Source organism: Gordonia marina (assembly GCF_052036135.1).
Taxonomy (GTDB): Bacteria; Actinomycetota; Actinomycetes; order Mycobacteriales; family Mycobacteriaceae; genus Gordonia.
The window spans coordinates 28,455-84,786 of record NZ_JBPSDN010000006.1; the positions used below are offsets into that span (position 1 = coordinate 28,455).

The 56,332-nt window shown below is 70.1% G+C and carries 56 protein-coding genes (1 of these 56 running past the window's edge); 20 read left to right on the top strand and 36 right to left on the bottom strand.

Going from position 1 to position 56,332, the window contains the following annotated elements; translation table 11 throughout:
* Positions 1 to 78: 78 nt before the first annotated feature.
* From ACSEEN_RS04930 to ACSEEN_RS04945, 4 genes are all read left to right on the top strand, one after another.
* A complete protein-coding gene (locus tag ACSEEN_RS04930; RefSeq protein WP_440712518.1) occupies positions 79 to 474 on the top strand; it encodes an acyl-CoA dehydrogenase family protein in 396 nt (131 codons plus the stop codon).
* Entirely contained in the window at positions 471 to 1,352 is an 882-nt protein-coding gene (locus tag ACSEEN_RS04935; protein ID WP_371306823.1) for an LLM class oxidoreductase, read from the top strand. The genes ACSEEN_RS04930 and ACSEEN_RS04935 overlap by 4 nt, the downstream gene beginning before the upstream one ends.
* Positions 1,349 to 2,659 (top strand): NtaA/DmoA family FMN-dependent monooxygenase, encoded by a 1,311-nt coding sequence (locus tag ACSEEN_RS04940; RefSeq protein WP_371306825.1) that lies wholly within the window; start codon positions 1,349 to 1,351, stop codon positions 2,657 to 2,659. The genes ACSEEN_RS04935 and ACSEEN_RS04940 overlap by 4 nt, the downstream gene beginning before the upstream one ends.
* A 166-nt stretch (positions 2,660 to 2,825) precedes the next feature.
* Positions 2,826 to 4,391: an APC family permease gene (locus tag ACSEEN_RS04945; RefSeq protein WP_298444134.1), complete on the top strand. Its 1,566-nt coding sequence runs from the start codon at positions 2,826 to 2,828 to the stop codon at positions 4,389 to 4,391.
* 135 nt (positions 4,392 to 4,526) lie between these two features.
* On the opposite strand, the gene ACSEEN_RS04950 is transcribed toward ACSEEN_RS04945, so the two are convergent.
* From ACSEEN_RS04950 to hrcA, 11 genes are all read right to left on the bottom strand, one after another.
* Positions 4,527 to 5,327, bottom strand: a complete 801-nt coding sequence (locus ACSEEN_RS04950; RefSeq protein ID WP_247864227.1) for an isoprenyl transferase — start codon at positions 5,325 to 5,327, stop codon at positions 4,527 to 4,529.
* 32 nt (positions 5,328 to 5,359) lie between these two features.
* Entirely contained in the window at positions 5,360 to 6,163 is an 804-nt protein-coding gene (recO, locus tag ACSEEN_RS04955; protein ID WP_371306826.1) for a DNA repair protein RecO, read from the bottom strand.
* Between the two features lie 53 nt (positions 6,164 to 6,216).
* Positions 6,217 to 6,666 (bottom strand): hypothetical protein, encoded by a 450-nt coding sequence (locus tag ACSEEN_RS04960; RefSeq protein ID WP_298444137.1) that lies wholly within the window; start codon positions 6,664 to 6,666, stop codon positions 6,217 to 6,219.
* A gap of 402 nt (positions 6,667 to 7,068) precedes the next feature.
* On the bottom strand, positions 7,069 to 7,992 hold the full coding sequence (gene era, locus ACSEEN_RS04965) for a GTPase Era (RefSeq protein WP_371306827.1): 924 nt from the start codon (positions 7,990 to 7,992) through the stop codon (positions 7,069 to 7,071).
* A complete protein-coding gene (locus ACSEEN_RS04970) occupies positions 7,989 to 9,341 on the bottom strand; it encodes a hemolysin family protein (protein ID WP_298444140.1) in 1,353 nt (450 codons plus the stop codon). The genes era and ACSEEN_RS04970 overlap by 4 nt, the downstream gene beginning before the upstream one ends.
* 3 nt (positions 9,342 to 9,344) lie before the next feature.
* Positions 9,345 to 9,902 carry an rRNA maturation RNase YbeY gene (gene ybeY / locus ACSEEN_RS04975; RefSeq protein ID WP_371306828.1) on the bottom strand — a complete coding sequence of 186 codons (558 nt, stop codon included), beginning with the start codon at positions 9,900 to 9,902 and terminating at the stop codon, positions 9,345 to 9,347.
* A complete protein-coding gene (locus tag ACSEEN_RS04980; protein ID WP_247864233.1) occupies positions 9,899 to 10,975 on the bottom strand; it encodes a PhoH family protein in 1,077 nt (358 codons plus the stop codon). Before ACSEEN_RS04980 ends, ybeY begins: the two co-directional genes overlap by 4 nt.
* 83 nt (positions 10,976 to 11,058) lie before the next feature.
* The gene (locus ACSEEN_RS04985) at positions 11,059 to 11,829 is read right to left on the bottom strand and encodes an alpha/beta hydrolase family protein (RefSeq protein ID WP_371306829.1); all 771 of its coding nucleotides are present in this window, start codon (positions 11,827 to 11,829) and stop codon (positions 11,059 to 11,061) included.
* Positions 11,826 to 12,578, bottom strand: coding sequence for a 16S rRNA (uracil(1498)-N(3))-methyltransferase (locus tag ACSEEN_RS04990; protein WP_440712519.1), 753 nt, complete (start codon positions 12,576 to 12,578; stop codon positions 11,826 to 11,828). The genes ACSEEN_RS04985 and ACSEEN_RS04990 overlap by 4 nt, the downstream gene beginning before the upstream one ends.
* Positions 12,575 to 13,720, bottom strand: a complete 1,146-nt coding sequence (gene dnaJ, locus ACSEEN_RS04995) for a molecular chaperone DnaJ (protein ID WP_298444145.1) — start codon at positions 13,718 to 13,720, stop codon at positions 12,575 to 12,577. Before dnaJ ends, ACSEEN_RS04990 begins: the two co-directional genes overlap by 4 nt.
* 30 nt (positions 13,721 to 13,750) lie before the next feature.
* Positions 13,751 to 14,785 carry a heat-inducible transcriptional repressor HrcA gene (gene hrcA / locus ACSEEN_RS05000; protein WP_371306830.1) on the bottom strand — a complete coding sequence of 345 codons (1,035 nt, stop codon included), beginning with the start codon at positions 14,783 to 14,785 and terminating at the stop codon, positions 13,751 to 13,753.
* Positions 14,786 to 14,883: 98 nt separating this feature from the next.
* On the opposite strand from hrcA, the gene ACSEEN_RS05005 reads away from it, so the two are divergent.
* Positions 14,884 to 15,399, top strand: coding sequence for a type II toxin-antitoxin system VapB family antitoxin (locus ACSEEN_RS05005; RefSeq protein ID WP_298445234.1), 516 nt, complete (start codon positions 14,884 to 14,886; stop codon positions 15,397 to 15,399).
* Between the two features lie 122 nt (positions 15,400 to 15,521).
* On the opposite strand, the gene ACSEEN_RS05010 is transcribed toward ACSEEN_RS05005, so the two are convergent.
* A complete protein-coding gene (locus ACSEEN_RS05010; RefSeq protein WP_298445236.1) occupies positions 15,522 to 16,958 on the bottom strand; it encodes a coproporphyrinogen-III oxidase family protein in 1,437 nt (478 codons plus the stop codon).
* Between the two features lie 325 nt (positions 16,959 to 17,283).
* Between ACSEEN_RS05010 and ACSEEN_RS05015 the strand changes: the two genes are divergently transcribed.
* From ACSEEN_RS05015 to ACSEEN_RS05045, 7 genes are all read left to right on the top strand, one after another.
* Positions 17,284 to 19,071 (top strand): nitrite/sulfite reductase, encoded by a 1,788-nt coding sequence (locus tag ACSEEN_RS05015; protein WP_371306833.1) that lies wholly within the window; start codon positions 17,284 to 17,286, stop codon positions 19,069 to 19,071.
* Positions 19,072 to 19,083: 12 nt separating this feature from the next.
* Positions 19,084 to 19,845 (top strand): phosphoadenylyl-sulfate reductase, encoded by a 762-nt coding sequence (locus ACSEEN_RS05020; RefSeq protein WP_247864240.1) that lies wholly within the window; start codon positions 19,084 to 19,086, stop codon positions 19,843 to 19,845.
* Positions 19,842 to 20,813 carry a sulfate adenylyltransferase subunit CysD gene (gene cysD, locus ACSEEN_RS05025; protein ID WP_298445242.1) on the top strand — a complete coding sequence of 324 codons (972 nt, stop codon included), beginning with the start codon at positions 19,842 to 19,844 and terminating at the stop codon, positions 20,811 to 20,813. The genes ACSEEN_RS05020 and cysD overlap by 4 nt, the downstream gene beginning before the upstream one ends.
* Positions 20,813 to 22,129, top strand: a complete 1,317-nt coding sequence (locus tag ACSEEN_RS05030; RefSeq protein WP_298445245.1) for a sulfate adenylyltransferase subunit 1 — start codon at positions 20,813 to 20,815, stop codon at positions 22,127 to 22,129. The genes cysD and ACSEEN_RS05030 overlap by 1 nt, the downstream gene beginning before the upstream one ends.
* Positions 22,129 to 22,890, top strand: coding sequence for a sirohydrochlorin chelatase (locus ACSEEN_RS05035; protein WP_298445246.1), 762 nt, complete (start codon positions 22,129 to 22,131; stop codon positions 22,888 to 22,890). Before ACSEEN_RS05030 ends, ACSEEN_RS05035 begins: the two co-directional genes overlap by 1 nt.
* Positions 22,891 to 22,958: 68 nt before the next feature.
* Positions 22,959 to 23,543: a hypothetical protein gene (locus ACSEEN_RS05040; RefSeq protein WP_440712520.1), complete on the top strand. Its 585-nt coding sequence runs from the start codon at positions 22,959 to 22,961 to the stop codon at positions 23,541 to 23,543.
* Positions 23,544 to 23,637: 94 nt separating this feature from the next.
* A complete protein-coding gene (locus tag ACSEEN_RS05045) occupies positions 23,638 to 23,856 on the top strand; it encodes a CsbD family protein (RefSeq protein WP_298445252.1) in 219 nt (72 codons plus the stop codon).
* Positions 23,857 to 23,892: 36 nt separating this feature from the next.
* Here ACSEEN_RS05045 and ACSEEN_RS05050 read toward each other — a convergent pair whose 3' ends face one another.
* Positions 23,893 to 24,114 carry a hypothetical protein gene (locus tag ACSEEN_RS05050; protein ID WP_298444013.1) on the bottom strand — a complete coding sequence of 74 codons (222 nt, stop codon included), beginning with the start codon at positions 24,112 to 24,114 and terminating at the stop codon, positions 23,893 to 23,895.
* A 167-nt stretch (positions 24,115 to 24,281) separates the two neighbouring features.
* On the opposite strand from ACSEEN_RS05050, the gene ACSEEN_RS05055 reads away from it, so the two are divergent.
* Positions 24,282 to 24,866, top strand: a complete 585-nt coding sequence (locus ACSEEN_RS05055; RefSeq protein ID WP_371306837.1) for a Dps family protein — start codon at positions 24,282 to 24,284, stop codon at positions 24,864 to 24,866.
* 80 nt (positions 24,867 to 24,946) lie between these two features.
* Here ACSEEN_RS05055 and ACSEEN_RS05060 read toward each other — a convergent pair whose 3' ends face one another.
* The gene (locus ACSEEN_RS05060; protein ID WP_440712521.1) at positions 24,947 to 26,572 is read right to left on the bottom strand and encodes an AMP-binding protein; all 1,626 of its coding nucleotides are present in this window, start codon (positions 26,570 to 26,572) and stop codon (positions 24,947 to 24,949) included.
* 196 nt (positions 26,573 to 26,768) lie between these two features.
* Here ACSEEN_RS05060 and ACSEEN_RS05065 point away from each other — a divergent pair, with 196 nt between their 5' ends.
* Positions 26,769 to 27,902 carry a YncE family protein gene (locus ACSEEN_RS05065; RefSeq protein WP_298444019.1) on the top strand — a complete coding sequence of 378 codons (1,134 nt, stop codon included), beginning with the start codon at positions 26,769 to 26,771 and terminating at the stop codon, positions 27,900 to 27,902.
* Between the two features lie 129 nt (positions 27,903 to 28,031).
* On the opposite strand, the gene ACSEEN_RS05070 is transcribed toward ACSEEN_RS05065, so the two are convergent.
* The 7 genes from ACSEEN_RS05070 to ACSEEN_RS05100 form a co-directional block, all read right to left on the bottom strand.
* The gene (locus ACSEEN_RS05070; protein ID WP_298444021.1) at positions 28,032 to 29,027 is read right to left on the bottom strand and encodes a sulfate/molybdate ABC transporter ATP-binding protein; all 996 of its coding nucleotides are present in this window, start codon (positions 29,025 to 29,027) and stop codon (positions 28,032 to 28,034) included.
* Between the two features lies 1 nt (position 29,028).
* Positions 29,029 to 30,015, bottom strand: coding sequence for a sulfate ABC transporter permease subunit CysW (gene cysW, locus ACSEEN_RS05075; RefSeq protein ID WP_371306838.1), 987 nt, complete (start codon positions 30,013 to 30,015; stop codon positions 29,029 to 29,031).
* Positions 30,012 to 30,875, bottom strand: coding sequence for a sulfate ABC transporter permease subunit CysT (gene cysT, locus ACSEEN_RS05080; RefSeq protein ID WP_298444025.1), 864 nt, complete (start codon positions 30,873 to 30,875; stop codon positions 30,012 to 30,014). Before cysT ends, cysW begins: the two co-directional genes overlap by 4 nt.
* Positions 30,872 to 31,912, bottom strand: coding sequence for a sulfate ABC transporter substrate-binding protein (locus ACSEEN_RS05085; protein WP_371307609.1), 1,041 nt, complete (start codon positions 31,910 to 31,912; stop codon positions 30,872 to 30,874). The genes cysT and ACSEEN_RS05085 overlap by 4 nt, the downstream gene beginning before the upstream one ends.
* A 210-nt stretch (positions 31,913 to 32,122) precedes the next feature.
* Positions 32,123 to 32,323, bottom strand: a complete 201-nt coding sequence (locus ACSEEN_RS05090) for a hypothetical protein (RefSeq protein WP_247864259.1) — start codon at positions 32,321 to 32,323, stop codon at positions 32,123 to 32,125.
* Between the two features lie 51 nt (positions 32,324 to 32,374).
* On the bottom strand, positions 32,375 to 34,621 hold the full coding sequence (locus ACSEEN_RS05095) for a M3 family metallopeptidase (protein WP_440712522.1): 2,247 nt from the start codon (positions 34,619 to 34,621) through the stop codon (positions 32,375 to 32,377).
* Between the two features lie 96 nt (positions 34,622 to 34,717).
* Positions 34,718 to 35,851 (bottom strand): aminotransferase-like domain-containing protein, encoded by a 1,134-nt coding sequence (locus ACSEEN_RS05100; protein WP_298444029.1) that lies wholly within the window; start codon positions 35,849 to 35,851, stop codon positions 34,718 to 34,720.
* Between the two features lie 67 nt (positions 35,852 to 35,918).
* Here ACSEEN_RS05100 and ACSEEN_RS05105 point away from each other — a divergent pair, with 67 nt between their 5' ends.
* Complete coding sequence (locus tag ACSEEN_RS05105) at positions 35,919 to 36,353, top strand: MarR family winged helix-turn-helix transcriptional regulator (RefSeq protein WP_440712523.1); 435 nt, start codon at positions 35,919 to 35,921, stop codon at positions 36,351 to 36,353.
* 714 nt (positions 36,354 to 37,067) lie between these two features.
* Here ACSEEN_RS05105 and lepA read toward each other — a convergent pair.
* From lepA to ACSEEN_RS05120, 3 genes are all read right to left on the bottom strand, one after another.
* Positions 37,068 to 38,945: a translation elongation factor 4 gene (gene lepA, locus ACSEEN_RS05110; protein ID WP_298444035.1), complete on the bottom strand. Its 1,878-nt coding sequence runs from the start codon at positions 38,943 to 38,945 to the stop codon at positions 37,068 to 37,070.
* Between the two features lie 246 nt (positions 38,946 to 39,191).
* The gene (locus ACSEEN_RS05115; protein ID WP_440712524.1) at positions 39,192 to 39,725 is read right to left on the bottom strand and encodes a hypothetical protein; all 534 of its coding nucleotides are present in this window, start codon (positions 39,723 to 39,725) and stop codon (positions 39,192 to 39,194) included.
* Positions 39,726 to 39,825: 100 nt separating this feature from the next.
* Entirely contained in the window at positions 39,826 to 40,530 is a 705-nt protein-coding gene (locus tag ACSEEN_RS05120; RefSeq protein WP_440712525.1) for a DUF3592 domain-containing protein, read from the bottom strand.
* Between the two features lie 309 nt (positions 40,531 to 40,839).
* Between ACSEEN_RS05120 and ACSEEN_RS05125 the strand changes: the two genes are divergently transcribed.
* Positions 40,840 to 41,544: an alpha/beta hydrolase family protein gene (locus ACSEEN_RS05125; protein ID WP_440712526.1), complete on the top strand. Its 705-nt coding sequence runs from the start codon at positions 40,840 to 40,842 to the stop codon at positions 41,542 to 41,544.
* Positions 41,545 to 41,684: 140 nt separating this feature from the next.
* Complete coding sequence (locus ACSEEN_RS05130; RefSeq protein WP_247864265.1) at positions 41,685 to 42,071, top strand: DUF4189 domain-containing protein; 387 nt, start codon at positions 41,685 to 41,687, stop codon at positions 42,069 to 42,071.
* A gap of 137 nt (positions 42,072 to 42,208) precedes the next feature.
* Here ACSEEN_RS05130 and ACSEEN_RS05135 read toward each other — a convergent pair whose 3' ends face one another.
* Positions 42,209 to 43,348: a sulfotransferase family protein gene (locus ACSEEN_RS05135; RefSeq protein WP_440712527.1), complete on the bottom strand. Its 1,140-nt coding sequence runs from the start codon at positions 43,346 to 43,348 to the stop codon at positions 42,209 to 42,211.
* A 252-nt stretch (positions 43,349 to 43,600) separates the two neighbouring features.
* Between ACSEEN_RS05135 and rpsT the strand changes: the two genes are divergently transcribed.
* On the top strand, positions 43,601 to 43,861 hold the full coding sequence (gene rpsT, locus ACSEEN_RS05140; protein ID WP_247868062.1) for a 30S ribosomal protein S20: 261 nt from the start codon (positions 43,601 to 43,603) through the stop codon (positions 43,859 to 43,861).
* A gap of 130 nt (positions 43,862 to 43,991) precedes the next feature.
* Here rpsT and holA read toward each other — a convergent pair whose 3' ends face one another.
* Positions 43,992 to 44,954: a DNA polymerase III subunit delta gene (holA, locus tag ACSEEN_RS05145; protein ID WP_247864267.1), complete on the bottom strand. Its 963-nt coding sequence runs from the start codon at positions 44,952 to 44,954 to the stop codon at positions 43,992 to 43,994.
* Positions 44,955 to 45,075: 121 nt separating this feature from the next.
* Here holA and ACSEEN_RS05150 point away from each other — a divergent pair, with 121 nt between their 5' ends.
* Entirely contained in the window at positions 45,076 to 45,696 is a 621-nt protein-coding gene (locus ACSEEN_RS05150; RefSeq protein ID WP_440712528.1) for an HD domain-containing protein, read from the top strand.
* Between the two features lie 94 nt (positions 45,697 to 45,790).
* Here ACSEEN_RS05150 and ACSEEN_RS05155 read toward each other — a convergent pair whose 3' ends face one another.
* The 3 genes from ACSEEN_RS05155 to ACSEEN_RS05165 all read right to left on the bottom strand — a co-directional run bounded on the left by ACSEEN_RS05155 (position 45,791) and on the right by ACSEEN_RS05165 (position 49,389).
* Complete coding sequence (locus tag ACSEEN_RS05155) at positions 45,791 to 47,311, bottom strand: ComEC/Rec2 family competence protein (RefSeq protein WP_440712529.1); 1,521 nt, start codon at positions 47,309 to 47,311, stop codon at positions 45,791 to 45,793.
* A gap of 9 nt (positions 47,312 to 47,320) precedes the next feature.
* Complete coding sequence (locus ACSEEN_RS05160; protein ID WP_371306841.1) at positions 47,321 to 48,460, bottom strand: helix-hairpin-helix domain-containing protein; 1,140 nt, start codon at positions 48,458 to 48,460, stop codon at positions 47,321 to 47,323.
* 80 nt (positions 48,461 to 48,540) lie between these two features.
* Positions 48,541 to 49,389: a DegV family protein gene (locus ACSEEN_RS05165; RefSeq protein ID WP_298442016.1), complete on the bottom strand. Its 849-nt coding sequence runs from the start codon at positions 49,387 to 49,389 to the stop codon at positions 48,541 to 48,543.
* A 238-nt stretch (positions 49,390 to 49,627) separates the two neighbouring features.
* Here ACSEEN_RS05165 and ACSEEN_RS05170 point away from each other — a divergent pair, with 238 nt between their 5' ends.
* A complete protein-coding gene (locus ACSEEN_RS05170) occupies positions 49,628 to 50,518 on the top strand; it encodes a DUF559 domain-containing protein (protein ID WP_440712530.1) in 891 nt (296 codons plus the stop codon).
* A 157-nt stretch (positions 50,519 to 50,675) separates the two neighbouring features.
* Here ACSEEN_RS05170 and octT read toward each other — a convergent pair whose 3' ends face one another.
* The 7 genes from octT to ACSEEN_RS05205 all read right to left on the bottom strand — a co-directional run.
* Entirely contained in the window at positions 50,676 to 51,434 is a 759-nt protein-coding gene (gene octT, locus ACSEEN_RS05175) for a diglucosylglycerate octanoyltransferase (protein ID WP_440712531.1), read from the bottom strand.
* Entirely contained in the window at positions 51,434 to 52,147 is a 714-nt protein-coding gene (locus ACSEEN_RS05180; RefSeq protein WP_298442010.1) for a histidine phosphatase family protein, read from the bottom strand. The genes octT and ACSEEN_RS05180 overlap by 1 nt, the downstream gene beginning before the upstream one ends.
* Positions 52,144 to 52,539 carry a ribosome silencing factor gene (rsfS, locus tag ACSEEN_RS05185; protein ID WP_298442008.1) on the bottom strand — a complete coding sequence of 132 codons (396 nt, stop codon included), beginning with the start codon at positions 52,537 to 52,539 and terminating at the stop codon, positions 52,144 to 52,146. The genes ACSEEN_RS05180 and rsfS overlap by 4 nt, the downstream gene beginning before the upstream one ends.
* Entirely contained in the window at positions 52,536 to 53,186 is a 651-nt protein-coding gene (nadD, locus tag ACSEEN_RS05190; protein WP_440712532.1) for a nicotinate-nucleotide adenylyltransferase, read from the bottom strand. The genes rsfS and nadD overlap by 4 nt, the downstream gene beginning before the upstream one ends.
* A 29-nt stretch (positions 53,187 to 53,215) precedes the next feature.
* A complete protein-coding gene (locus ACSEEN_RS05195; RefSeq protein ID WP_440712593.1) occupies positions 53,216 to 54,649 on the bottom strand; it encodes a VWA domain-containing protein in 1,434 nt (477 codons plus the stop codon).
* A gap of 82 nt (positions 54,650 to 54,731) precedes the next feature.
* Positions 54,732 to 55,640 carry an AAA family ATPase gene (locus ACSEEN_RS05200; RefSeq protein WP_298442006.1) on the bottom strand — a complete coding sequence of 303 codons (909 nt, stop codon included), beginning with the start codon at positions 55,638 to 55,640 and terminating at the stop codon, positions 54,732 to 54,734.
* Positions 55,637 to 56,332 carry the 3' portion of a glutamate-5-semialdehyde dehydrogenase gene (locus tag ACSEEN_RS05205; RefSeq protein ID WP_440712533.1) on the bottom strand. The gene runs 579 nt beyond the window's last position, so 696 of the gene's 1,275 nt are visible here — the last part of the coding sequence; its start codon lies off the right edge, out of view; the stop codon is at positions 55,637 to 55,639. The genes ACSEEN_RS05200 and ACSEEN_RS05205 overlap by 4 nt, the downstream gene beginning before the upstream one ends.

Consider the following 56,332-nt stretch of genomic DNA (forward strand, 5'->3'; position numbering starts at 1 on the left):
CCTCCCCCCCCCCCCCCCCCCCCCCCCCCCCCGCAGGCCGCCGACCAGACACCGACGCGCGACCCGCAGCTCCTCCAAGTGATCGGCGAGGCCGACGCCCACGGCTTCGGCGCGGCCGCGGCGCTCTCGGCCGCCGCCCGCGATCTGGATGCCGTCGCCGCCGCGCACGCCGCCGGAGACCTCGACGCCCGGACCGCCCTGGTCCGCGCCGCGCAGCTGTCCACCGACCGGGCCCAGCTCGTGATCATCGAGCACGCGCTGACGGCCACCACCGAGGTGTTCGACGCGCTCGGGGCGTCCGGCGTCTCGTCGTCCATCGCGCTGGACCGGCACTGGCGCAACGCCCGCACTCTCGCCTCCCACAATCCGCGGGTCTACAAAGCCCGGATCGTCGGGGACTGGCTGGTCAACGGCACCGACCCGGTCCCCGTGCTGGGCGGTATCGGCGGTCCGCGCGGAGGTCAGGGGAATTGAGCACGTACACGCCCTATCTGGCACTCGGGATCACCGGTGACCAGGTGATCGATCTTCTCGCCGACGACGCTCTGCGCGCCCGCTGGGACCGCCTTCCCCTGGGATTCACCGTTCCCGGCATCGAACGTCTCGACCCGGCGGCCACGTCGTCGTACAGCCTCGAGGCGACCGTGACGGCCACGTTTCTCGCGGCCGGCTCCGGCCGCGCACGACTCCTCGCGCCGGTGAGCTTCGGCCGCGATCACCCCTACAACGTGGCACGACGGTCCGCCTCGGCCGGTCACCTCGCCGACGGCCGGATCGGCCTCGTCTTCACCGAACGGCACTCGCCGCTACCGGCGGGTGAGCCGTGGCTGCGGCCGGGCGAGGACCCGCCTCACCGCTTCTGCGACGGTCTCGGCGCCGTCCGCGACCTGGAGCAGAGCTGGCCGTATGACGCGGTGCTCGCCGATCGCACCGCGGGCGTGTTCGTCGATTCCCGGCGGATCGACCGCGTCGACGCCGACGGCGCCTACCGGATCGCCGGACCGCTCACCGTCCCCGAACCGGCGACCGGCGCCGGCGTCCTCGCCTGGTACTCACCGCGCGGCGGCCCCACCCCGGTCCCCGCCGATCTTTCGATCGGCCCGGACGGACAGGTCGTCGTTTTCGACCGGGAGGAACGAACGCCGAGTTGGACGGGTGCCCCCGACGGACTGCTGCTGAACGGCCGCCCAGGCGAGACCCTTCCGGCGCTGCTCGACGCCGCCGAGCACCTTCTCGGCGCGGGCCTGCGACCCACTCCGCCCGGTCCCCTGCGGCCGGCGCTCGGTGTTCCGCTCGCCGGCCGCACTCTCGATCCGGTCCCGGCCTTCGATCACGCGGAGGCATCGCGATGAGCACCCGCGATGGTCATGTGATCCTCGGTGTCAACGCTCTGGTGCTCGGCTACCTGCCCGCGTCGTGGCAGAGTCCGCGCCTGCACGCCCACTCGTTCGTCGATCCGGACTACTGGACGCGGATCGCTCAGACGGCCGAACGCGGCACGCTCGACGCACTCTTCCTCGCCGACATCCCCGCTCTCTACGATCCGACGTACGACGCCAACCCGGCTCATCTGGAACCCACGGTGAACTGGGCGCACGTGGCCGCGCACACCGAACACATCGGGCTGGTGGCCACCGCATCGACCACCTTCAACGACCCCGCCGAGCTCGCCGAACGCCTCGCGACCCTGGACTACGTGTCCGGAGGCCGCGCCGCCTGGAACATCGTGACCTCGCGTGGACCGGCCCCGGCCCGGAACTTCGGGCTGCCCGACGTCCCGCTGCGCGACGACCGCTACGAACGGGCCTCCGAGTTCGTCGACGTGGTCACCGGACTCTGGGATTCCGCGCGCACCGGCCGGTCCGTCGTCCACCACGGGGAGCACTTCGACGTCGCCGGACGGCTGCGCACGCCGCCCTCACCGCAGGGCGCACCGGTGCTGTTCCAGGCCGGCGGCTCGGTGAAGGGCCGGGCCCTCGCCGGGCGGGTCGCCGAGGGGGTGTTCGCGGCCGAACTGACCCTCGACGGCGCGATCGAACACTATCGGCAGGTCAAGCGGCTCGCCGTCGCCGCGGGCCGCTCACCCGATGCCGTGAAGATCGTCCCCGGGCTGCTCACCACGCTCGGCAGCACCCACGCCGAGGCCGTGCGGCGCAGCGACGACCTGCACGATGCCGGGCCGCCGTCGTACTCGGTGCGGTGGCTGTCCGGGGCGATCGGCGTCGACGCGAGCACCTTCGACCTGGACGCGCCGTTCCCTCGCGAGGTGCTCGATGCCCCGCCCGATCTGCAGCACTTCACCGGCAGCGTCGGGTTCCGGGAATCGATCGTCGCGCAGATCCGCCGCACCGATCCGACCGTCCGCGAATACCTGCGGCAGTCGCGCTACCTCGGTTCGGGGCACACCGGTTTCGTCGGCACCCCGGAAGAACTCGCCGACCGGATCGAGGAGTGGTTCGCCGCCGGCGGCGTCGACGGTTTCAACCTGCAGCCCGACGTCCTCCTCGACGGCCTCGAGGTGATCGTCGACGAGGTGATCCCGATCCTGCGCCGCCGCGGCCTGTACCGCCACGAATACGCGACGTCGACCCTGCGCGGCCACCTCTCCGCGGCCGCACCGAGCGCACCGTTGCACACCCCGGCCCGGGCATCCGCCTGAATCGCCGAACTCACGAGAGAAGTCAGCCCCATGAACCTGCTCTACCTCTGTACCGACGTGTGCGCGACCGCCGGGATCACCCCCGCCGAGCTGATCGCCGCCGACCGAATCACCCCGACCTCCACCGCACGCCGCGGTGACCTCCACACGCACAGAAGGCATTCCGATGACCCTCACCCACGATCCGGCGCCGGCTTCCGCCGCATCTCCCGCACCTGACACGCGGCCCGAATCCCCGCCGTCCGCCGAGATCACCCTCGCCGGACGCACCCTGACCTCCGCCGAGCACACCGGCCTGCGCAGAGACGCACTGGGCTCCTGGGGTGTGTTCGCCCAGGGACTGGCCGCGGCGGCACCGTCCGTCGCCCTCGCCTCCGTGCCGATCTCCCTGTACGTCGCGGCCGGGAAGGGCGCCGCCTGGGCCGCCGTCGTCGGCCTCGTCATCGCGCTGCTGCTGGCCGCGACCATCGGCTTCCAGGCACGACGCACCGTCTCGTCCGGCTCGCTCGGCACCTACGCCGGCAACGGTCTCGGTCCGGCCGCCGCGTTCGCCGCCGGCCTCGCGCTCCTGCTCGGCTACATCGGTTTCGCGACCACCGGGACGCTCGGCGGCGTCCTCTACGTGGACTCGTTCCTCACCGAGATCGGTATCGGATCCGAGACGACGTGGTTCAAGCTGCTGCTCGCGACCGTCGTCGCCGTCGTCGCGATCTATCTGCCCTACCGCGGTGCGTCGCTGGCGGCGAAGTACGAGCTGGTCTTCGAGCTGGTCGCCGTCGTCTCGGTGTTCGTGATCATCGTCGCGTCGTACATCTCGTACGGCTTCCGGATCGACACCGCGCAGTGGAGTCTCAGCCATCTCGGCAACAGCTCGACCTTCGTCGCCGCCGTCGTCGGTGTCGGGTCGTACGCCGGTTTCGAGTCGGTGGCCTCGCTGGGCGCCGAGGCGCGCGACGCCCACCGGACCATCGCCCGTTCCCTGCTGCGGGTGGTGCTGCTCCTCGGGGTGCTCTACATCCTCGCCACGTACCCGCAGGTCCTGCAGTTCGGATCCATCGACAACGACCAGGCGATCCTCCCGCAGCTCGCCGACTCCACCGGCGTGCCGTGGATCAAGCCGGTGGTGAGCCTGACGGTCGCCGTCGCGTTCATCGTCTTCGTCACCGCGGTGACCAATTCGGCGGCGCGCTCGCTGTTCACCCTGTCGCACGAGGGCGCTCTCCCGAAGGCGTTCAGCCGGGTCCATCGCCGGCACGGGACCCCGTGGGTCGGCGTCGCGTTCGTCGGCGTGCTGGCGATCGCCTTCTCGTGGGCGGCGACGCTCAGCAACGCCGGCCGTTTGATCTTCGACGTCTACGGCGGCTACGTCGCGACCTGGGGATTCCTTATCAGCTACCTGCTCGTGGTGATCGCGACCCCGATCTGGCTGTACCGGATCAAGGCGCTCACCCCGCTGCGGGCGGTCGTGTCCGGGGCCGCCCTCCTCGCCCTCGGATACGTGATCGTCAGCAACGTGGTGCCGACACCGGAATGGCCGTACAACATCCTGCCGTTCGTGTTCCTCGGCCTCCTCGCCCTCGGCCTCGCCTGGTACACGTACCTGCGGTTCACCCGGCCGGAGGTGGCCCGGCGGATCGGCTCCATCCAGACCTTGTCGATCGAGGAGCAGGAACGCCTCGCCGATCTCGGCCTGCTTCAAGAACAGAAGGAACAGGCCCCCTCGGCGACCTGAGCCTCTCAGCCGCATTCCGTCCCCCCACCCGATTTCCGTCGCCGCACCCGGTTTCCGTCGCACCACACGCACTGCTGCGGCGGGTGGAACGGAAACCGGGTGGGGGACGGATTCCGGCTTGGAGGTGTTCGCCGGTCAGGCGCTGCCGAAGCGGCGGTCGCGCTTGGCGTACTCCAGGCAGGCGGCCCACAGGTCGCGCCGGTCGAAGTCGGGGAACAGTTTCTCCTGGTAGACCATCTCGGCGTAGGCGCTCTGCCAGAGCAGGAAGTTGGAGAGCCGTTGCTCGCCGGAGGGGCGGAGGAACAGGTCGACGTCGGGCATGTCCGGCTCGTCGAGATAGCGGGCGAAACTCGCCTCGGTGATGCGTTCGGGGTCGATCTCCCCGCGGGCGGCACGGCGGGCGATCTCCCGGGCGGCGTCGGCGATCTCCGCGCGACCGCCGTAGTTGACGCACATCACCAGGGTCAGCACGTCGTTGTCCTGGGTCAGCTCCTCGGCGACCTCCAGCTCCTTGATCACCGAGCGCCACAGCTTGGGACGACGGCCCGCCCAGCGCACCCGCACGCCCATCTCGTGCATCTCGTCGCGGCGGCGACGGATCACGTCGCGGTTGAAGCCCATCAGGAACTTCACCTCGTCGGGGCTGCGCGACCAGTTCTCGGTGGAGAAGGCGTACGCCGACAGCCACTTCACGCCGATCTCGATGGACCCGCACACCGAATCCATCAGCACGGCCTCCCCGCGCTTGTGCCCCTCCGTGCGCGGGAGCCCGCGGTCCTGCGCCCAGCGGCCGTTACCGTCCATCACCAGCGCCACGTGGTTCGGCACGAACTCCGGCGGGATGGCCGGCGGCACGGCACCCGACGGATGCGGGTCCGGCGGACGGATCGCGCGGGGAACCCCGGGCACCGGGCGGCGGCGAGTCAGTCGGGCCATCGGCGGCCTCACCTTCTTGTCGAGTCGGGGTGCTACGCGGTGGTGGCGGTCGGCGCGGCCTGGGCGGGAGACTCCGGCCGGGCCTGTACTGCCAGATTAGGCGGCGCATCGCGCTCGACGAGCGGCAGCGTCCGCAAGCGTCGTTCCAGATGCCACTGCAGGTGCGCCGCGATCAGCCCGGTCGCCTGTCGCTGCTGCGACGGGGTGGCCGCGGCGACGTCGGCCCAGTGCCCCCGGGCCAGCGCATCCATCAGTTCCAGCACACCGAGGGTCGGGGTCGCCGCGCCCGCAGGTCGGCAGTAGACGCACACCGCTCCCCCGGCCGCGACATGAAAAGCCTTGTGCGGTCCCGGATTCGCGCAGCGGGCACAGACGTCGAGCACCGGCATCCAGCCCGCCGATCCCATCGCCCGGAGCAGGAACGCGTCGAGGATCTGCTGCCGCTCCCGGCGGTCCTCGGCCAGCGCGGTCAGCGCGCCCACGGTCAGCCGGTACAGCTGCTGGGCCGGGGCGCGCTCCTCACCGGCGAGTCGTTCGGCGGTCTCCAGAACGGCACACGCCGTGGTGTAGCGCGAGTAGTCGCGCGACATCGCCTCGCTGAAGGCGTCGAGCGTATGCACCTGGGTGACGATGTCCAGGCTGCGGCCCGGGTAGAGATTCACGTGCACGTGGGCGAACGGTTCCAGCCGCGCCCCGAATCTCGAACGCGTCCGCCGGATCCCCTTCGCCACGGCCCGGATCAGGCCGTGTTCGGCGGTGAGGAAGGTGATGATGCGGTCGGCCTCGCCCAGCTTGTGCTGGCGGATCACCACCGCTTCGTCCTGGTAATTCCTCACCCGGGCATTGTCTCATCGCGGGGCGACAAGCCGGGCTCCGACACGGTGACCGCCTACTTGCCCCTCTTGGCCTCGCGGCGGGCGAGGGCGGCATCGGCGGCGGCGTTCTCGGCCTGCGCCGCCTGCTTCGCGTCCCACCAGCGCCGCAGTACCAGATAGCCGATCCCCCAGGTGCCCAGCGCGGACACCAGCCAGACGACGACGGTCGACGAGATCCAGGCGGTGACACCGGAGATGGTCAGCGCATCGCTGATCAGGGTGGTGATCCAGAGCGCGAGAAGTGTGGAGACGAGGCCGATGCCGCCGAGGACCGCGGACGCGTACTTCCGGGCGACGTTGAACACGAACGGGGCGAGCAGCGACTGCAGCGCGGTGAACAGAGCGACCGCGATGAAGAAGCCGCGGGCGGTCAGATGGAAGCCGTCGATCGCCGCCCAGGCGACCAGGAAGGCCACCACCGCGGAGACGAGGCTCACCGCGACACTCAACAGGAAACGGATCATCGGAGAACTCCTTCGACGGCGCGGATCATCGGCGCAGGGACTGCGCTCGTGAAGTCATCGTGCCGTGGTTCGGCGGCTCGCGCATCATCCGGGACGGATGAGTCGAACCGATTCGGGGTGGGTGGTCTCGACTTCGCTCGACCGTCATGTGGGCTTCGCGCGAGAGGCGGCGTTTCGACTCGCCTCCTCACTTCGTTCGTCGACGGCTCAACGGGCGGTGGAGGTCCGGCTCGACGGGCGGCGAAAGTCCCCGCCTCGACGGGCGGTGGAGGTCCGGCTCGACGGGCGGCGAAAGTCCCCGCCTCAACGGGCGGTGGAGGTCCGGCTCGACGGGCGGCGAAAGTCCCCGGCTCGACGGGCAGCCTTGGCTCGGCGGCTCGGCGGCTCGACGGGCGGTGAGTGCTAGAAGCCGAGGCGGCCGAGCTGTTTCGGGTCGCGCTGCCAGTCCTTGGCGACCTTCACATGAAGGTCGAGGTAGACGCGACAGCCGAGGAGCTTCTCGATCTGTTTGCGGGCGACGGTGCCGACCTCCCTCAGGCGCGAGCCGCGGTGGCCGATGACGATGCCCTTCTGGCTGTCGCGTTCGACGTAGAGGGTGGCGTGGACGTCGACCATCGGCGGCTCGGAGTCCTCCCGCGGGATCACCTCCTCGATGGTGACCGCGAGAGAGTGCGGGAGTTCGTCGCGGACGCCTTCGAGGGCGGCCTCGCGGATGAACTCGGCCATCAGGACCTGCTCGGGCTCGTCGGTCAGCTCGCCGTCCGGGTAGAAGGCCGGGCCGGGCTCGCAGAGCGAGACCAGCAGATCGGAGAGCACGTCGAGCTGCTTGCCGCTCTTGGCCGACACCGGGATCACCTCGGCGTCGGCGCCGAGCAGCTCCGACAGCTTGATCAGCTGCTCGCCGACCTTGTCGGGCGAGACCTTGTCGAGCTTGGTCACGATCCCCACCACCTTGGTGCGCCTCGCGAGCGGCTTGATCTGCTCGATGATCCACTTGTCACCGGGGCCGATCGGCTCGTCCGCGGGGATGCACAGACAGATGATGTCGACCTCGGAGAGGGTGTCGAGCACCAGCTCGTTGAGGCGTTTGCCGAGCAGCGTGCGCGGGCGGTGCAGGCCGGGGGTGTCGACCAGGACCAGCTGCGCGTCCGGCAGGTTCACGATGCCGCGGATCGCGTGCCGGGTGGTCTGCGGGCGGTTCGAGGTGATCGCGATCTTGTCGCCCACCAGCGCGTTGGTCAGCGTCGACTTGCCGGTGTTCGGCCGGCCGACGAAGCAGATGAACCCGGACCGGAACTCGCCGGCCTCGATGTCGGTGTCGGTCACTGCTGTTCTCCTTCCGGCACGACGGCCGACTTGTCCCGCTTGGTCTTCTTCGCGGCCTTCTTGTCCGGGTCCTTGACCCGCTTCTCGTGCTTGCGCACCAGCACCGAGGTGATCCGCTGCCGGCCCACCCGGTTGGGCCCGCCCTCGGCGGTCAGCAGCAGGCCCTTGATCTTCACCCGGGAGCCCGGCAGCGGCACGCGGCCGAGCTTCCAGGCGAGCAGACCACCGACGGTCTCCACCTCGTCGTCGCCGAGTTCGACGTCGTACAGCTCGCCGAGATCCTCGACGGGCAGCCGCGAGGAGACACGGTAGACGCCCTCGGACAGCTCTTCGATCGGGGCCACCTCGTCGGTGTCGTACTCGTCGGTGATCTCGCCGACGATCTCCTCCAGCACGTCCTCGATGGTGACCAGTCCGGCGATGCCGCCGTACTCGTCGACCAGCATCGCCATGTGGTTGTGCTGGGCCTGCATGTCTTCCAGCAGGTCGTCGAGGCGCTTGGAGTCGGGCACGAACCAGGCTTCGCGCATCAGGTCCGCGGCGGTCAGATCGGTCGCCGTGGTGCCCTGCGGCAGCATCCGCTCGACGATGTCCTTGAGGTAGATCACGCCTAGGACGTCGTCCGGGTTCTCCCCGATCACCGGGATCCGCGAATGGCCGGACCGGACCGCGAGACTCAGGGCCTGCGTCGCCGACTTGTCGTCCTCGATCCAGACCATCTCCGGCCGCGGCACCATCACCTCGCGGGCGTTGGTCTCGTCGAGCTCGAAGACCGACTGGATCATGCGGCGCTCGTCGTCGTCGACGACGCCCTGCGACTGGGCGAGGTCGACCACCTCGCGAACCTCCACCTCGGTGGCGAACGGGCCGTTGCGGAATCCGCGGCCCGGGGTGACGGCGTTGCCGAGCACGATCAGCACCCGCGTCACCGGTCGCAGCAGCACCCCGAGGGCGGTGAGCACCGGCGCGGCGACGAGCGCGATCGAGTAGGCGTGCTGGCGGCCGACGGTCCGCGGGCCGACGCCGACGGCCACGAACGACACGACCGTCATCGCCAGCACCGCCACCACGATGCCCCAGGTCAGCCCGAGCGCATCGGTGGCGAGGATGGCGACCAGCACGGTCGACGCCGTCTCGAAGCCGATCCGCAGCAGGACGGTGAGCCCGAGATAGGTGGAGCGCTGCTCGATCACCCGCAGCAACCGCCGGGCGCCGCCCCGCTCGCCGCGGACGAGGTCTTCCACGCGCGCCGCGGACACCGTCGACAGCGCCGAGTCGATCGCCGCGAAGGCGCCGGCCAGCACGGTCAGCAGTGCCGCGACACCCAGAAAGGCGATGTCGCGCACCATGAATCAGGCCCTCCCGGGGCCCGCGCCGGAACCGGAGTCGAAGCCGAGGTCGCGCATCAGGCGACTGTCCTTGGCCGCTTGGCGGTCCTCCCGGGCCCGGACCTCGCGGGCGTCGTACCAGTCGGCGATGATCCGGTTCTGCAGCCCGAACATCTCCTTCTCCTCGGTCGGTTCGGCGTGGTCGAAGCCGAGGAGATGCAGTACGCCGTGCACGGTGAGGACGGCCAGCTCGTGCTCGTAGCTGTGCCGCTGCGTCTTGGCCTGCTCGGCGGCGAACTCGGGGCACAGCACGATGTCGCCGAGCATCGCCGGGCCGGGTTCGGCGGCGTCCGGGTGGCCGCCGGGGGTGAGCTCGTCCATCGGGAAGCTCATCACGTCGGTCGGGCCGGGCAGGTCCATCCACTGCATGTGCAGGTCGGCCATGGTGTCGTTGTCCACCAGCTGTATCGACAGTTCGGCCGCGGCGTGCACATCCATGGCGGCCATCGCGAACCGCGCGACCTCGATGATCTGGTCCTCGGGGGCGTCGACCCCGGACTCGTTGAACAGTTCGATACTCACCGTCGCCGGCCTCCGTGGGTGTGGGCGCGCCGCTGCGCGCGATTGCCGGATGCCTGACCGCTCAGGGTGCCGTCCTCCTCGGCGCGGCCGTACGCGTCGACGATGTCGGCGACCAGCTTGTGCCGGACGACATCGGCGCTGGTCAGCTCGGCGAAATGGATGTCGTCGATGCCGTCGAGGATGCGCGCGGCGATCCGCAGGCCGCTCCGCGCGCCACCTGGCAGGTCGACCTGCGTGATGTCGCCGGTCACCACCATCTTGGCCCCGAATCCGAGCCGGGTGAGGAACATCTTCATCTGCTCGCCGGTGGTGTTCTGCGCCTCGTCGAGGATGATGAACGCATCGTTCAACGTCCGGCCACGCATATATGCGAGCGGGGCGACCTCGATGACGCCGGCCTCCATGAGCTTCGGGATGGCCTCGGGATCCATCATGTCGTGCAGGGCGTCGTACAGGGGACGCAGGTAGGGGTCGATCTTCTCACTCAGCGAGCCGGGCAGGAAGCCGAGCCGCTCCCCGGCTTCGACGGCCGGGCGGGTCAGGATGATGCGGCTGACCTCCTTGCGCTGCAGCGCCTGCACGGCCTTGGCCATCGCGAGGTAGGTCTTGCCGGTGCCGGCCGGGCCGAGCCCGAAGACGATCGTGTTGGCGTCGATCGCGTCGACGTAGCGCTTCTGATTCAGGGTCTTGGCGCGGATCACCTTGCCGCGCCGGGCGATGATGTCCAGGCTGAGCACCTGCGCCGGGCTCTCCGCAGCCGCGGTGTCGGACAGGATCGACATCGACTCGCGGATCAGGTCCGGCGTGAGCGGGGTGCCGGTGCGGACCAGCGTCACCAGTTCGGCGATCACCCGCTCGGAGGCGGCGAGATCGGCGGGCCGTCCGGTCAGCGTCATCTTGTTGCCGCGGACGTGCACCGCCGCCGGTAGCTGCGACTCCAGGGTGCGGAGGTTGACGTCGGCGGCCCCCAGCAGTCCGGCCACCAGCTCGTGCGGGATCTCCAGGTTCGACGTCGCCTCACGGCCGGCCCGCTCGCCACGCGCCGGGCGCCCGGCGGGGTCGTCGTCAGTCACTAAGGTCTTCACTCCTGAAAGTCGCTGGTCAGTCGGAACCAGTCTATCCCGGCCTGTCGAATCGGTTCCCGGGCCGACCGCCTCTACAGTCCGAGGACCCGGAGGGTGGCGCGATGCGCCAGGCCGCGCAGGTCGAGGAACGCCGCGTGGTCGCCCGGCACCTCGGTGAGCGAGACGGTCTGCCCGCGCCCGGTCATCAGCTCGGCGTAGTGGCGGCTCAGTTCCACCGGCACCGACTCGTCGTCGATCGTGTGCACGACGGCAACGGTCGCATCGGTGACCGGGGCGTGCGCCGGGGAGGCGTCGCGGTAGCGCTCGGGCGCTTCGTCGTACGTGGCCCCCAGGAAACGGACCAGCGAGGCGCGGTCGCGGGCACCGGGCAGGGTGAGGTCGAGGACCCCGGACTGCGGCACGACCAGCGCGATCCGGTGCTTCGCGGTCCGGGCGCCGAGCCGGGCGACGGACCAGGTGGCGAGTTGTCCGCCGGCCGAATGCCCGATGACTGAGACCGCGGTGCGGTCGACGCGTGCTCCGGCGAGGGCCAGCGCCTCGGCGACGGGTCCGTCCAGGGCTTGCAGGGCGGCGATCACGTCGCGGCCGGTCGTGGGCCAGCCACCGCCTTCCTCGATGCGCCGGTATTCGACGTTCCAGACGGCGGCGCCGCGTATCGCGAGATCCCGGGCCACCGCGGTCTCGATGGTGAGCCCGAACTCGGTCGACCACGACCCGCCGTGCACGACGACCACCAGCGGCGCCCGCTGTTCGGACTCGGCCAGCGCGGGAATGTAGAGGTGCCCGAACTGGGAAGGGTGGTCGCCGTAGGCGATCTTGCAGCGCTTCACGCCGACCGTCACCGCGCCCAGCGGGCGGTCACCGCACCGAGCGCGCCGAGCGCCACCGCCCCGGCGGCGGCCGTCCGCAGCACCTCGGGACCGAGCACCACCGAACGTCCGCCGAGCGCCGCGAGATCGGCGACCTCCTCGTCGGTCAGTCCGCCCTCGGGCCCGATCACCAGCACCACCTCGGGCGCGGCCGAGAAATCGATGGACCGGAACGGCGTCGCCCCGTCCTCGTGCAGCAGGGCGACGACACCGCCCGCGGCGTGCACGCGCGCGCAGATCGCGCGGACGTCGATGGTGGTCGAGAGGTCGTGCACCTCGGGGATCCAGGCGCGTCGTGCCTGTTTGGCGGCGGTCGCCGCGGTGGCCCGCCACTTCTCGACGCCCTTGACCGCTTTGGCTCCCGACCAGCGGGCCACCGAGCGCGCGGCCTGCCACGGCACGATCGCGTCCGCGCCGGCCTCGGTCACCAGGTCGACGGCCAGTTCCGAGCGCTCCGCCTTCGGCAGCGCCTGCACCACGGTGACCAGCGGCACCGGGCGGGCGACGAACTCGACGCGGCCGGCGCGCACGGTCAGCCGGTCCTTGCCGGACACGTCGGTCACGGTGCACTCGGCGCGCGTGCCGCGGCCGTCGCCCACGATCACCTTCTCGCCCGCGCGGAGCCGCGTGACGGTGACCGCGTGTCGGCCCTCCGGGCCGGTCACCAGCGCGCTCTCTCCGGCGCGCGGGACGTCGTCGACCCAGAAGACCGGCGGTGTCATCGGCCCGCGAACGCGTTGCGCAGCCGGGAGAACAGCCCGCCGCTGCCGCCCTTGGACGATGCGGTCACGAGTTCGACGTCCTCGCCGCTCGCCTCGCGCAGCTTGCGCAGCAGGTCGGACTGGGTGCCGTCGAGCTTCGCGGGCACCACGACCTCCAGGTGCGCATGCAGGTTGCCGCGCAGCCCGGTGTTGAGGTGCGGCAGGCCCTTGCCCTTCACCGTCACCACGGTGCCCGGCTGGGTGCCCGGCGCGACGTCGATGGTCGCGACGCCGCCGAGCACGGTCGGGACGTCGAGCGTCGAGCCGAGCGCGGCGTCGACCATCGGCACCCGCAGCGTGCAGTGCAGGTCGTCCTTGTCGCGGACGAAGACCTCGTCCTGCTCCTCGCGGATCTCGACGTACAGGTCACCGGCCGGACCACCGCCGGGACCCACTTCGCCCTGCCCGGCGAGCCGGACACGCATTCCGTCCTCGACGCCGGACGGGATCTTGACCGTCAGGGTCCGGCGGCTGCGGACCCGGCCGTCGCCGCCGCACTTGAGGCACGGATCGGGGATCACTTCACCGGCGCCGTGGCATTCGGGGCATTCGCGCACCGACATCACGTTGCCGAGGAACGACCGCTGGACCGACTGGATCTCGCCCTGGCCCTTGCACGTGGGACAGGTCTGCGGCCGCGAATCGCCCCGTGTGCCAGCACCGTCGCACACATCGCAGAGGACGGCGGTGTCGACGGTGATCTCGCGTTCGGCACCGGCGGCGATCTCCTCGAGATCGAGTGTCACACCGACCAGCGCGGGCTCACCGGGGCGGACGCGCCCACGCGGCCCGCGCCCCCCGGCGAAGCCCCCGCCACCGCCGAAAAAAGTGTTGAAGATGTCCCCCAGGCCACCGAAGTCGCCGCCGAAACCACCGCCCATGCCGCCGGGGCCGGACAGCGGGTCGCCGCCCGCGTCCACGATGCGCCGCTTGTCCGGATCGGACAGCACCTCGTACGCGGTGGTCACCTCTTTGAAGCGCTCCTCCTCGGCCGGGTTGATGTCGGGGTGCAATTCCCGCGCGAGCCGGCGGTAGGCGCGCTTGATCTCGGTGTCGGTGGCACCCCGGGACACGCCCAGAGTGCCGTAGTAATCACGAGCCACGTGACAATCGTCCTTACTTACTGACTTCGACTATCGGTCGGCGAGCACTTCGCCGACATATCGGGCGACCGCGGCGACGGAGGCCATCGTGCCCGGATAGTCCATCCGGGTCGGTCCGACGACACCGACGCCACCGAAAACGGTGCCCGAAGCACCGTACCCGGTCGAGACCACCGAGGTGCTGCGCAGGTTCTCCGCCCGCGTCTCCTCGCCGATCTGTACGGTGACCGTGTCGCTCTCGCGCGTGTGCGCGAGAAGCTTCAAGATCACGACCTGTTCTTCCAACGCCTCCAGCACCGAGTCCATTCCGCCGATCTCCGGGGTGAAGTCGCCCGCGCTGCGCGCCAGGTTCGATGTCCCGCCGAGCACCAGCCGGTCCTCGTTCCGTTCGACGAGCGTCTCGATCAGGATCGACGCGATCGCCACGATCGGCCGCTGCAACTCCGGCGGCGCCGACTCGGTGAGCGCGGCGACCGCCGCCGACGCCTCCTGCAGCGGTTTGCCGTCGAGCGCAGCGCCGAACAGGCTGCGCAGCTGCGACTGCTCGTCCTCGGTCAGCGGATCACGCAGCGTCACCATTCGCTGCTCCACCCGCCCGGTGTCGGTGATCACCACCAGCAGCAGGCGCCGCGGACTCAGGGCCACCACCTCGAGTCGTCGTACTCGGGCCGTCGACAGCACCGGGTACTGGATGACGGCCACCTGGTGGGTGAGTTCGGCGAGCAACTTGACCGAGCGGCGAAGCACGTCGTCGAGGTCGACCGCGGTGTCCAGGAACGTCAGAATGCCGCGTCGTTCCGCCGAGGAGAGTGGCTTGACCTCGTGGATCCGGTCGACGAACAATCGGTAGCCCTTGTCGGTGGGGACCCGGCCGGAGCTGGTGTGCGGTTGCGCGATCAGCCCCTCGGCCTCGAGGACGGCCATGTCGTTGCGGACGGTCGCGCTCGACACCCCGAGCTGATGGCGGTCGACGAGCGACTTGGACGCGATCGGCTCCTGCGTCGCGACGAAATCGGTCACGATCGCGCGCAGGATCTCGAAACGACGGTCGTCGGTGCTCGACACTCGCCCACCTCGCCAACGGTTGTGCCTACAGTGGATCCGGACCATCGGACGATGGTCACATCGGCAATTCTAGTGAATCGACGAAAGATACTCCGACGATGATCTTCAAGGGTGTCCAGGAGGGCCGCCCCTACCCCGAGCTGACCCTGCCGGCGCGGGAGTGGGCGCAGATCCCGCCGCGGCAGTTCCGGCTCGACCAGCTGATCACCGTCACCACCGTTCTCGCCCTCGACAAGCTGCTGTCGGAGGACTCCACCTTCTACGGCGATCTCTTCGCCCACGTCGTGCAGTATCGCGGCGAGCTGTACCTGGAGGACGGCCTGCACCGCGCCGTGCGTTCGGCGTTGCGCAACCGCACGATCATCCACGCGCGGCTTCTCGACCTGGATGAACTGATCGCCACCGGGCGGTTCGACCCGAACGCGCACATGCCTGCGCCCGTCTCGGGACCGTTCACCGGACCGCAGCCGATCGACCTGAACGCGACCGGCCAGCTGCCGCCCGTCGGCGCGCCGCTCGACCCGTCGACCGCGGCCACCGGCCTGGCTCCGCGCCCGGCCAACCCGCGACGCTCCGCCCGCCGCGGCTCCGGCGCCCACCGCGCCATCGACTGAGGACCCGGTACCGGACCGGGCCGGCCCGACCGTGACGTATCCGGCCGGTTCACGCCCGTCTTAGCGCCCGCGACCTGCGCGAACACTCACACCGGCGCGCCGGACGCCACAGTACGGTCAGGTCAATCGACCAAGATGTCCCGGATCACCCCGTCGGCCAGCAGCCGGCCACGATCGGTGAGCACGTAGGCGCCGCCGGTACGGGCCAGGAGACCGTCCGAGACGGCCCGCTCCGCACGGTCGGCCTCGTCTACGGTCAGCTCACCGGCGGGCAGCCCGGACCGCATCCGGAGCCGGAGCATCACCTGTTCGGTGTGCGTGTCGTCGTCGGTGAGGATCTCGAAGCCGCCGACCGGGAGCGACCCCGATTCCAGGGACGCCGCGTAGGTGGCCGGATGCTTCTGATTCCACCAGCGCACCCCGTTGACGTGCGAGTGCGCCCCCGGCCCGATCCCCCACCAGTCGTCGCTGCGCCAATAGGCCTCGTTGTGCCGGCAGACCGAGTCGGGGTCCGGGGCGGCTTCGACACGGCTCGTCGCTGCGCTCCTCACCGGCTCAGCCGGCGACGAAAGCTCCGATGCGCCGGCCGAAGGCCGTGTCCGCCTTTCGAGCCGGTCCGAGGCGCTAGCCGAGGGCTGTGTCCGCCCTTCGATCCGGTCCGAGGCGCTGGCCGAAGGCTGTGTCCGCCCTTTGAGCCGGTCCGAGGCGCTCGCCGAGGGCCGTGTCGAAAAGCCCCCCGACCCGGCGGCCGCCGCCCAGTTCGACACCTCATACCAGGTCAGACCGGCCGCCGACAGCCGTGCATCGATCTGCTCGTAGCGCGCCGCGAGGACGTCGTCGTCGGGCATCGGGACCTCGCCGCGGCGGACCTTGCGGGCGAAGGCGGTGCCGTCCTCGACGATCAGCGCGTACGCCGACACGTGGTCGACGGGCACCGAGAGGACCGCGTCCAGGGAAGCGGCGAGGTCGTCGTCGGTCTCGCCCGGCGTGCCGTAGATGAGGTCGAGGTTGAGATGCTCGAAACCGGCGGCGGCCGCCTCCCGCGCCGCCTCGAGCGCGCGGCCCGGCGTGTGTCGGCGTTCCAGGATCCGCAACACGTGCGGCGCCGCGGACTGCATGCCGAGCGAGATCCGCGTGTAGCCGGCGGCGCGCAGGCCGTCGAAGAACTCCGGTGACGTGGACTCCGGGTTGGATTCGGTGGTCACCTCGGCGCCCGGCGCGAGATCGAACGAATTCCGGACGGCGCCGAGCAGGTCGGCCAGCCCGGCCGCACCGAGCAGCGACGGCGTGCCGCCGCCGACGAAGATCGTCTCCACCGGACGGGCCGGCGACAGCAGCCGGGCCGCCGCGTCGAGCTCGCGGCGTACCGCCTCGGCCCACGCGGCCGGCGACGTGGACGACCCGAGCTCACCCGCGGTGTAGGTGTTGAAATCGCAGTAGCCGCACCGCGTCGCGCAAAACGGCACGTGCAGGTACAGCCCGAACGGCCGCGCCCCCACTGACCTGAGACGATCCGTCGCCTCGGCGGGCAACGGAATCGACGGCGCGCGCAGGGACATGCGTCCATCATGACCCACGACCAGCAGAGACAGTTAAAATCACCCTGCGGAAAAATAAGCCCAAGTAGACGCGGTACCCGGGGACGTGGCACCATGAATGACGTGACTACTGCGGGCGTGCGCCTCATCGCACGGCGACACATCGACCTGATGCGCTGCGACAGCGCATCGTGTCTGTCGTAGCCGCATTCGGTCGCTGAAGCAGTCCCTTCACCGGGCGCGCCGCGGGAACAGCCCCTCCCGCGTGCCGATACCGATGGCAACTCTCACCGTTTTCTGACAGCCCCATTGACGTGCCGCCATGCGCGGTGCGCGAGGAGAATCGATGACGCTCACCACCCCCGAGTCGACCGGCGACACCCCGCCCGAGGCGACCCGCGAGCGCCCGGCCCGGACCCCGCGGTCCGACCGGCCGGCCCGTGCCGCGGCCGCCGGAGACGCACCGCGCAAGCGCGCCCGCCCGGTCAAGAAGCGCGCCGAGGGCCAGTGGGCGCTCGGCTTCCGCGAGCCGCTGAACCCGAACGAACAGTCCAAGAAGGACGACAACCCGCTCAACGTGCGGCGCCGCATCATCGACACCTATCAGCATGTCGGCTTCGACGGCATCGACAAGGCCGACCTGCGCGGCCGTTTCCGCTGGATGGGGCTGTACACCCAGCGCGCCGAAGGTTACGACGGCACGTTCACCGGGGACGACAACATCGACATCCTCGAGGCGCCGTACTTCATGATGCGCGTGCGCACCGACGGCGGGAACCTCGATCTCGCCCAGATCCGCACCCTCGCGGGCATCTCCCGCGACTTCGCGCGCGGCACCGCCGACGTCTCCGATCGCCAGAACATCCAGTACCACTGGATCGAGATCGAGAACGTCCCGGAGATCTGGCGCCGTCTCGACGAGGTCGGCCTGGACACCACCGAGGCCTGCGGCGACTGCCCGCGCGGCATGCTCGGCTCCCCGCTCGCCGGTCTGTCGGTGAACGAGGTGATCGACGGCACCCCGGCGATCCAGGAGATCAAGCGCCGCTACATCGGTGACCCGCGGTTCTCCAACCTCCCGCGCAAGTTCAAGACGGCCATCTCCGGGCAGCAGGACGTGGTGCACGAGATCAACGACGTGTCGTTCGTCGGCGTCGTGCACCCCGAACACGGTCCGGGCTTCGACCTGTGGGTGGGCGGTGGCCTCTCGACCAACCCGATGCTGGCGCAGCGCCTCGGCGCGTGGGTGCCGCTCGACGAGGTGCCCGACGTCTGGGAGGGCGTCATCTCGATCTTCCGCGACTACGGCTACCGCCGGCTGCGTTCCAAGGCGCGCCTGAAGTTCCTGCTGAAGGACTGGGGGCCCGAGAAGTTCCGCGAGGTCCTCGAAACGGAGTACCTCAAGCGTCCGCTGATCGATGGTCCCGCTCCCGAGCGGCCGACGCAGCCGATCGACCACGTCGGTATCACCGCCCAGACCAACGGCCGCTTCGCGGTCGGCTTCTCGGCGGTCTCCGGACGGCTCTCCGATATGGCGCTGTTCGCCATCGCCGACGCCGTGGAGCGCGCCGGCTCGGACTCCATCCGGCTGACGCCGTACCAGAAGCTCGTGGTCGTGAACGTGCCCGAGGACAAGATCGCCGGGCTCGAAGCCGACCTGGAGGCCGTCGGGCTCACCGCGCGTCCGTCGCGCTGGCGCCGCAACCTGATCGCCTGCACCGGCCTGGAGTACTGCAAGCTCAGCTTCACCGAGACCCGCAGCCGCAGCCAGGCGCTGGTCCCGGAGATGGAGCAGCGTCTCGCCGAACTCAACGAGCAGCTCGACGTGCCGATCACGATCAACTTCAACGGCTGCCCCAACTCCTGCGCGCGCGTGCAGGTGGCCGACATCGGCCTCAAAGGCCAGTTGATCGACGACGGCGACGGCCATCCGGTCGAGGGTTTCCAAGTCCACCTGGGCGGCTCCCTCGGCTTCGACAGCGGGTTCGGCCGTAAGCTGCGCCAGCACAAGATCTACGCCGACGACTCGATCGATTACATCGAGCGTCTGGTCCGGAACTTCATCGCCGGCCGCACCGAGGGCGAGCGCTTCGCCGAATGGGCCGCTCGCGCCGACGACGCCGAGTTGCAGTGAGAGATGAGTGACATGACCACCACCTTGGAACACGCTCACCTGCGGGAGATCGCCGAGGACGGCGCCCGCAGGCTCGGCCCGGACGCCACCGCGGACGAGCTGCTGGCCTGGACCGCCGACACCTTCGGCACCGACTTCATCATCGCGGCCAACATGCAGGACGCGGTCCTGATCGACGTCGCCAGCAAGGCCATCCAGGCGAGCCGTGTCGATTCGGCCCGCTCGCAAGCTCGCGGCGCCGGGCACGGCGAGAAGCTGAAGGTCCTCTTCCTGGACACCGGCTACCACTTCGTGGAGACCATCGGCACGCGCGACGCCGTGGTCAGCGTCTACGACCTCGACCTGGTCAACGTCGAACCGGAACAGACCGTGGCGCAGCAGGATTCGCTGCTCGGCAAGGACCTGTTCGCCCGCGATCCCGCCGAATGCTGCCGCCTGCGCAAGGTGGTGCCGCTGAAGGCGTCACTGGCCCCCTATCGCGCCTGGGTCACCGGTATCCGCCGGGTCGAGGCCCCCACGCGCGCCAACGCACCGCTCATCTCCTTCGACGAGGGTTTCGGTCTGGTCAAGATCAATCCCCTCGCCGCCTGGACCGATGAGCAGTTCCAGGACTACATCGACGCGAACGGTGTCCTGGTCAATCCGCTGGTGGACGACGGCTATCCGTCGATCGGGTGCGAACCGTGCACCGCCAAACCAGCCCCCGGAGCAGATCCGCGCAGCGGCCGTTGGGCCGGCAGCGCCAAGACAGAATGCGGGTTGCACGTCTCATGAGCATCACCACCGAAACCACGTCCGACGGCCGTTCCCTGAGCTCCGTCGCGGGGCGCCCCCTGAGTTCCGCCGACGGGTCCTTCACCACGCTCGACGCCCTCGAGTCCGAGTCGATCCACGTCTTCCGCGAGGTGGCCGGCGAGTTCGAGCGCCCGGTGATCCTGTTCTCCGGCGGCAAGGACTCCACGCTGCTGCTGCACCTGGCGCTCAAGGCCTTCTGGCCCGCTCCGCTGCCGTTCGCGCTGCTGCACGTCGACACCGGGCACAACCTGCCGGAGATCATCAAGTTCCGCGACGAGATCGTCGAGCGGCACAACCTGCGGCTGCACGTCGCCAAGGTCGAGGACTACCTGGACGACGGCCGCCTCACCGAGCGCCCGGACGGCATCCGGAATCCGCTGCAGACCATCCCGCTGCTCGATGCGATCACCGAGAACCGGTTCGACGCCGTCTTCGGCGGCGCCCGCCGCGACGAGGAGCGCGCCCGCGCCAAGGAGCGGATCTTCTCGCTGCGCAACGCGTTCGGCCAGTGGGACCCGAAGCGGCAGCGCCCCGAGCTGTGGAACCTGTACAACGGCCGCCACGCCCCGGGCGAGCACGTCCGCGTGTTCCCGCTGAGCAACTGGACCGAGCTCGACGTGTGGCGCTACATCGCCCGCGAGCAGGTGCTGCTGGCGCCGCTCTACTACGCGCACGAGCGCGAGGTGTACCAGCGGGACGGCATGTGGATGACCTCCGGCCCGTGGGGCGGCCCCCGCGAGGACGAGAGCGTGCAGACCCGGATGGTGCGCTACCGCACCGTCGGCGACGGCTCCACGACCGGCGCGGTGCTGTCCGACGCCGCCGACAACGAGGCCGTCCTGGCCGAGGTCGCCGCCTCCCGGCTGACCGAGCGCGGCGCCACCCGCGGCGACGACCGCGTCTCCGAGGCCGCGATGGAAGACCGCAAGCGCGAAGGATACTTCTGATGACCGCTCCCACCCTCACCGACGGCGGGGATCTGCTCCGCATCGCCACCGCCGGCTCGGTGGACGACGGCAAGTCGACCCTCGTCGGCCGCCTGCTGTTCGACACCAAGTCGGTGCTCGCCGATCAGATCGATGCCGTCACCAAGGCATCGGTCGACCGCGGCATGGACACGCCCGACCTGTCGCTGCTGGTCGACGGCCTGCGCGCCGAGCGCGAGCAGGGCATCACGATCGACGTCGCCTACCGGTACTTCGCCACCCCGGCGCGCAGCTTCGTGCTCGCCGACACCCCGGGCCACGTGCAGTACACCCGCAACACGGTCTCCGGCGCGTCCACCGCGCAGCTGGTGATCCTGCTGGTCGACGCGCGCAGCGGCGTCGTCGCGCAGACGCGCAGGCACGCCGCGGTGATGGCGCTGCTGGGTGTCCCGCGGCTGGTGCTGGCGGTCAACAAGATCGACCTGGTCGACGACGCCGAGGCCGTCTTCGCGCGGATCTCCGAGGAGTTCAACGCGATCACCCGCTCGCTCGGCTACACCGACGAGCAGGTGCTGGAGATCCCGGTGTCGGCGCTGCACGGCGACAACGTCGCCCGGCGCAGCGACAGCACGCCCTGGTACGACGGGCCGACGCTGATCGAGCATCTGGAGACCGTGCCGAACGAGCCCGACCGCCGCGAGGTGGGTCTGCGCTTCCCGGTGCAGTACGTGATCCGTCCGCGCACCGCCGAATACTCGGACTACCGCGGCTATGCCGGCCAGGTGGCGGCGGGAACCGTGCACGTCGGCGACGAGATCGTCGTGCAGCCGTCCGGTCAGCGGTCCACGGTCGCCAAGATCGACACCCCCGACGGCGAGCTGCCGTCCGCGCACACCGGACGCAGCGTCACCCTGCTGCTGACCGACGACATCGACATCTCGCGCGGTGACCTGATCGCCGCCGTCGTCGACGCCCCGGAGCCCGCGCAGCAGTTCACCGCGACCGTGTGCTGGCTCGGCGACAAGCCGCTGCGGCCCGGTGCGCGGCTGCTGCTGAAGCACGGCACCAAGACCACGCCGGTGATCATCGGCGGCCTGGAAACCCTGTTCGACGAGCAGGAACTCGCGCTGCTGCCCGATCCGGAGACCGTCGAACTGAACCAGATCGGCCGCATCTCGCTGACCACGGCCGAGCCGATCGCCGCCGACGACTACCAGGTGAACCGCGAGACCGGCAGCTTCCTGCTGATCGATCCGCAGGGCGGCAACACCCTCGGCGCGGGCCTCATCGGCGACGCCCTGGAGGCGCTGCACCTGTCGTCGCCGGCGCCGGCCTGATGGCGTCCGGCGTGCCCGGGCTCGGCGAGGGAGCACCGGTCCTGCTCCTCGCCGCGCACGGCAGCCGGGACGTGCGCTTCGCGGCGACCGCACGACGTGTCGCGGTCGCGGCCACCACCGCCCTGCCCGGCGTCCGCGTCGAGCTGGCGTACCTCGATTTGAACGAGCCGCTGCTGCCCGACGCCCTCGACGCGCTGACCGGCGACGTCACGGTGGTGCCGCTGCTGTTCGGCGACGGCTATCACTCCAAGACCGACCTGCCGGAGATCCTGGACCGCGCCGCCGCGCGCAACCCCCGGCTGCGGCCACACCAGACCCCGGTGATCGGGGTCCACTCCCCCGTGCCCGCGCTGATCGACCGGCTCGCCGAAGCCGGCCTGCGGGCACCCTCGACGCGGGACGGGGTGCTGATGTACGCGGTCGGCTCGTCGGACGCCGGGTCGGATGCCTCGGTCCGCGCCCGCGGCCGGGAACTGTCCCGGGCGCTCGGTGTACCCGTGGAGACGGTCTTCGCCACCCGGCTCGGCCCGGACGGCGCGGCGGTCCGCGAGGCCGTCGCCCGGCTCCGCGGCGCCGGGGCGTCCCGGATCGCGGCCTCGCCGCTGTTCCTCTCGGCGGGACTGCTCACCGAGCGCGTCGAACGCGTCCTCGACGACGTCGCGCCCGGTTCCCTGGTCGCCGGCCCGATCGCCGCGCACCCCGGACTGATCTCGGCGATCACCGAGCTGTACCGCGCCGCGGTGCCCGTTCCCGTCGCCTGACCGCGTCGTACCCCGATCGCCTCCCCTGGCTCCGGCGCGGCGCCGCGCGAGTCTGCGAGAATCGCGGCATGACCGCTGAGCGCCGGACGAGGAACACCCCCGTGGTGCTGATGGCGGCCGGCCTCGGCCTGCTGGCCGCGGCGCTGCTGTGGTCGTATCTCCGGCCGGGGCTGTGGCTCCTCGACCTGGTGGTGGTGCCGGCGGTGTGGCTCGCCCTGGCCGCGGGCCTGGCACTGCTCCTGGCCGGTGCGGTGATGCGCGGACGGCACTCCGCGCGGGCCGCCGCCGGTCCGGCGGCGCTCGTCGTCGGGGCCGTCGCCCTGTGCGTCCTGATCGGCCCGTGGTGGCAGATCACGCCGAAGAGCTGGTTCGTCACGCACCGGGGCCTGTACGAACTGGCACTGCGCACGGATCCGGGAACGAGCTACTACGGCACCTCGCTGCCCGCTCATCTGAGGTTCCTGACCGCGGGTGGCACGGTCTCCGGCAACCCGCAGGGTGCCCGCTTCTTCCCGCAGTGGATCGGTGTTCCCGACGATGCGGGCGGCTACTGGTACAGCCCCGGCCGGTCGCCGGCCGGCTACGACATGTACGGAATGGTCTGCGACGCGCCGGTATCGCTCGGGGACGACTGGTGGATGTGCGGGATCTGAGGACTCCCCGCGGTTTGGGCGACCCCGGTCCCGGGTAACCCGGGACCGGGAGGCGTTCCGGCCTCCCGGCACCGAGCCAGGAAGGGGACCGGTCATGAACGACAAGTCTGGAGCCATGGCGGGCATCAAGGGCGTCGTCGACGGCGTCAAGGGCAAGGCCAAGGAGGTGGCGGGCAACGCCGTCGGGAACGACGATCTCGCCGCCGAGGGCCGACGCGAACGCGCGGAGGCCGGCGCCGAGCGCGACATCGCCAAGCACGAGGCGCAGGCGGAGCAGGCCCGCACCGAGGCCCACCTGCGCGAGAACGGCTGACCCCGCCCGGACGCACCGAGCGGCGAATCGGAGGCGTCAGACCAGGTCGGGCCGGGGTTTGGGAACCGGTTCGGTCTCCGGAATCGGAAGCACGCCCGGATCCGGCACCGACGGCGGTGCGGTCGACGGCGGCGGGGTCTGCGGCGGCGGATCCGGCTCCGGGATGGGCCGTCCGGGCGACGGTATCGGTGGCGGCTCCGGGACGGGCCCGGGCTCCGGGCGCACCGCGGTCTCGTGCGAGGTGGTCTCGTGGATCATGGGCGGTCCTTTCCGGCGACGGGTCGGGCGGTCCCGCGGGAGTACCCGTCGCGGCGGCCGCCCAAACATGTTTGTCCGCCCCGGTCACCGGGTAGCCCCGTGTCGGAGGCCGACCGGCCGGCCGGCCGGTGACGGCCCGATGCCGACGAGTCCACGAAAGGGGAACCATGACTCTCGCTCACCGCACCACGACCACCGACGCCGACGGCGCGATCGATTTCACTCTGCCCGGGGTGGCCAGCCGGGACGCCCACGCGGTGGTCACCGTCCTGCAGGACCGGCTCAACGCCCTGAACGACCTCGCCCTCACTCTCAAGCACATCCATTGGAACGTGGTCGGCCCGCACTTCATCGCGGTGCACACCATGCTCGACCCGCAGGTCGACGCGGTTCGCGCCATGGCCGACGAGACCGCCGAGCGGATCACCGCCCTGGGCGGCATCGCGCTCGGGACGCCGGGCACCATCGTGGAGCAGCGGTCCTGGGACGACTACTCGCTCGACCGCGCCGACGCGATCGCGCACCTCGGAGCCCTGGACATCGTTTACGACGGCCTACTGGAGACCTACCGGCTCGCGATCGGCGGCACCGGTGAACTCGATCCGGTGACTCAGGATCTGCTCATCGGCCACACCCGTGACCTCGAGCAGTTCCACTGGTTCGTGCGAGCCCACCTGGAGCGCCCGTCCGGTGACCTCAAGACCGCCGGGGCCCACACCGAACGACAGGGCGCCCACGACGCCCGTACCTGACAGGGGCCGTAGCCCGACATCGCCGGTGCCCCGGACCGATGGTCCGGGGCACCCGCGATTCACGAAGCTCTCAGTTCACCTCAGCCCTGAATGCGAGTCCGGGTGTCGCCCCAGGCGGCGTCGCGTAGTTCGTTCTTGCGGATCTTGCCGGTCGAGGTCTTGGGGAGCGCGTCGACGAACTCGACCTCGCGGGGTGCTTTGTAGGAGGCGATCCGGGTCTTGACGTGCGCGATGATCTCGTCCGGGGTGACCGTGGCGGTCTCGGCGATCTGCACGTAGGCCTTCGGGCGTTCACCCCATTTCTCGTCGGGGACACCGATCACGGCGACATCGAGCACGGCGGGGTGACTGACGACGGCCTGTTCGACCTCGATCGTCGAGATGTTCTCGCCCCCGGAGATCACCACGTCCTTGGCCCGGTCGAGCAACTGCACATAGCCGTCCGGGTGCATCACACCGAGGTCACCGGAGTGGAACCAGCCACCGGCGAAGGCCTCCGCGGTCTGCTCCGGCGCCTCGAAGTAGCCCTTCATCACCACATTGCCGCACATCACGATCTCCCCCATCTCCACACCATCAGCGGCGACATCGACGAGTTCGCCGTCGACCGGTTCCGGGCGCACCACACGCAGCCGTTCGGCGGTCACCATGCCGACCCCCTGCCGGGCCATCAACACCGACAGCTCCTCACCGGGCAGGTCCGCCCAACTCGGATCGGGCTCACACACCGAGTACGGGCCGTAGGTCTCGGTGAGACCGTAAACGTGAATGATCTCGATACCCAGATGCCGGATCGCCTTGATGATCGTCGGACTCGGCGGGGCGCCCGCGGTCGCGATCGCCATCGGGGTGGTCATCGGATGCGCCTCGGGCGCGGTCGCCAGCGTGGTCAGCACCGTCGGCGCACCCGACATCCGGTTGATGTTCTCGGTATCGATCAGCCGCCACATGTCTTCACCACGCACCGCGCGCAGACACACGTGCGTCGCGGCCATCGCGGTCACCCCCCACGGCCCGCACCAGCCGTTGCAGTGGAACATCGGCAACGTCCACAGGTAGCGGGTGTCGATGGTGAACCCCTGGGTCAGGGCGTTGCCCAGCGACGCCAGATACGCCCCGCGGTGGGTGTACATGACACCCTTGGGCTTGCCCGTGGTCCCCGAGGTGTAGTTGATCGAGATCACCGCGTTCTCGTCGCCGACGGTCCACTCGAAGCGCGCCGCGCCGTCACCGCGCGCCATCAGCTCGTCGTAACGCAGCGCCGGACCCTCGTATTCGCCGTCCTGGGACGGCACCTCGATCACCTCACGCACCGTCGCGAACTCGACACCCGCCACAGGCGCCAGCAGCAGGCCGTCCCCGATCAGCAGCACCGCCCCGGAATGATCACAGATGTACCGCACCTCTTCGGCCGCGAGCCGCGTGTTGACCGCGACCAGCACACCCCCGGCCAACGGCACCGCGAAGTGCGCAGCCAGCAACTCCGCAGAATTGGTGCCCAAAAACGCGACCCGATCACCCGGCCCGACCCCGGAGACGCGCAACGCACTCGCCAGAGTCACCACATCCGCCGCCAACTCCGCGTAGGTGAGACGGCGCCCACCATCGATCACCGCGAGCTTGCCCGGATGCACCGCCGCCGCCCGTTCAAGGAAACGCAACGGCGTAAGCGCGGTATCGAGTCCGGAGCGGGCAGGCTGAGTCATGTGGCATCCCTCATAGTCGTGGAGTGGTCGTGGCTGCCCTCACTATAGCCCGTAGTGGCACTCAGTGCCACATAGCGGACCGAGTAGTCGCCGAACGGTCTGTCACACAAGACGAACGGCCCCGCGCTCATACTCCACCGCGACCGCTTCTCGACGCTGGTCCACGCGCGAGGGCCGATGCACCATAATGACGGCCATGCATCGTCGAACGAATCCGTCCGGAACCGTGTCGCTGTCGGTGATGGCGGCCGCAACGACGGCGTCGCTCCTGCTCACCGGTTGCCAGACGACCAGCGGCACCCACAACACCGTGGATTCGACGGGAGTGGCGGAATCGACCACCGTGGAAACCACGACGCGCACCTACGCGTTTGGTGAGATCTCCGCGCAGATGGGTATCAACGTTCCCATCGGCCGCCCGGCCGTCGCCCACGACGGCAAGACCGTCTGGGTGCCCACCGCGGACTGGATCGAGAGCATCGACATTCCGACGTTGGGACAGCAGGGCGGCGCCAACGTGTATCCGAAACCGGAAGCCAGGCAGATCGCCCTCGCCCCCGACAGCCCGAATCTCTTCTTCGAGGACCGGTTCGGTGCGATCGGTGTCGCCGATTCGGCGACCCGGAAGGTCGTCAAGACGGTGCCCTCCGGTATCGAGAACGACATCGCCGACGAATTCGTCATGTCCAGGAACGGATCCACCGCCTATCTGCTCGGTTCCAGCGACTCCGACGTCGTCTCGATCGTCGACGTCGCGGGCAGTTCGCCGACGAAGTCCGTGCGCACGAATACGTACGCCCGCGGTCCGGGCGCCATCGCCCTCAGTCCCGACGGCGGCACCGTCTACTACCTGGCCCAGACCAAGGGACACCTCGATCCCGAGATCGCCGTCTTCGACACGAAAGCCGCCGCCCTGACGCGGACCATCCCCCTCCCGGAGACGAGCCCGGCGGCCGGGCCGACCGCGTTCGCTCTCTCCCCCGACGGCAAGCATCTGTACGTCACCGGCACCGATCCGGAGGCGGCCGCGGGCGCGCCGCAGACCATGTCGGTGGTCGACACGGCCACCGGCAAGATCACCGCCGAGGTCCAGGTCGGGATCGATCCCGTCGACGTCTCCGTCACCCCGGACGGACGATACGCGGGCGTCGTGAGCCGCCACGACGGCGTGATCTCGCTGATCGACACCCAGACGAATCAGGTGGTCGCCACGGCTGAACAGCCCAAGGCGGAACCGATCTACATCGCTATGTCGCCGGACAGCAGATTCGCTTACGTCGCGACGAAAGCAAGCCAGCGGCTCCTCCAGATCAGCGTCACGCGGAGCTGACCGGCCGCGCGTACAGCCCGGCCGGCCCGCTGACCGACCTCCACATGCACAGCACCCAGTGCCACATCCCCGCTGGTCGCCACACGAGACGTTCGGCCGATCGATCCACGCCCACGCTGACCGAGAAACCTACTCCGCGGCGAGCTGCGGGACGGCCGTGGCGCGGGCGTAGACGGTCTGCCCGGCCGCGAGTTCCAGGGCGTTCTGGTCGCCGCGCGTGATCTGAGCGATGAACTCCTCGCCGGTGTTCGCGGCGGTCAGCTCGACGCGGGTCTCGAAACCGAGGTTCACCACCCGGTTCACCGTCGCGCGGATCACGCCGGTGTCCAGGCCGGTATCGGCCGACGGGTAGGTCATCTCCGGGGTGCGGCCGATCCGGATGTCGTGCGGGCGGACCAGCTGGCCGTTGAGCCGGGACACCGAGCCGAGGAACGACGCGACGAACACGTTGCCCGGCCGGTCGTAGAGATCGTCGGGCGTGCCCACCTGCTCGATGCGGCCCTTGTTCAGGACGGCGATCCGGTCGCTGACGTCCAGCGCCTCCTGCTGGTCGTGCGTCACCAGCACGGTGGTCACGTGGACTTCCTCGTGCAGTTGCCGCAGCCAGCGCCGCAGGTCGTCGCGCACCTTGGCGTCCAGGGCGCCGAAGGGCTCGTCGAGCAGCAGCACCTGCGGATCCACCGCCAGCGCCCGCGCGAGCGCCATGCGCTGCCGCTGACCGCCGGACAGCTGCGACGGGTACCGCTTCTGGAAGACCTCCAGCCCGACGATCTCCAGCAGTTCGTCGACCTTCTTGTTGATCTCGGCCTTGGACCGCTTGCGGATCTTGAGCCCGAAGGCGATGTTGTCGCGCACCGTCATGTGCTTGAACGCCGCGTAATGCTGGAACACGAACCCGATGTCGCGCTGCTGCGGTGACGCCTTCGACACGTCGCGGCCGTTGATCGCGATGATGCCCGAGTCGAGGCTGTCCAGACCGGCGATGGCCCGCAGCAGCGTCGACTTGCCCGAGCCGGACGGGCCGAGCAGCGAGGTCAGCGACCCGGCCGGAATGTCGATCGAGACGTCGTCGAGCGCGGCGAAATCGCCGTAGCGCTTATTGGCACCGGTGACTGTGATGGACACGCTACTTCTCCTCGCCTGCGGGGCGTCGTGGATGGGGGTCTCGACGGGGCTCGACCGGCGGGACGGGCTCGACCGGCGGGACGGGCTCGACCGGCGGGATGTGTTCGGCCGGTGAGTGGGGCTCGACGGGCAATGCCGCCTCGATGATGGACTCGGGCGCCATCAGCGCGCCGGCGTCGACGACGCGGCCGCGGGAACGTCGTTCGATCAGGGTCATGACGGCCAGCACGCTGATCGCGACCAGCATCAGCAGGGTGGCGGCCGCGTACGCGCCGTACTCGTTGTAGTCGTCGGTGTACCGGGAGTTGACCAGCAACGTCAGCGTCTGAGAGACGCCCGGCATGTTCGACGACACCATGGTCACCGCACCGTACTCCCCGAGGGCCCGCGCGATGGTCAAGACGACGCCGTAGGTCAGGCCCCACCGGATGGCCGGAAGCGTGATCCGCCAGAAGGTCTGCCAGCCGCTGGCCCCGAGGGTCGCGGCGGCCTCCTCCTGCTCGGTGCCGATCTCGTGAAGCACCGGCTCCACCTCGCGGACCACGAAGGGCAGCGTCACGAACAGCGTCGCGAGCACCATGCCGGGCACCCCGAAGATCACCCGGAAGCCGAGCGATTCGACGCCGCCGAACCAGCCGTGGCCGCCCCAGAGCGCGATCAGGGCGACGCCGGCCACCACCGGGGACACCGCGAACGGCAGGTCGACGACGGCCGCCATCAGACCCTTGCCGGGGAACCGGCCGCGGGCCAGAGCGAGCGCGGTGAGCACCCCGAAGATGACGTTCAGCGGCACCACGATCACCACGATCAGGAGCGACAGCTGCAGCGCCGAGATCGCCGCGGGCGTGGTGATCCAGTCCCAGAACTGGCCGAGGCCCGGCGACAGCGAGCGCCAGAAGATCAGCACCACCGGCACGATCAGCAGAATCAGCAGGTAGACCAGCGCGACGGCGCGCAAACCGTAGCGGGTCCAGCGCGACACGATCATTCCGACGCCTCCTCACGACGCTGCTGCACCCGTCCGGCGATGCGCAGCACCAGCAGCACCAGGAAGGCGATCAGCAGCAGGATCACCGACACCGACGACGCCGCGACCGGCTCGTCCACCTCGATCTGCTGCTGGATGTACTGCGACGCCACCTGGGTCTTACCCGGAATGTTGCCGCCGATCAGCACCACCGAACCGAATTCGCCGATGGCGCGGGTGAATGCCAGGCCCATGCCGGTCAGGATCGGCGGGGCCAGTGCCGGCAGCACGATCCGCACGAAGATGGTGGCGTTGCGCGCCCCGAGGACCGCGGCCGCCTCCTCCACGTCGCGATCGAGCTCCATCAGCACCGGCTGCACCTGCCGGACCACGAAGGGCAGCGTGACGAAGGTCAGCGCCAGGATCACCCCGGGCTGGGTGGCCGCGAGGTGCACGTCGATCGGGCTGTTCGGCCCGTACAGCGACAGCAGCACCAGCGAGGCGACGATGGTCGGCAGCGCGAACGGCAGGTCGATGAGCGCGTTGACGAAGCCCTTGCCCCAGAAGTCGTCGCGCACCAGCACCCAGGCGATCACGGTGCCGAAGACGACGTTGATCAGGGCCACCGCGACCGACAGCAGCACGGTGATCCGCAGCGTGTCGAGCGCCGCCGGCGCGGTCACCGCGTCCCAGAAGCCGGACCAGCCGTCGTCGAAGGCGCTCGACGCGATCGCGATCAGCGGCAGCAGCACGATGACGGTCAGCCAGAGGCCGGCCACCCCGAGGGTCAGCGGATTGTCCGCGCGCCAGCGTCGTCCGCCGGCCGGCTCCGGCGCCGGGGTGTGCGCGACGGCCTGCCCGGCGGTCGTGGACGCGGTCATCGGCCGGCCTCCTCGTCGTAGATCTTGCTGATCGATCCGGAGGTCCCGAAGAGCGCCTTGTCGGTCTTCTTCCAGCCGCCGAGGTCGTCGATGGTCCACAGCCGTTCGATCCGGCCCGGGAAATCGCCGGCGGTCTCGGCGACGACGGCCGGGTCGACGGGCCGGAAGCCGGCCTGCGCCCAGAGGCGCTGCGCGGGCGAGGTGAACAGGTAGTTCACGAAGGCGCGCGCCGCGGGCTTGTCGTCGGAGGTATTGACGACGGCGACCGGGTTCTCGATCTTGAAGGTCTGCGGCGGGATCACGTAGTCGACGCGCTGGGTGGCGCTCGCGGTGGCGTTGTGCCGCTTGAGCATGATCGCCTCGTTCTCGTAGCTGATCAGCACGTCGCCCTGACCCTGCTCGAACGCCGTCGTCGCCTCGCGGCCGGACTTGGGCAGCACCCGGACGTGATCGCGGACCAGGGCCCGCACATAGTCCAGACCCGCCTGGGGGTTCTTCCCGCCCTCGCTCTCGGCCGCGTACGGCGCCAGCAGATTCCACTTGGCCGATCCGGAGCTGCCCGGATTCGGCGTGACGACGGTGATCCCGGGCCGGAGCAGGTCGGACCAGTCGTGGATGTTCTTGGGGTTGCCCTGCCGGACCACGAGCGCGACCACCGACCCGAACGGGACGGAATGGTTCGGCGCCTGGTTCTCCCAGTCCTTGTCGACCACCCCGGCCTTGACCAGGCGGGTGACGTCCGGGGCGACGGAGAAGTTGACGACGTCGGCCGGCAGGCCGCGCGCGACCTTCCGCGACTGATCACCGGACGCGCCGTACGACTGCGAGAAGCCGATCCCGTGACCTTCCGGGGTGGCCCGGAAGGCGGGGATGATCAGGTCGAACCCGGGCTTCGGTGTCGCGTAGGCGATGAGATTCAGATGACGGCTTCCCGACGAGATGTCGACGCCGCCGGGAGTGTCGGTGGATCCACCGCCGCACGCCGCGAGCAGCCAGGCGAGTGCGGCCACGACGACGAGCGTCGTCGCGGAGCGCAGCGGTGTCGCGGCGCGCAGCGGTCGGCGGGAGCGGTTCTTGGGCACGGGAGAAAGCTAGCAACGCCCACCGGCCGGCTCAACGCTCATGCGGACGGGCGACCGACGAGGCCGCAGCGGGTTTGTCGTGCGCTAGCTGGTGAGGTACCAGGCGACGAGAACCAGAACCAGCAGCGCAGCGAGCGCCCAGGTGACCTTCGAGCGAAACATGAATCAGATCCCAACTCCGTGATCGTCGCCCACCTCGCGCCGATCGAACAACGAAAACACCCATGCGACCAGGAAGTTCACCAGCCACGCCAGTCCCGACGCCAGCGGGATCACCACGGCGAGCACGACGAGCAGCTGGGGAACGTACGGCAGTCCGGTGAGCCACTCCTCCACGGAGTCCCACCACGACAGGAACCCGGCCATCACTACCTCATCGTTCCCTGGTCATTTATTCTCACGCTGACTTAAACAAGGCTACTCGGCCGTGTCATCGCCGACCGCCGCGAGGCCGCGCCGTCGCAGCAGCGGACCGATCTGCGCCGGGCGCCCCAGCAGGCCGGCGTGCGCGGCCACGGGGTCCACGCTGTCGCCCCGCGAGAGCACCGCGTCGGCGAAGGCCCGGCCCAGCGCGCGCTGCAAGCCGCCGCCCCGATGGAACCACTGTTCGGTCTCCGCGTCGAGGATCTCCGACCAGATGTAGCTGTAGTACGCCGACGAGTAGCCGCCGCCGAAGACGTGGTTGAAATAGGTGCTGCGATAGCGGGGCGGGATCAGGTCGCTCGCCAGCCCGGCCGCCGCGAGCGCCGCGGCCTCGAAATCCAGGACGTCAGCGGGGATCTCGTCGACGCCCAGCCGATGCCAGGCGAGGTCGAGCGCGGCGGCGCCGAGGTATTCGATGGTCGCGTGCGCCGGCTCGACGTCCCCCGATGCCCGCGCCGCGTCGAGCAACGCGCGCGGCGCCGGTTCGCCGGTCCGCCAGTGCCGGGCGTAGCGCGCGGTCACGTCCGGGCGCAGCGCCCACATCTCGTTGACCTGCGACGGGAACTCGACGAAGTCGCGCGGCACCGACGTGCCCGACTGCGAGACGTACTCGGTGTCGGAGAGCAGGCCGTGGATCGCGTGTCCGAACTCGTGGAACGCGGTGACCAGCTGGTCGTGCGTGAGCAGGCACGGCTCCCCCGGCTCCGGTTCGGTCAGGTTCAAGACGTTGACGATCACCGGGCGCGTCCCCAGCTGGGTCGACTGGTCGACGATGTTGTTCATCCACGCGCCGCCCCGCTTGGACGGCCGCGCGTAGAAGTCGCCGAGGAACAGACCGATCCCACCGCTCCCTTCGCCGGCTGAGTCGGGCGACGAAGGAGCCCGAGTCGAAGCCACCTCCCAGACCCGCACGTCGGGGTGATACCCGTGCAGATCGGGACGTTCGACGAAGGTGAGCCCGTACAGTTCGCCCGCCGCCGCGAAGATCCCGTCGCGGTAGACCGTGTCGAGTTCGCAGTACTGCTCGAACTCGGTCATCGGATCCTCGTGCCGGTCGGCCGACGGCTCCGCCGAGACCCCCTCGTGCCGGTCGAGCGGAGTCGAGACCCCGTCATGCTGGTCGAGCGAAGTCGAGACCCCCTCATGCTGGTCGAGCGAAGTCGAGACCACCTCGTGCCAATCGGGTTCCCGGGCCGGCTCGGCCGACGGCTCCTTCGAGACCCCCACTCTGGCCAGCGCGTAGGTCACGTCCCACGGCTGCAGCGGCGCCCCGGTGCTCTCGGTCAGCCGCGCGAGTTCGGAGTCCCCGGCGGCCATCGCCGCCGACGACAGCTCACGCAGCAACCCGGCCACGGCCTCCGGGTCCGGCGCGGTCTCCTCGGCGATCACGTATTCGGCGTGGTTCGCGTAGCCGAGCAACTGGGCACGACGCGCCCGCAGGCGCACGATCTCCAGGATCATCTCCCGGGTGTCGTTCTCGTTGCCACGCGCGCACCGGTCGACCGACGCGGTGAAGACCCGTTGCCGCACAGCCGGATTCGTCAGCTTCGCCACCGACGACTGGCTCGTCGGCAGTTCCAGCGTGATCAGGTAGCCGTCGAGTCCCCGTTCCTGTGCGGCCCGGCGGGCGGCGGCGATCTCGCCGGCGGACAGACCGTCGAGGTCCGACTCGTCGGTCACGTGCACCGCCGAATCGTTGGTGTCGGCCAGCAGCCGCTGCCCGAACTCGGTGCTCAGCGTGGCCAGCCGCGCCGAGATCTCCCGCATCTCGGCCTGCCCCACGTCGTCGAGGGCCGCGCCCGCGCGAACCGCGTCCCGGTAGCGGCGCTCGGTCAGCCGGCGTTGCGGTTCGGTGAGCCCGAGGACATCGCGGCGGTCGTAGACGTCGGCGATCCGCGCGAACAGCCGCGGATTCATGGCGATCGCGTTCTGATGTTCGGTGAGCCGGACCGCCAGGTCCTGCGCGATCGCGTCACGCTGCGGATTGCTGTCCGCCCCTTCGAGATTGAAGAAGATCCCGTTGGCGCGGGCCAGGAGACGACCCGAGCGCTCCAGCGCGGCGACGGTGTTCTCGAAGGTCGGCGGCGCCGGGTCGCCCGCGATCGCCTCGACCTCGGCGAGGTGCGCCGGAAGGGCGACGTCGTAGGCGGGGAGGAAGTCGTCGTCGGTGATCGCGGCGAAGTCCGGCAGGTCGTACGGCAGCCCGGAGGGGGCGAGAACAGGATTGACGTCGGAGCCCATGGCACCACTGTGCCATCCGTCGAGAGGGCACCGCCGCCCGCCGTCTCGACGGATTCCGTCCCACCACCTGGATTCCGTTCGCCCGCCCGGTCTATTTCAGGTGGTGGAACGGAATTCGAGTGGGTGGACGGAATCCGGGGAGGGGCGGAGCAGGTCGGCGAGCACTGCGAGACCACGGTCGGCGTCGTCCGGGGCGGCGTGGCTGAAGTTCAGTCGTATCGTCCCCGATTCGGGATCCCCGGGAAAGAACTCCTCACCCGGCATGAAGGCCACCCCGCGGGCGATCGCCTCGTCGAGCAGACTCCGGGTGTCGACCGGCCGGTGCAGCCGGAGCCAGTAGAAGAGTCCGCCACTGGGCGTGGTCCACGACGCGAGGCCGCCGAGGTGACGGCGCAGCAACTCCTCGAAGTCGTCCCGGCGATTCCGGTAGAACGACGCCAGTCCGGCCAGGCGCGCATCCCAGTCGGGCGCGGTGACCGCGTCGTACACGATCCGCTGCGAGAGCCGTGAACTGTGCAGGTCGACGGACTGCTTGAGCATCACCAGCGACGGATACAGATCCGCCGACGCCGTGAGGAAGCCGACGCGCAGTCCGGGCGCGAAGGTCTTCGAGAACGACCCCTGGTAGATCCACGATCCGCCGGTCATCCGCGCGGCGATCGGGGTGCGGTCGACGTCGTCGTAGGCGAGTTCCCGGTACGGGTCGTCCTCGAAGAGGACGGTGCCCGACGCCAGACAACGCTCGGCCAGCCCGGCGCGCTCGTCGGCGGTCAGGCACACGCCGGTCGGATTGCCGAAGGTCGGCACCACGTAGGCCAGCGCGGCGGCGGACAGGTCGTCGAGACCGGTGAATCGCGCCCCGTAGAACCGGAAGACCTGCAGCGCGGCCAGATAGGTCGGCGATTCGACGGCGACGGGCGTCCCCGGATCGACGAAGAGCTTCGCGGCCAGGTCGATCCCCTGCTGGCTCCCGCTGAGGATCATCACCCGCTCGGCCGGGGCATCGAGGCCGAGGTCGGTCAGCCGCCGCGAGACCAGTTCCCGCAGCTCCGGCTCCCCCTCGCTGGGGCCGTACTGCATGAGTTCGGCCGGGACGGTACCCGACCACTCCGGCAGCAACGACGTCGCCGGGAGACCGCCCGCGAACGACACCATGCCCGGGCGGTCGATCACGCCCAGAACCGCGCGGATGGGCGACGGCGCAAGCCCGCCGATACGCTGAGAGAACATGTGCCACACCTCAGATAGGTCAATAAGATTGACCCTTAGTGTGGACGACGGGAGGAAGTAGGTCAAGATGGTTGACCCAGATCGTGAGGCACTGCTGCGCTCGGCGATCGAGGACCTGTACTTCGCCTACCGCACCTTCACCGCGCTGCCCGACCGGCTCCTCGCCGACCTCGACCTCGGCCGCACCCACCACCGGATCCTGCACTTCGTCCGCCGCGACCCCGGCCTCTCCGTCGGCGACCTGCTCGCCATCCTCGAGGTGAGCAAGCAGGCGGTGCACCGTCCGATCAAGGACCTCGAAGAGCGCGGCTATCTCGCGGTCACCGCGGACGACACCGACCGCCGCATCCGCCGCCTCACCCTCACGCCCGCCGGCACCGGCCTGGAAGACCGGCTCACCTCGTTGCAGATGGACCTGCTCGCGACGGCGTTCGACGGCCTCGACGACGGGGCGGTCGCCCACTGGCAACAGGTGATGCGCCGCCTCGCGGCCGGCGGCTGATCCACCCGGGTCCCGCTGGCCTGGGGGTCGTTTCGACTCGGTCTCGGCTAGCGCCTCGACCGGCTCAACGAGCGGAGAAGCCAGGTCACTCCGCCAGGCGAGAAGCAGCACCCTCTCCGACGTCGAGCACGGGCGGGACTGCGGCCATCGATGAGGAGCTCTCTACTGCCAGGCCACTCCGCCAGGCGAGAAGCGGCGCCCTCTCCGACGTCGAGAGGCCGCGACGACGGCCATCGGTGAGGAGGCCTCCGCAGCCCCGGCTAGCAACGAGCGCCTCGTCCTAGAGTCCAGCAGGCGAGGACACCGACGAACGATGGCCGTCGGCGCGGCCACACACGAAAACGCGGAGGCGCTACTTCCCGTTCGGTTCATCTCCAAACTGTCGAGGACAACCCGGGGTGGTCGTTTCGACTCGGTCTCGGCTAGCGCCTCGACCGGCTCAACGGGCGGAGATAGCCGGCTCAACGAGCGGAAGAACCAGGTCACTCCACGAGGCGAGAAGCGGCGCCCCGGCTCAACGAGCGGAAGGGCCAGGCCACTCCGCCAGGCAAGAAGCGGCGCCCTCTCCGACGTCGACAGGCCGCGACGACGGCCATCGATGAGGAGGCCTCCGCAGCCCCGGCTAGCAACGAGCGCCTCGTCCTAGAGTCCAGCAGGCGAGGACACCGACGAACGATGGCCGTCGTCGCGGCCACACACGAAAACGCGGAGGCGCTACTTCCCTTTGGGTTTGTCGCCCACCGCTTCGGTGCTCAGCGCGGCGACGAAGGCCTCCTGCGGGACGTCGACCCGGCCGATCGTCTTCATCCGCTTCTTGCCTTCCTTCTGCTTCTCGAGCAGTTTGCGCTTACGGCTGATGTCGCCGCCGTAGCACTTGGCGAGCACGTCCTTGCGGATGGCGCGGATGTTCTCGCGGGCGATCACCTTCGAGCCGATGGCGGCCTGGATCGGCACCTCGAACTGCTGGCGCGGGATCAGGTCCTTCAGCTTCAGCGCCATCTTGTTGCCGTAGGCGTAGGCCGATTCCTTGTGCACGATCGCGCTGAACGCGTCGACGGCCTCACCCTGCAGCAGGATGTCGACCTTCACCAGGTCGGCCTCCTGCTCGCCGGCCTCCTCGTAGTCGAGGGAGGCGTAGCCGCGGGTGCGCGACTTGAGGGCGTCGAAGAAGTCGAAGATGATCTCGGCCATCGGGAGCGTGTAGCGCAGCTCGACGCGGGTCTCCGATAGGTAGTCCATGCCGCCGAGTTCGCCGCGCCGGGACTGGCACAGTTCCATGATGGCGCCGATGAATTCGCTGGGCGCGATGATCGTCGTCTTGACGATCGGCTCGTAGATGTGGCGGGTCTTGCCCTCGGGCCAGTCGGACGGGTTGGTGACGACGTGCTCGGTGCCGTCGTCCATGATCACCCGGTAGACGACGTTGGGCGCGGTGGAGATCAGGTCGAGGCCGAATTCGCGTTCCAGCCGCTCCCGGGTGATCTCCATGTGCAGGAGGCCGAGGAAGCCGCAGCGGAAACCGAAGCCGAGGGCGACGGAGGTCTCCGGCTCGTAGGTGAGGGCGGCGTCGTTGAGCTGCAGTTTGTCCAGGGCCTCGCGCAGCACCGGGTAGTCGGAGCCGTCGACCGGGTAGAGGCCGGAGTAGACCATCGGGCGCGGCTCACGGTAGCCGGTGAGCGGCTGGGTGGCGCCGCCGCGGGCGGTGGTGACGGTGTCACCGACCTTCGACTGGCGGACGTCTTTGACGCCGGTGATCAGGTAGCCGACCTCGCCGACGCCGAGTCCGGCGCTGGCCTTCGGTTCCGGGGAGACGATGCCGACCTCGAGGAGTTCGTGGGTGGCGCCGGTCGACATCATCGCGATCTTCTCGCGCGGCACGATCTTGCCGTCGACCACGCGGACGTAGGTGACGACGCCGCGGTAGGTGTCGTAGACGGAGTCGAAGATCATCGCCCGGGCCGGGGCGTCGGGGTCGCCGACGGGCGCCGGGATCTGCGCGATGGCCGCGTCGAGCAGTTCGGCGACGCCTTCACCGGTCTTGCCGGAGACGCGCAGCACCTCGCCGGGCTCGCAGCCGATGATGTGCGCGATCTCGGCGGCGTACCGGTCCGGGTCGGCGGCGGGCAGGTCGATCTTGTTGAGCACCGGGATGATCGTGAGGTCGTTGTCCATCGCCAGGTACAGGTTGGCGAGGGTCTGGGCCTCGATGCCCTGCGCGGCGTCGACGAGCAGGATCGCGCCCTCGCAGGCCTCCAGCGCGCGCGAGACCTCGTAGGTGAAGTCGACGTGGCCGGGAGTGTCGATCAGGTGGATCACATACTCCTGCTCCACACCGTTCTCGTCCTTCGCCTTCCACGGCAGCCGCACGTTCTGCGCCTTGATGGTGATGCCGCGCTCACGCTCGATGTCCATCCGGTCGAGGTACTGCGCACGCATGTCGCGTTCGGCCACCACCCCGGTGATCTGCAGCATCCGGTCGGCGAGGGTCGACTTGCCGTGGTCGATGTGCGCGATGATGCAGAAGTTGCGAATCCGCGCGGGATCGGTGAACGTCTGGTCGGCGAAGGTGGAAATCTCTACTGCTCCTTGCACGCCGCGGCCGGCCGCGGGCTACAGGTGCGCCGGGGTCCCGGGCACAGGTCGGTTTCTAGTTTCTCATGACGCCGACGCACGACCCGCATCGCGGCGGACTGCAAAGACGAGGATCCCGCCGAGGGACGCGTCGGCCGGGCAGCCGTCCGGGTCCCAGACCCCCGGCCGCGCCGGAAGTCGATAGCCGGAATCCTCCTCGTTGCACCGTAAGAGCGCTCTCGCGTCTGCGTCAGGGCACCCGGGCGGTCACGGAACGTCGACCATGTACGCACCCGGATCATCACGGTCGACGAAGACGGCGATCTTCTCCCCGACCGCAGGCACCTCGTCGGGTACGGAGTAGTAGCGACGGGTGTATCGCCTGGTCCGCTTGGCCGCCGGGTCGCCGATCGCGACGACCAGCTCCCAGCCGTCGCGTCCCGGCTCGATCGATTCGACGACCCCGTCCAGGCGCCGGCCGCCGGCGCGCAGCCGCCGGCGTTCGTCGTCGCCCTCATCGAGTTCCCGGAGATCACGTCGCGCCAGATAGTAGGCGGCACAGCCCGGGCCGCCGACCAGCAACCCGCTGCCCACCGCCGCCAACGGACCCACCCACGCACCCGGATCGTCGGTGCTCCATGCCGAAGCCGGGCCGGTGATCGCCGCGACGACGAACCAGACCAGACCTCCGACCAGCACCGCGATGCCGAGACCGGCCCACACCGCGGTCACGCGCAGGCTCGAGCGCGCGTCGTCGACCGGATCGGCACCCGGCTCGATGTACTCGCGGGCCTTGCGCATCGTCAATCCACCTCCGCCTTGATTCGGTCCATTCGCACCCGGTAGTCGGTCAGTGTCATACCGATCAGCGTGCCGCGCACCGAGCGGCGGCCGGCCGCCGTCACTCGACGTCCACCAGATAGCGGCCCGGGTCGTCCGGATCGAGCAGGACGTTCACCTGCGAGCCGACATCGGGCATCACGTCCGGCATCCCGTCGTACCGATGCTCGACGAAGCGCCGCGCGCCCGACTCCGGGTCCGTGTAGGTCGCGGTGAGGAGCCAGCCCGATTCCTGGTGGCCGGCGAAGTCGACGGTCGCGCGGATCCGTCGTCCGTACTGCCGAATCCGGTCTTCGGTCTCCGCATCGTCCGCCGCCTGTCTGCGCTGTGCGCGCGCGATCCAGACGAAGAGCACGGCGAACGCCGTCATGATCAGACCGATCGCCAGCAAGGTCAGCTGCCCGAACCACGACATCGCGCCGCCGAGCATCGCGTCCGAGGGATCGTCCGCCTGGTACCGGACGGTCACCGACTCGCCCACCTGCGGTGCCGGGTACATCGCGCCCGGCCGGTACCGGTATTCCTTGCCGTCGACCTCGTACCGCACCGTGATCGCGTACAAGTCGTTCGTGTCCTTGGGCCTGATCACTTCGACGCGGTCGACGACCACGCCGGTCACCGTCTGCGAGGAGCTCACCTTCGCGATGGTGATGCCCAGCCAGGTACCACCACCGATCAGCATCCCGAGCCCGACGACCCCGATTACCGCGATAGCCAGAAACAAGAACCGCTCCGATGCACGCTCGTTGTCGCGTCCGGTGTTCATCCGAGCTCCCTCCCTCCGGGCCGAGTCTGCTGTCCGGCTGCCGATCGTAGCCGGACGGCCTTCACCAAAGGGCCCGCGGGGAACATACCGGCCATGCGCCAGGTTCGACGACCGGAACGATCCGGTGAAAGGATCGAGACCATGAAGCCTGCTCATCGCGCGGCGACGCTCCTCGTCACGGTTGCGTCGTGAACGGTTCCCGTATCAGTACCTCCTCGACGCCGGCGACCGCCGCGGCGTCCCGACCAGGACTGTCATGTGCGCCGGCCCGATGTGGCGCCCGGGCCTTCGCTCTGACCCGGTGTGGTCATGACTGACGAGCAAGGCGCGACGGGCAGCGTGATCCAGACCGGCGATGTCCACGCGACGGTCGACCTCCCGGACCGCGCGTCGCGCGGCCTGGTGATCCTCGCGCACGGCGCGGGCAGCGACCGCGACTCCGTGCTCCTGCGCACTCTCTCGGCGTCGTTGACCGCGCGCGGGCTGACCGTCGCCCGGATCGACCTCCCCTACCGGCAGCAGCGGCCGAAAGGGCCGCCGTCACCGTCGAAGGCGGCCGCCGATCGTGACGGGATCCGGGCCGCGATCACCGCGCTGCGTCCGCTCGCCCCGGACGGCCCGTTGATCGTGGGCGGGCAGTCGTACGGTGGGCGGCAGGCGTCGATGGTCGTCGCCGAATACCCTTCGACAAGCTCAGGGGGCGATTCGACGGGCGCGGGGGACGACTTGATCGCCGACGGGCTGTTGCTGACCTCGTATCCGCTGCATCCGCCGGGCAAACCGGAGAAATTGCGAGTCGAGCATCTGCCGCGGATCACGACGCCGACACTGATCGTGCACGGCCGCAGCGATGCCTTCGCGACCTCCGGCGAGATCGCCGCCGCCGCGGCGCTCTTCGCGGGTCCGGTCGAGATCGTCGAGGTCGAGAAGGCCGATCACGGACTCAAGCCGGAACGCAGCGGGGTCGGCGAACTCACGGCCGATGCGGCCGAGCGGTTCTTTCTCGACAGGTGAATCCGGACGTCACAGCCGTCCCCGGCCTGGGTATTTCTACGTAGTCCGATCGGGTGAAAACACCCGGGTTCACGGGTATATCTACGCGAATCGTCGCGGCGAGCGACGACTCTCAGGTCTGTCTCAGCTAGTTTCATTGCATGAAAACTCGTCGCTTCTTCGCCGGACTCGGCATCGCCACCTCCATCGCCACCGCCGGAACGCTCCTCCCGGCCGCGACGCCGGCCGCCGAGGCCCGCACCAACTACTGGGCGGCCATCGCCTGGGATTACAACGGCAAGACCGCCAAGGCCTGGAACTACCCCAGCTCGGCCGCGGCCCGCAACGCCGCCAAGCGCCTGTGCGGCTCGCACTGCGGCTACTTCACCTTCTACCGGTCGTGCGGCGCGGTCGCCTACCGCTTCGGCTACTCACGCACCACCGTCGGCACCGCCCGTGGTTTCCAGACCCGCGCCGGCGCCAAGCGTGCCGCCATGCGCCAGGCCGGCGCCGGCTCGCACATCCGGGCGTCGGTCTGCAACAAGTAGCCGTATCCGCTCACCGAAGCAGACGAGCCCGCCGCCCATGAGGGCGACGGGCTCGTTCGTATCCCCCGGCCGGACGGCCACGCTCCGGACGGCCGCGCTCCGGGCGCTCGCCGGCCGGGTGATCGTCGCTCCGGCCGTCAGTCGCCCAGCCGGTCCCGCAGGCCGATCGCGCGGCGCTTGGCCCGTCTCGCCACATCGCGCGCCCGCGACTTCACGGTCGGCTTCGGCTCCGGGTTGGGCATCGTCTTGATCCAGTAGGCCAGCGCGTCCAGCCCGGCGTCGAGCGCCTCCTCCGCCGTCGGCGGCGCGGCCTCGGCAGCGTCGACCCCGAGATCGACGCGCAGGTCGCCGAGCGTGCCCGACACCGCGAATCCGCCCCGCTCGAGGACGGCGATCATGTCGTCGGACTGCTCCGCCGCCCACACCCGCTGCTCGGCGGTGAGTCCGAGCGGCTTTCCGCTCCCGGTATTGCGCAGCGCCTCACCGATCAGGCGGCGCTTGACGATCCACTCGTACCGCCACCAGTCGATGTTGCCCGGCTGGATCCGGGAATTGAGCCGGCGCAGGAACTCCGTCTGTGCCGCCGACAGCGACGAGTTGTGCCGCTCCCCCTCCTTCGGCAGCAACGCCGGATCGACGCCGAGTACGGACAGGAAGCGCTCCCACAGCACATCGCCCGGTCCGCCGGTACCCGGCGCGGGCACCGTGACGAGGTGGATCCGCTCGGCCGGCAGCACCGCCGACCAGCGCTGCACGATCGCGACGTAGTCCTGGAACTCCCAGAACGGCTCCTCGACGAAGCCGTCGGCCACCGGGTCGGCGTCGCGGTAGCGGGCCACCGAGGCGAGGAATTCGTCGAACGACGCCGCGCGCTGGTTCTTCACGTTCTCCTGCCACACCGACGGCAGCTGGCGGGCCAGGTCGCGGACGGTGACGATCACGTGCACTTCGTCGGCGAACGACAGATCGTCCATGAGCTTCTCGATGTGCCGCGGCTGCGCGTTGGCGTACAGCTCGTGCGAGATCACCGACACGCCCGGCCAGGCCTTCATCTGGGCCACCATCCGCGGCCACGCACCGGCCCGATCGGGCGTCGCCCAGTCCAGGTAGCGCTCCGGTTGCAGGTGCGCGGCGGCGTGATAGTGGTCTTCCATGGTCACGCCCGGATACAGCAGACCGGCACGTTCCAGGGCCAGGTCGCGGTTCACCCACAGCCGGTCCTGCAGGTGCGTAGTCCCCGTTTTGGGCAATCCGACATGAAGGTAGACAATCGACATAATGCCGATCAGCATAGTTTGCGGCGGTATGCCCGAGTTGCCGACGCGCCGGACCCGCCGCGGAGGTGTCCGGCCGCTGGATTTGGGGCAGATCGGCCGCGCTGGTAATCTTGATCGCTGTTGCGGTTTCACCGGCCGGCCATCCTGGCGAGCCGGTGCGGCGCAGGTCGTCACTCGACCGCTCACCGCACTCGATACGAAGAAGCTACGGTCGCACCGGTGCGGCCGACAACGATGTAAGGGATGACACGCGTGGCAAACATCAAGTCGCAGATCAAGCGGAACAAGACCAACGAGGCTCGTCGCCAGCGCAACCAGTCGGTGCGCAGCGCGCTCCGCACCGCGATCCGCAACTTCCGTGAGGCCGTCGCCGGTGGCGACAAGGACAAGGCCGCCGAGCTGCTCGCGAGCACCAGCCGCCAGCTCGACAAGGCCGCCAGCAAGGGCGTCATCCACAAGAACCAGGCCGCCAACAAGAAGTCGGCCATGGCGATCGCGGTCAACAAGCTCTGACCTCCCGCGGCTTCGGCCGCATTCCGGCGACCCGGTCGCCGTTCACGACACAGCTGTACCGTTCACCCCGGCGATGACCACGCGGTCGCCGGGGTGAATGTCGTGCCCGGGTATGTCGTGCCCGGGTATGTCAGCGGCCGCGGCGGGGACGCAGCTGGGCGACGGTCGACACGGCGTGCTCCAGCGCGTAGTCCGCGTCGGCGGCTTGCCCCTTCACCGCGCCGTTGAGATCGGCGACGATCAGCACCGCCCGCCCGATCGAGTCGGCGTCCCAGGCGCGTGCCTGCGACTGGACCTTCCCTACGCGGCCCGGCGGCATGCCCAGCTCGGAGGCGATCGAGTACTTGTCGGCGTGCCCCATCGCGCGTACCCGGGCGATGGCGTGCACCGCCTCGGCGAGCGCGTCCGCGAGCAGCACCCGCGCGGTCCCGTGATGCTGGGCCCAGGCGAGCGATTCCATCGCTCCGGCGACGTCACCGGTGACCGCCTTGTCGGCCACCTCGAAGCCGGTCACCTCCGGCCGGCCGACGTAGTAGGTGCGCACGGCGGCTTCGTCGACGCGTCCGCCGGTGTCCGACACCAGCTGGTGGCAGGCGGCGGACAGCTCCCGCAGATCCGAGCCGACCAGGTCGGTCACCAGCTCCACCACGTCGGGTCCCACCCGGACCCCGAGGTTCCGGAATTCCTTGCGGACGAAGTCGACGCGCTCGGACGGCCACTTCGGCGCGACGCACTCGACTTCGGCGGCACCGGCCTTCTTGAGCTCGCCTACCATCGACTTCTGGCGGCCGCCGCCGGTGTGGATCACCATCATCGTGATGCCGTCGGGCAGCGACTTGGCCGCGGCGGTGATGAGCGCGGCGGGGTCCTTGCCCGCCTCCGCCGCGGCCTCGATCACCACGATCCGTTCCTCGGCGAACAGCGACGGACTCAGCAGTTCGGCGAGCTCGGGGCCGGTGACCTCACCGCAGCGCACCCTGGTGACCGGCACGGTCTCCCCCGCCGCGCGGGAACGCTCGACGGCCACCTGCTTGATCACCCGACCGGTCAGGAAGTCGTCGTCGCCGAGCAGCAGAAACAGGCGGTCAGTCACGGCACCATCGTGCCACGGGCCTACGACGCCGCGCCCTCCGGCGTCGCGCACTCGCGGCCGGCCCCTGTGAGGTGCCCGACACCTGCGCCGTCTACCCGGGGGTAGCTCGTAGCGTCTCTGCATGACCCCGCCCCCGATCCCCGCCGAAAGGTCTGCCATGGACGTCGAGATTCCGGCCCCGATCCGCGACGACCTGGCCCGGCGCTGGGACGAACCGCACCGCCGCCACCACGACCGGCGGCACCTCGACGAGGTGCTGGCGGGGCTGGCCGCCCTCCGCGCCGCCGGACTGGACTTCGACGAGCGGCCCACCGTGCTGGCCGCCTGGTTCCACGATGCCGTGTACGAGCCGTTGAGCGGCACCAACGAGCACGACTCCGCCTCGCTCGCGCGTGACCTCCTCGCCGACGATCCGGACCGGGACGAGGTCGTGCGCCTGGTGGAACTGACCCTCACGCACGACCCGGCCGCCGACGACCGCAACGGGATCGCGCTCTCCGACGCCGATCTGGCGGTCCTGGGCGCCGATACGGACCGGTACGACGAGTACGCCGCGAACGTCCGCGACGAATATCAGCAGGTTCCGGGCCCGCTGTTCCGCCGCGCACGGGCCGAACTCCTCGCCGAGTTCCTCACTCGCGACGCCCTGTTCCGTTCCGCACCGGCCCGGGCTCTCTGGGAGGCCCCCGCCCGCGCGAATCTGAGTCGGGAGATCGCCGAGCTCCGCGCCGGTACCCGCTGACCCGAACGCGGCATATCAGTCGGGCGGATTCGGCACGACCCGCATCGATTCGCTCCGCTACGGATGCCCCCGGCGCCGCGGCGCCACTGTGGAGTCAGTCGGCGCCCCGGGCCCCACCACCCGAGTGGTGCTCCCGACGTCGCCCGACACCTCCTCTCCGATGCGCTCGCCACACTGCCCAGGCCACGGCGCCGGCTAGGGAGAGCACCACCGCGGCCTGCCAGCCGGGGACCTCCGGCGCCGCCCAGCGCCGCCCGCCCAGCCCGTCGGCGACGGTCAGCAGCCACCACATCTCCGGGCCGGTCGCCCGGATCAGAAGTTCGGCGATCAGCGCACCCGGCCCACCCGCAGGCCCGAGAGCCCCGAGCACCGCCGCGGCGGTACCCAGCAGCGCGATCACCTCGACCACCGGCGCGACCAACAGATTCGCCGGCAGCGACACCAGGCTGAGGCGATCGGAGATCGCGATCACGATGGGAGTGGTGAGGATCTGCGCGGCCAGGGCCATCGCGAGCAGTATCGCGAGCGTCTCCGGTACGCCCCGCTGAACCAGCGCCCGGCGAAGCGGCGCGGCCCACAGCACCAGCCCGAGGGTCGCGACCACCGACAGCGCGAAGCCGGGCGCCAGCGCCATCTGCGGCCAGAACAGCAGAACGGTGATCACCGCGGCGCCGAGCGCGGGCAGCGCTTGCGCACGCCGGGCGGCCAGCGCCGCCACGAGACCGATCCCACCCATCACCGCGGCCCGCAAGACGCTGTCGGTCGGCCGCACCAGGATCACGAAGGCCACCATGACGGCCAGACCCAGCACCACGGTGAGCCTGGTCGACGCCCCCGCCAGCCGCACCGCGAGCACCACCGCACCGCACACGATCGAGAAATTGGCCCCGCTGACAGCGATCAAATGCGTGAGACCAGCCGCCCGGAAGTTCTCCCGCAGCTCCGGATCGAGGTCGCCGGTGTCACCCAGCACCAGGCCGGGGAACAGGCCGGCCGCCCGTGGCGGCAGGGCCCGGGCCGCCGTCGCCGCGAGCCTCTCCCGGACCGCGCCCGCCCACCGCTGCCAGATCGGTGCGCGGCCGATCACCTCGGGCTCGCCGAGTGCCGTGAGGCGCGCCGCCAGCAGGCGATCGGCCGCCCGGCCGGGTGGCGGTTTGGCCCGGACACGGACGGAGAGTCGTTGTCCGGGAACAGTCTCCGGAAGCTGTCCGGTACGGAGCAGCAGTTGAGCGTCGACCGGCCGAGTGCGCACGCGGTTGACCGTCAGCACGCGCACCGGCAATCGGGCGAACGACTGCTGGGCGCCGATCATCGGGTCACCGGTCACTTGCAGGGTGACGACAGGTTTGCCACCGTCCCGGTGGATCGGCGCGCTCTCGGCGATCCCGATGCGCAGTGCGCAGACCGTCGCCGCGGCCGCCGCGAGTCCGCAGATTCCCGCGACGGTCACCGCCACACCGGTTCGGCTGTGCCGCAAGGTGATCCAAATCGTCAGACCGAGCACAGCCAGCGCGCCCACCAGCCAGAAGGTGACGGCGAGAGGAACGCAGAGAGCGACGGCCACCACGGCCCAGCATGCGGCCGCCGGGCCGGCCAGCCGCAGATCCACGCCCATCGCCGGCCCCTAACCGACCGTGACGGCGTCGCGCAGCTTGGCGAGCCGCGCCGAGCCGATCCCGTCGACCTCGCCGAGCTGTTCCACCGAGGCGAACCGGCCGTGCTGCTCCCGCCAGGCGATGATCGCCTGCGCGGTGACCGGCCCGACGCCGGGCAGCGCGTCGAGTTCGGTCGCGGTCGCCGTGTTGAGATTCACCTTGCCGCCGGCGGTCCCGCCCGGCCCGCCGCCACCGGCATCGACACCGGCGCCCGAGCCGCCGCCCGCACCGGAGGACACGACTGCACTGCGCACCGACTCCGGTCCGTCCTCGCGGGTGCCCACGAGGACCTGGTCGCCGTCGTGCAGGATCTGCGCGAGATTCAGACTCAGCACATCCGCCCGCTCCCGGATACCGCCGGCCCGATCGAGGGCTTGCGCCACCCGCGCGTCCTTCGGCAGCGTGACCAGGCCGGGCCGGTTCACCAGTCCGGCCACACTGACCACGATCTCCGCGGCGTCACCGGTCGGCTCGGCCCCACCACTCGCCGGAACGCCGGACGACGGTCCCGCCGATGCGGGGAAGTTCACCAGCGGCGTCGCCGGTTCGCTGTCGCGGAAGAGCGCGAAACCGGCGACGACGCAGGCGATCACCCCCACCCCGATCAGCGCGATCGCGGCGGGCGGCAGCATGGTCAATCGCCGCGCCGGGCGCGCCCAATCGTCGTCCGGGTCGTGATCCGGATCATCGTCGTCCGGGTCGTCGTCCCGGTCCCCGCCCATCCGATAGGAGTCGCGCCGATCGTCCCCGCCGTCGACCGCCGGATCCAGCACCTCGTCCCAGTGCCCGAACCCCGTCCTCCGGGGCGACGCCTCGTCCTCCGCCTCGGCCCAATCGTCGTCCTCGAACCCGTCGTCGCCTCCGGCGTCGGAATCCGGCTGTCCGGTGGAGTCCTCTCGCGCACGACGCCCGGCCCAGGCGCGGCGGCCGGCCGCGGTATCGAGCCAGCTCGGCATCGCGGTGGCGCCCCACTCCTCTGGATCGAGACTCCCGGCGGCCCGTCGCGCGGGTGGCTCGTCGTCGAGACTCCGGCGCGGCGGTCGGGCGGCTGATCGCGCGGGCAGCACGCGGTCCAGTCCACCGCTGGGGCTGTTCGTTCTCCTGGCCATAGGCCGACGCTAGGCACCGGCCCGCCACGGCGACAGACCCCCGGACGCCGGCCTGTGGATACCGGGCGGTATCCACAGGTTCAGTCGAGGGGGTCTAGACCCCGGCCGATGGATATGCCTACCGCGCCCATGCCGACGTGAACACCGAGGACCATGCCGAGCTCCACAACCAGCGACGACGTCACGTGCGGCAGCCGCGCCACCACCTTCTCCTGGACCTCGACGGCGAGTTCGGGTGCCTGGCAGTGCTGGACCGCGACGGTCACCTCGTCGTCACCGACCAGCTCGACGACGTCGTCGATCATGGCGGCGATCGCCTTGGTCATCGTGCGCTGCCGTTCCTTCAGCGTGAGGACGCCGTCGGCCATGTTCAGGATCGGTTTGATCGACAGTGCGGACCCGAGAAGGTGGCTCGCGGCGCTGATACGGCCGCTGTGCCGCAAGTTCTCCAGGGTCTGCACGCACATCAGCGATTCAGCGGTCGCCGCGGCACGGACGGCCGCCTCGTAGACCTCGTCCCGATCGCCGCCGGCCGCCGCGGTCTGGGCTGCCGCCAGCGTCGTCAAACCCACCGAGACTCCGGCCGCGCGCGAATCGACCACGCGCAGGTCGCTGCCGAGTTCCTCGGCGACCAGCCGGGCCGCCGCCCAGGTACCCGAGAGCCGCCGGGACATGTGGACGGCCACGACCCCGTCGCCGTCGCTGCGCTCCAGGGCCTCCCGGTACAGCTCCGTGAGATCCTGCGGGTTGGCGCCGGAGGTCGTCACCCCGGACGTGGACACCACGCTCCGGGGAATCCGGTCGACACCCTCCAGGTACTCGGTGCCGTCCGGCATGTACACATGCAGCGGCGCCTGCCGGATGCCGTAACGGTCCGCCAGTGACGCGGGCAACCGCGAAGACGAATCGGTGACGACGATGACAGACATTCCTACAACTTAGCCGCACCGCCCCGGGGCCCGGCCCCCGGTTCGGATTGCCGGTATCGCCGGGCTCGCTTGCTGTCCGGTGGTCGCCCAGCCGCCACGGGACAGCAGACGGCGTCCGGAATGGAACCGGATGCACCGGCGGCGCGTCTAAACAGGCATGAGACCACCGCTTTCGGCCGGAGCACCGACAGTCGATCCGGCGAGAACCGATCGCGCGACCCGGCGTGCGGACCGGCGCATGGTCGCGACGCGGGTCGCTCGCCGGATCGCCGACCACGACGGGATCATCACGCACGCCGAAGCCGTCGAACTCGGGATGACCCGAGCGGCGATCCGCACCAGGATCGACATCGGCGCCTGGCACCGGCTCACCCCCGGGGTCTACCTCTGCGGCACGCACGATCTCACCGGCGCGGCCCGGCTCCGCGCCGCGGTCGCCGTTCACCGCGCCGTCGCCGACCGCACCGCCGCGGCGTTCTGGCACGGGATGCTCGACGACCTTCCCGCCGCGATCACGCTGTCCGCGCCGCCCACCGTGACCGGCCGGAGCTCGGCGCCCTTCGCCACCGACCTCGTCCGCCGGGAGCTTCCGCCCGAGGACGTCGAGACGCTGCGCGGTATCCGGGTGACCCGCCGCCCGCTCACGGTTCTGCTGGCGGTGGCCCTTGTCGACGACCCCCAGGCGTTCTTCGACCGCGCGCTGCAAACCGGCCAGGTCACCGTCGAGGCCGTGCAGCGCGCGTTCGAGCGCAATTCACGCCGGCCCGGGATCCGGGCCGCGCTGCCGTATCTGGAAGCCGCCTCGTGTGACAGCGAAGCCGAGAGCGAGCGCGTATTCGTGGAGCAGTTGCGCACCGAGGAGATCGGCGGTTGGGTGCAACAACTCCCGTTCGGACGCTGGCGGATCGATTTCGCCTGGCCCGCCGAGGGGGTGGCGGTGGAGATCAGCGGCTGGGCCTACCACCGCGACCACGACCGGTTCGAGTCCGATGCAGCCAAGGCCGCGGCCCTCGCCGCGGCGGGGTGGCTGGTGCTTCCGTTCACGTGGCGTCAGATCACCATGGATCCGATCGGTTGTATCGAGAAGATCGTGGCGGCGATCCGCGTCCGGCGCGCACGCCTCGGCTGACACCCTGCTGTCGTGCGGTCGTACAACAGCCACCGCGCAGCAGACTAGCCTGAGATCCCGTCCTAAGGGCCAAGGTCTCGACTCCGCTCGACCACCGTGGTGAGCCCCGCGGGAAGTCGACCGTAACGGGGAGAAGACCGCTGGGAGGTAGTGGCCGCTATGGAGATCCGGCCTGTCCGGTGAGGAGGTCCGTGACGGCGGGGGCGACCAGGGCGGCGATCGCCCGGTGCGTGTGCAGGCCCCAGTGGATCCCGTCGGGGTTCATCTCCCCGGGCGAGTCGGTGAAGTCGGCGGCGGTCACCGGATAGAAGTCGACCGTCGGCAGGCGGTGCTCGGCGGCCCAGCCCGCGATCGCCGCGCTGGTAGGCACCCGGCCGGGGTGGGCGTGACCGTAGTACGGGCTGGCGTGCGTGGGCGGGAGCGCGACCAGGATCGGCAGGCCGGGCCGCAGGTGGGCGATCGCCCCGCGGATCTTCTCGTAGTAGTCGACGGTCACCCGCGGCGGCAGGGCCATCGGCCAGCCCGCCCGGGACAGTCGCGGCTGCACCCAGCCGTAGGCGTCGCGCACCTTCTGGCGCAGGGCCGCCGGACGCACATAACGGATCTGTTCCCGCAGCGCGGTCGGCAGCGGCGACGGCAGCGAATCCATGCCGCCGAAGGCAAGCACCACGACGTCGGCCTTGGGCAGCGCGGCCCACACTCGGGGATCCTGGGTGATGGCCCACCAGATGTCGCGGCTGGTCCACCCGATGCGCGCGAACAGTTCCACGTCGCGGCCGGTGTCGGCGCCGACCAGGTTGGGCCAGATGCGCCCGTCGTCGGCCGCCAGTCCCCCGCCGGGCCCGTAGAACGACAGCGAGTCGGCGAGCACCAGGATCGTCCCGGGCTCCCCCGCCGTCGACGCCGCCGGAGCCACTACTGGACCCCGGTGTCGCTCGGCTGCGCGGTGGCGTTCCACACGTCCAGCCGCCAGGTCGGTTCCTCGCCGGGCAGGCTGTGCCCGGACAGCTGCACCCAGCTGGTGTTGGCCAGGCCGCCGAGGATCGGCCAGTTGGCGACCGGCAGCCCGAGCAGTCCCGCGGTCATCGCCGCGATCACCCCGCCGTGCGCCACCAGGATCACCGGCGCCTCGGCGTTCTCGCCCTGACCCCAGTCGTCGAGTTCGGCCAGCAGCTCGGTGACCACCGGGACCGAGCGCGCCGCCACCTCGACCCGGCTCTCACCGCCGGGTGGGGTCCAGGTGGCGTCGTCGCGCCAGATCCGCCGCGCGCCGGGCATCGACGCGTCGACCTCGGCATGGGTCAGCCCCTGCCAGTCACCGAGATGCGTTTCGCGCAACCGGCGGTCGGTGGTCACCGGCAGCCCGGTGGCCGCCCCGAGTGCGAGGGCGGTGTCGTGCGCGCGGCGCAGATCCGATGAACGGATCACCCGGGGCGACCGGGACGCGAGCTCGGCCGCGGCGGTCCGCGCCTGCACGACTCCCAGCTCGGTCAGGTCGGTGTCCAGGTGGCCCTGCATGCGCCGGGCGGCGTTGTACTCGGTCTGTCCGTGGCGCAGCAGCACCAGCCGCCGCACGATCGGCGTGAGCCGTTCGACGCTGGTGTCGCCCTGGTCGGGTTCGAAGGTCATGCCCCGTCGCCGTCGGCGGACGCCGCGGCCTCGTCGAGCCCGTCGATCTCGACGATCGGGCAGTCGCTCCACAGGCGCTCGAGGCCGTAGAAGTCGCGCTCGTCATCGTGCTGCACATGCACGACGACGTCGCCGTAGTCGATCAGCGCCCAGCGTCCGTCGCGGGTGCCCTCGCGGCGCAGCGGCTGATGTCCGGCCTCGCGCACGCGGTCTTCGATCTCCTCGGTGATCGCGTTGACCAGACGCTCGTTGTCGGCCGACGCGATCACGAACAGGTCGGTGATGACCAGCGGTTCGGAGACGTCGATGACGACGACGTTCTCGGCCTTGCGGGCCGCGGCCGCACGGGCGGCGATGGCCGCGAGTTCGCGCGCTTCTGCGGTGGCGGTCACGTGGTTTCCTTTCGGTACAGGCCGTGTTTGCTGATGTACTGGACCACTCCGTCGGGTACCAGATACCAGACCGGGCGACCGTCCGCGGCACGCCTGCGGCAGTCCGTCGAGGAGATCGCCAGGGCGGGGATCTCCATCATCTGCAGTGCGTGCGGCGATTTGGTCGCCAGGTGTTCGGCCAGGTGGGTGGCGTCGAGAGCGTATCCCGGGCGGGATACCCCGATGAAGTTCGCCAGCTCGAACGCTTCTTCCCAATTCTGCCAGGTCAGGATGGTTTCCAGCGCATCAGCACCGGTGATGAAGAACAGTTCGTCGTCCGGGTACTCGCGGCGCAGGTCGCGGAGGGTGTCGACGGTGTAGGTGAAGCCGTCGCGGTCGATGTCCACGCGGCTGACGGTGAAGTGCGGGTTCGACGCGGTCGCGATCACCGTCATCAGATAGCGGTGTTCGGCGGCGGTGACCCGGCGCGAGGCCAGCCCCTCGTGGCCTTCCTTCTGCCAGGGCCGCCCGGTCGGGACGAAGATCACTCCGTCCAGGCCGAACCGATGCGCCACCTCGCTGCCGGCCACCAGGTGGCCGTTGTGGATCGGGTCGAAGGTGCCGCCCATGACGCCGATGCGGCGTGGCGTGTGCGGCTGGTCGGACATGTCACTGGACTTTACGCATCGGGTGCCGGTCACACCGGCAGCAGGTTGGCGATCACCTGGGCGAGTTGCTCGGCGTTGCGGCACTCGAACATATCGATCGCCTCCCCGTACTTGCCCGCGATCGAGTCGCCGGTGTCCCACAGTTCCCGGCGTTCCGGGTTCAGCCAGTAGGCGTTGCGCACCCGATCGCGCAGCCGTTCCAGCGCGTCGACGGAGGAGAGCGCGTAGTTGTTGCGGGCGTCGCCGAGGATCAGCAGCGCCCCACGATGGGTGAGCGAGTCGAGATAGTTCTCGGCGAATCCGCGCAGCATGTGACCGTAGTCGGAGTGTCCGTCGCGGGTGCTGATCCGGGCCTGGGTGAGCATCGTCGCCATGCGCTCACCGAACTGGTCGTCCGCGTGCGCGCGGTCGAAGTAGTCGGTCACCTCGTCGACGGTGTCGATGAACGCGAAGACCCGGACGTTGGAGAACTGCTGACGCAGCGCGTACACCAGTTGCAGCGTGAACGAACTGAAGCCGGAGACCGACCCCGATACGTCGCAGATCACCACCAGCTCGGGTTTGCCCGGGCGCGGTTTCCGGTGCCGCAGCTCGATGGGCACCCCGCCGGTCGACATCGACGCCCGCAGCGTGGACCGGATGTCCACGGCGCCGCGGTGGTTGCGGCGGCGCCGGAATTCCAGCTTCGACGCCAGCAGCCGCGCGATCGGATCGATGGTGCGGCGCAGCTTGGCCATGTCCTGCGGGTTGGCCGAGAAGAAGTCGATCTGTTCGGGCAGCTTGGGGACGGCGTAGGCGGCCACCTCGTCGCGGCCGCGCAGGGCCGACATCCGGCGCTGCACCTCGGTCTCCACAGCGGCCCGGAAGCGCTGGGTGGCGCCGCGCGCGGCGCGCCGGTTGAGGGCATCGTCGCCGGCCCGGCGGCCTTCCTCGCGCGGGATCCCGGCGGCCATCGCGGCCGCGATCTGGGCGATCAGCGTCTGCGGCGAGATCGCCGACATCGCCTGATACACCGAGAAACTCTCGCCGCGCGCCGACTCGTACCGGCCGAGCTGGTCGACGACGAGCGCCACCAGCTGGTCGAACCGCCCGTCGGTCATCGCGTCGTCGTCGGCGAGCACCTCGGCGGTCAGCTCCCGCATCGCGTCGACGTCCACCTGACCCGCGTCGTCGCGCGGCACCTCGATCGCGCCGGCCCGGGCGGTGTGCCCGAGCGGAAACCACAACTCGAAGCACAGATCGAAGGTGTCGCGGTGCAGGTGATCGGACAGCAGTGTCGCCGCGAGGCCTTCACGCAGACTCTCCCGGTCGAGCAGGTCGAGGACCTCCATCGCCTGGCCTGCGTCGATCAGGTTCGACGGTCCCACCACGATTCCCCGGCCGCGCAGGTCCTCCACGAATCCGGTGAGGGTGTCGACCAGTGTCGTGGTGGACCCTTCGACGCGCTCAGGGCGCGGCGTCAGCGGCTCAGGGCGCGGCTTCGGCGGCTCGGGGCGCGGCGTCGGCGGCTCAGAGTCCGGGGCGGGCGGCGACGAGGCGGGCACGTCAGTCCAGCTTCAGCTCGCGAATGGCGGTCAGCACGTCGGCCCGGTGCTTGAGCACGACGCCCAGCGTGCGCTTGAGCATCGAGTTCGACACCCGGCCGTCGTGCTCGGCGACCTCGGTGCCGGCGACCATCGCCAGCAGTGTGTTGCCCCAGTCGATGGTCTCGGCGACCGACGGCTTCTTGCGAATGTCCAGCTCGCGCAGCACCCCGACGATCCGGACGACCTCGGCGGCCAGATTCTCCGGCAGGTCCGGCACCCGGGAGGCGAGGATCTCGCGTTCCAGGTCGGCGTCCGGGAAGTCGATGTAGAGGTAGAGGCAGCGCCGCTTGAGGGCTTCCGACAGCTCCCGATTCGCGTTGGAGGTGAGCAGCACGATCGGGCGGCGCTGCGCCGCCACCGTGCCCATCTCCGGAATGGTGATCGCGAAGTCCGACAGGATCTCCAGCAGCAGACCCTCCATGTCGACGTCGGCCTTGTCGATCTCGTCGATCAGCAGGACGGTCGGCTCGGTGCGGGAGATCGCGGTGAGCAGCGGACGGGCGAGCAGGAACTCCTCGGAGAAGATGTCGTCCTTGGTCGCGTCCCAGTCCCGTTGCCCGGCGGCCTGGATCGCCAGGATCTGTTTGGCGTGATTCCACTCGTAGAGGGCGCGCGCCTCGTCGATCCCCTCGTAGCACTGCAGGCGGACGAGGTCGGCTCCGGTGGCACCGGCGATGGCGCGGGCCAGCTCGGTCTTGCCGACGCCCGCCGGGCCCTCGACCAGCAGCGGCTTGCCCAGACGATCGGCGAGGTAGGTCGCGGTGGCGGTGGCCTCGTCGGCCAGGTAGCCGGTGGTGCGCAGCTTGGCGACCACGTCGCGGGTGTCGGTGAAGCTCGGCACGACACCGCTGGGCACGGTCGCGGTCATGCCGGACGCACCTGACCGTCGCCCCAGACGACCCACTTGGTCGAGGTGAGTTCGGGTAGTCCCATCGGCCCGCGGGCGTGCAGTTTCTGGGTGGAGATACCGATCTCGGCGCCGAATCCGAACTGCTCGCCGTCGGTGAACGCGGTGGACGCGTTGACCATCACCGCGGCCGCGTCGACGCGCGAGGTGAACGCCCGGGCGGCGGCCTGATCGGCGGTGACGATGGCCTCGGTGTGCCCGGTGCCGTAGGTGTCGATGTGCTCGACGGCGGCGTCGAGGTCGTCGACCACCTTCAGCGCGAGGTCCAGCGACAAGTATTCGGCGTGCCAGTCGTCCTCGGTGGCCGGGACCATGCCGGGCTCCTCGCCGTGGATGGTGACGCCCTGCGACTGCAGCGCCGCGACGATCGGGGTGAGCGCGTCGCCGGCGATGGCGCGGTCGATGAGCACCGTCTCGACGGTGTTGCACACGCTGGGACGGCGGGTCTTGGCGTTGACGATCAGCCGCGTCGCGGTGTCGACGTCGGCCGCCGAGTGCACGTAGATGTGGCAGTTGCCGGTACCGGTCTCGATGGTCGGCACCTTGGCGTTCTCCACGACGGTCGCGATCAGCCCGGCCCCGCCGCGCGGGATCACCACATCGACCAGGCCGCGCGCCTGGATCAGCGCGGTGACACTGGACCGGTCGTGGCT

Coding starts and splice junctions, on each gene's coding strand:
- ACSEEN_RS04940 (WP_371306825.1), top strand. CDS start 1,349: ATGAGCACCCGCGATGGTCATGTGATCCTCGGTGTCAACGCTCTGGTG.
- ACSEEN_RS04945 (WP_298444134.1), top strand. CDS start 2,826: ATGACCCTCACCCACGATCCGGCGCCGGCTTCCGCCGCATCTCCCGCA.
- ACSEEN_RS04950 (WP_247864227.1), bottom strand. CDS start 5,327: ATGGCCCGACTGACTCGCCGCCGCCCGGTGCCCGGGGTTCCCCGCGCG.
- ACSEEN_RS04960 (WP_298444137.1), bottom strand. CDS start 6,666: ATGATCCGTTTCCTGTTGAGTGTCGCGGTGAGCCTCGTCTCCGCGGTG.
- ACSEEN_RS04970 (WP_298444140.1), bottom strand. CDS start 9,341: ATGGTGCGCGACATCGCCTTTCTGGGTGTCGCGGCACTGCTGACCGTG.
- ACSEEN_RS04990 (WP_440712519.1), bottom strand. CDS start 12,578: ATGACACCGCCGGTCTTCTGGGTCGACGACGTCCCGCGCGCCGGAGAG.
- ACSEEN_RS05005 (WP_298445234.1), top strand. CDS start 14,884: ATGATCTTCAAGGGTGTCCAGGAGGGCCGCCCCTACCCCGAGCTGACC.
- ACSEEN_RS05010 (WP_298445236.1), bottom strand. CDS start 16,958: ATGTCCCTGCGCGCGCCGTCGATTCCGTTGCCCGCCGAGGCGACGGAT.
- ACSEEN_RS05015 (WP_371306833.1), top strand. CDS start 17,284: ATGACGCTCACCACCCCCGAGTCGACCGGCGACACCCCGCCCGAGGCG.
- ACSEEN_RS05020 (WP_247864240.1), top strand. CDS start 19,084: ATGACCACCACCTTGGAACACGCTCACCTGCGGGAGATCGCCGAGGAC.
- cysD (WP_298445242.1), top strand. CDS start 19,842: ATGAGCATCACCACCGAAACCACGTCCGACGGCCGTTCCCTGAGCTCC.
- ACSEEN_RS05030 (WP_298445245.1), top strand. CDS start 20,813: ATGACCGCTCCCACCCTCACCGACGGCGGGGATCTGCTCCGCATCGCC.
- ACSEEN_RS05035 (WP_298445246.1), top strand. CDS start 22,129: ATGGCGTCCGGCGTGCCCGGGCTCGGCGAGGGAGCACCGGTCCTGCTC.
- ACSEEN_RS05040 (WP_440712520.1), top strand. CDS start 22,959: ATGACCGCTGAGCGCCGGACGAGGAACACCCCCGTGGTGCTGATGGCG.
- ACSEEN_RS05045 (WP_298445252.1), top strand. CDS start 23,638: ATGAACGACAAGTCTGGAGCCATGGCGGGCATCAAGGGCGTCGTCGAC.
- ACSEEN_RS05050 (WP_298444013.1), bottom strand. CDS start 24,114: ATGATCCACGAGACCACCTCGCACGAGACCGCGGTGCGCCCGGAGCCC.
- ACSEEN_RS05055 (WP_371306837.1), top strand. CDS start 24,282: ATGACTCTCGCTCACCGCACCACGACCACCGACGCCGACGGCGCGATC.
- ACSEEN_RS05060 (WP_440712521.1), bottom strand. CDS start 26,572: ATGACTCAGCCTGCCCGCTCCGGACTCGATACCGCGCTTACGCCGTTG.
- ACSEEN_RS05065 (WP_298444019.1), top strand. CDS start 26,769: ATGCATCGTCGAACGAATCCGTCCGGAACCGTGTCGCTGTCGGTGATG.
- cysW (WP_371306838.1), bottom strand. CDS start 30,015: ATGATCGTGTCGCGCTGGACCCGCTACGGTTTGCGCGCCGTCGCGCTG.
- cysT (WP_298444025.1), bottom strand. CDS start 30,875: ATGACCGCGTCCACGACCGCCGGGCAGGCCGTCGCGCACACCCCGGCG.
- ACSEEN_RS05090 (WP_247864259.1), bottom strand. CDS start 32,323: ATGGCCGGGTTCCTGTCGTGGTGGGACTCCGTGGAGGAGTGGCTCACC.
- ACSEEN_RS05095 (WP_440712522.1), bottom strand. CDS start 34,621: ATGGGCTCCGACGTCAATCCTGTTCTCGCCCCCTCCGGGCTGCCGTAC.
- ACSEEN_RS05100 (WP_298444029.1), bottom strand. CDS start 35,851: ATGTTCTCTCAGCGTATCGGCGGGCTTGCGCCGTCGCCCATCCGCGCG.
- ACSEEN_RS05105 (WP_440712523.1), top strand. CDS start 35,919: ATGGTTGACCCAGATCGTGAGGCACTGCTGCGCTCGGCGATCGAGGAC.
- ACSEEN_RS05115 (WP_440712524.1), bottom strand. CDS start 39,725: ATGCGCAAGGCCCGCGAGTACATCGAGCCGGGTGCCGATCCGGTCGAC.
- ACSEEN_RS05120 (WP_440712525.1), bottom strand. CDS start 40,530: ATGAACACCGGACGCGACAACGAGCGTGCATCGGAGCGGTTCTTGTTT.
- ACSEEN_RS05125 (WP_440712526.1), top strand. CDS start 40,840: ATGACTGACGAGCAAGGCGCGACGGGCAGCGTGATCCAGACCGGCGAT.
- ACSEEN_RS05130 (WP_247864265.1), top strand. CDS start 41,685: ATGAAAACTCGTCGCTTCTTCGCCGGACTCGGCATCGCCACCTCCATC.
- ACSEEN_RS05135 (WP_440712527.1), bottom strand. CDS start 43,348: ATGTCGATTGTCTACCTTCATGTCGGATTGCCCAAAACGGGGACTACG.
- ACSEEN_RS05150 (WP_440712528.1), top strand. CDS start 45,076: ATGACCCCGCCCCCGATCCCCGCCGAAAGGTCTGCCATGGACGTCGAG.
- ACSEEN_RS05155 (WP_440712529.1), bottom strand. CDS start 47,311: ATGGGCGTGGATCTGCGGCTGGCCGGCCCGGCGGCCGCATGCTGGGCC.
- ACSEEN_RS05160 (WP_371306841.1), bottom strand. CDS start 48,460: ATGGCCAGGAGAACGAACAGCCCCAGCGGTGGACTGGACCGCGTGCTG.
- ACSEEN_RS05165 (WP_298442016.1), bottom strand. CDS start 49,389: ATGTCTGTCATCGTCGTCACCGATTCGTCTTCGCGGTTGCCCGCGTCA.
- ACSEEN_RS05170 (WP_440712530.1), top strand. CDS start 49,628: ATGGTCGCGACGCGGGTCGCTCGCCGGATCGCCGACCACGACGGGATC.
- ACSEEN_RS05180 (WP_298442010.1), bottom strand. CDS start 52,147: ATGACCTTCGAACCCGACCAGGGCGACACCAGCGTCGAACGGCTCACG.
- nadD (WP_440712532.1), bottom strand. CDS start 53,186: ATGTCCGACCAGCCGCACACGCCACGCCGCATCGGCGTCATGGGCGGC.
- ACSEEN_RS05200 (WP_298442006.1), bottom strand. CDS start 55,640: ATGACCGCGACCGTGCCCAGCGGTGTCGTGCCGAGCTTCACCGACACC.